Origin of the sequence: Rhodonellum psychrophilum GCM71 = DSM 17998 (genome assembly GCF_000381545.1) — a bacterium.
GTDB lineage: Bacteria > Bacteroidota > Bacteroidia > Cytophagales > Cyclobacteriaceae > Rhodonellum > Rhodonellum psychrophilum.
This window is the reverse complement of sequence record NZ_KB906677.1, coordinates 134309-191979: the sequence shown is the minus strand read 5'-3', so window position 1 is coordinate 191979 and position 57671 is coordinate 134309. Positions and strand designations below refer to the sequence as shown.

Here is a 57671-nt window from a genome sequence, read left to right as displayed (position 1 = left end):
GAAAAGAGGACGAAAAAACAGGTCGAACTGGAGCAAGGATTGGGAGAAAATGATGTCTTCAAAAAGCTTTGATCCAGACCTTACCAAAGGAAGGTTTTACACGCTTTCGAAATTATTTGAGGCCGAACTCAAAACCCTTCCAATTCCCGAAAACTGGAAGAGCCTCAATCCCCAGGTGCAAAAGGGTGGAGAAAGCACTGCTTGGAAGTATTTCAATTCCTTTTTGTCCGAAAGGGCCAAAAATTACAACAAGCACATCAGCAAACCCGAATTGAGCAGAAAAGGCTGCAGCCGTCTTTCACCCTATCTGGCATGGGGAAATTTGTCCATCAGGCAAGTCTTTCAGGCAGCAGAAAAGCGAAAGAAAGAGGGTTTTCAGATAAAGAATTTGACCAATTTCCAATCCAGGCTTCGCTGGCATTGCCATTTCATCCAAAAATTCGAAATGGAATGTCGGATGGAATTTGAAAACGTGAACAGGGGATTTGATGGACTTCGGGAAGAAAAGAAATTATTGGGAATCGAAGCTTGGAAGGAGGGGAGAACAGGCTTTCCCCTTGTGGATGCCTGCATGCGTTGCCTGATCGAGACAGGGTATCTGAATTTCAGGATGCGGGCCATGCTGGTTTCTTTCCTGACCCATCACTTATGGCAGGATTGGAGGGTGGGGAAAGACCATTTGGCAAGAATGTTTCTGGATTTTGAGCCCGGTATCCATTATCCCCAGTTGCAGATGCAGGCTGGCGTCACAGGGATCAATACGGTGCGGATATACAATCCAGTCAAACAATCCCAAGACCATGATCCCGATGGTGTATTTATTAGGAAATGGGTTCCGGAATTGGGTAAAATTCCCCTTGCCTTTCTGCATGAACCTTGGAAGATTACAGCCATAGAACAGCAGATGATGGGGTTTATTTTAGGGGAGGACTATCCCTATCCCATCGTGGATCTGGAATCAGCGGGGAAATATGCCCGGGAGCATATCTGGAAAGCGCAAAAAACCGAAGAAGTGATCAATGATGCCTTCAGGATTCTGAACACCCACACAGTGCCCAACCGTTGGCCATAAGGCTCTTCGGCAATTGCGCTGTGTTTCGTCCAGCCTTTATTGGTTTGGGTTTTTTTGAAGGAAGAAATCTTTTCTTTTTTTGTTTGGGGAAAAACCCATTTCAAACGAATAGTCTGATCATTAATCCCGTTTTATGCATTATCAATGTTGTTCCAGTCTGAAATTGCCTGATAATCAGTTGGTTGTTTACTATTTTTTTTACTTCAGCAAATTGGGCTATTCATTATTATCCAAATAGTCTGATTTTCCTGTAGTTGCAGTCCCGCCAGGAAGCCCAATGCATATTTCTGGTTGAATCCGCCCAGCTCCGATTTTGGAAACAACAGCAATTTTTGTTGGAAGAAAATGTGTAGTCCTTTTGGGGATGATGCGGAAGCAATTTAATCCGTTTTATGCTTAGCGAACTCAATTCAATAGTAAAATTAACTGATGTTCAATTATTTGTTGATTTTTTTGACATCACCCTATTGGTGTCATGAATCAGTCTCATAATAGTCTGATTTTCTTGCAGTTTCGATCTCATATGGAAACCTGATGCATATTTCGGGTTTAAGAAGAGAAATTGGAGAGGAGATTAATTTTGAAAAAGTATTGTTTACCCAAAAGGGCAAAAAAAAAGCAGCTCATTGAGCTGCTTTTGTTGGCCGACCAGGGCTCGAACCTGGACTCTTCTGGACCAAAACCAGACGTGTTGCCAGTTACACCATCGGCCAATTCAAACATAAATAAATTGCTTTTCTTTATGGTGACACAAATGTAGGGCGACTTTTTTTTTGATGCAAGTCCGACCCAAAAGAATTTTATGGTTTGTTAGCTAATTGACTAAATTTCAAGCAATAAAATTTTCATGGATTTTAAAGGGCTTCCTTCTTTTTCTCCTAATGGCCCTGGATCATGTACAGAATGGCAATAAAATGAAGGATGGTGCCCGCCAAAACGAATAGATGCCAAATGGTGTGTGCGAATCGCATGGTGGTTCTGGTATAAAAGATGGTGCCCAACGTATAGCTAATTCCACCTGCGGCGATCAATGAAAGAGAGGGGATGCTGAGGTTTTCGAGTAAAGGTTTGGCAATGAAAAGTGCCATCCAGCCCATGCCTAAATACAAGATCAAAGAGGCTTTTTGGAAGCGGTGGGTGTAGAAAATCTTGAAGATGACACCCAAAAGTGCCAGTGTCCAGACAATCCCGAAAAATAACCAACCAGTTTGCCCCTGAATCCCGCTCAATAGAAATGGGGTATAGGTGCCTGCAATCAGAAAATATATCCCGATATGGTCAAAGGTCCTGAGCCATGTTTTGATGGGTCCTTCAGGAGTGGCATGGTAAAGTGTGGAAAAGGTATAGAGAAGCAATATGGAGCCCCCAAAAAGACTGCAGCTGATGATGTCGATCGCCGATCCATCCAAAACCGAAAAAGTCACCAGAAGTGAAATGGCAATGATGCTGAACAAGATCCCAAATCCATGGGTGATGCTGTTGGCAAATTCTTCCTGTTGGCTTTGCTTTCTGATCATTTTATAGGGGTTTGGGTAAATATACCAAAATCAGCAAGAATAAATATATAGCCAAATGAGGCTTTGAAATCGATTGTTTGGCAATATATAGGGCCTAAATATTTGATTGTTTTGTATTTGCAGAAAAAATATGGAATTTTGCTTGAGATAATCAACTTCAAAATCCTTTTTTTAACAAAACTTATTTTATCATGTCAGCAAAAAATTTAGAGAAAACAGTGGTTTCTACTTTGGAGAAACTTGAGAAATTGAAAATCGATGGAAAACTTCATGCGGAATTGTCTTGGTGCTGGAATAGCTACAAACATGACAACAATCCTAAGGGGGTAATCGAGAAAAGTGGAGAGGCGCTCGAACTTTTGAAGGCTAAAAGAAATGAAAACAATAAGGCTGTTTCGAAAAAACTGATAGAAGACCTCGAGAAAATTGCAGCGCTTTAAATGGAGTAGTAAACAAAAAAAGGCTTTCCCGATTAAGGAAAGCCTTTTTTTTGTTTCATTGTAGGCCGTATTACTCAGCTACTACAACGAATTTTACGTTTTGTTTCACTTCTCTGTGAAGATCAACCTCAGCTTCAAATTCACCGGCACCTTGAACAGGAGTGTTGATAGAAATTTTCTTTCTGTCAATCATGATCCCTTGTGCTGCCAATGCATCTGAAATTTGAAGCGTAGTCACTTTTCCGAAAAGTTTTCCAGACTCACCGATTTTCGCTTTGATTTCCAAAGTGATCTCAGCAAGTTGTGCAGAAATAGTTTCTGCTTCAGTTTTGATTTTTTCTGCTTTGTGAGCAGCCTGCTTGATGTTTTCAGCAAGAATCCTTCTATTGGAATCTGTAGCCAATACAGCGAAGCCTTGTGGAATCAGGTAATTTCTACCGTATCCTGCCTTTACAGGCACAAGGTCATTCTTATAGCCAAGTCCTTTTATGTCTGTCTTTAAAATAACTTCCATTGTTGTAAAATTTATTAATGTTTGGGATAGAACAGCTGGTATTATTTCAAACCATCAGCCACGTAAGGCAATAATGCCAAGTGTCTTGCCTTTTTAATGGCATTTGCCACTTTTCTCTGGAACTTTGCAGAGTTTCCGCTTAATCTTCTAGGAAGAATTTTACCTTGCTCATTTACAAACTTCAATAAGAAGTTAGGATCTTTGTAGTCAATATACTTAATGCCGTGTTTTTTGAAACGACAGTATTTTTTTCTGTTTTCTACTCTGTTGATCGGTTCGTTCTTAAGTGTCATTTTGCTTGCTCCTCCTTGGCTTCAGTTTTTTTGTTAAATTCACCTTTTCTTCTTCTATCTGCATAGAGTAAAGAATGTTTGTCCAAGACAGTAGTCAAGAAGCGAAGTACTTTTTCGTCTCTTCTGAGTTCAAGTTCAAACTTTTTGATTAACGTAGGCTGACTTTTGAACTCAACCAATACGTAAAATCCAGTGCTTTTTTTCTGAATTGGGTAAGCCATCTTCTTAAGACCCCAACTTTCAACATTGATGACATCTGCCCCCTCTACTTTTAACAAGTTTATAAACTTGTCTACGGTATCCTTTGTCTGAATCTCAGACAAAACGGGAGTTAGTATGAATACCGTTTCATAATTTTTTTGGAACATTTTTTAATCGTTTAATGATGTATTATTTAAACAGACCGCAAATTTAGACTAATATTTTGTTTTGTCCAAATCCACATCCATAAATGATGGGAATCATTTGGCTTATTTCACCTCAAAATTCTTGGTCCCGATTTCGTAACCATCTGCATATATCCGCACGACATATTTTCCGGGGGTATAATTAGAGCCCCTTTCGTAGAAATAAGTCAATTCTTGCTTGCTGTTGTCAAAAAGAATGTCTTTGTGAACGGTATAGAATTCTTCCCTTCCATCAATGGCAAAGGTTCCGGAACCTCTGGCCACATCAAAAATCGGTTGGTTGTTGGGCGCAATGATCTGGACGTAGATGTCACGTGTTCCAAACTCGGCCACTTTATTGTCTGCCAGGTTAAAACTTACTTTCAGCTTTTCGATCTGTCTGTTCTTGAATCCATCTTCCCTCTCTTTTCCACGGGAATTCACCGCAGCAACCAAAATGTTTTCAGCCTTCAACCTTGCCGCGATGTTTACTTTATCTTGAAGCTCCTGTTGTTTGATGTTGAGCTTGACCACTTGCTCTTCAATCACCGCTTGGGTGGATTTGAGTGTCTCATTTTCCGAAAACAACTGCTCGTTTACCTCCCTTAGCCGTAGGATTTCCTCGTCTTTTTCCTTAAAAACCTGGGTGAAGCTGTTGATTTTTTTGTTCAGGGCCGCTATTTCTCCTGCAGATCTTTTGGCATTGGAATTACGTTCCATGACAAGTTGTTCCCTTATTTCCTCGAGAGAGGCGATATCCCCACCCAATTTTTCGATCTCCTGAATCCTGAGATCCAACTGAAAAGTCACTGAATCCAGTCTTTTGTTCAGCTCATTGTTGTCCACTGATAGGATCAGTATTTCTTCTGTTTTTCGGTTCTTGTCCAGATTGTCAGTATATAATTTTACACCACTGAGGATGATTAGTATGATCAATACGATGATCAGGATATTTTTCCCCTTATCACCTCTTTTTGGTTTTTCATATTCGTAATTGCTGTCCATGGCCATATTATTGTATTTTTATCAAAAATAATGAATTTTATGCTTATATCCTTAGAGGAACTTTATTGGTCTTCCCGGTATCTCAATAAAGAGACTGGATGGGACCTCGGCAGCATCTCCACGCCGCTTAAGCAATATTTGGACCAAATTCTTAATTTTCAATTGTCTATTCTGGTCCCTGGAGCCGGAAATGGACATGAAGCTTCCTATGCTTTTCAAATCGGGTTCGAAAACCTCCATATTCTCGATATTTCTCCGGTTCCTCTTGGTGAATTTTTGCTAGCCAATCCGGATTTCCCTAAAAGCCAATGCCACCAGGAAAATTTCTTTGCTCATGATGGCCAATATGACTTGATTTTGGAACAAACCTTCTTCTGTGCGCTTCCTCCCGAAATGAGATCCCAGTATGCGGCAAAAATGCACGCGCTCCTCAAACCCGGGGGTAAATTGGTTGGCGTTTTGTTCAATCGGGATTTTCAGCCCCAAGGCCCACCCTTTGGTGGCTCAGAATCGGAATACCTCGGGTATTTCAAGGACTTATTTCATGTTTTGAAAATGGAAGCCTGCAAGAATTCCATTCCTGCCCGTCAGGGGTCCGAACTTTTCTTTGTTTTGCAAAAACCTCAATAGTGAAGAACATAATGGTTTTTTGCAATTCCCTTTTTAAAAATCAAGATACCGCATTCATAAAAATCCATACTGATACTGATATTTGGATGGCTCTTGATCTCTTCCCAAGCTTTATTCATTTCTCTTGACCAATGAATATCGGCTATCGCCACGATACTTGTAGCCCCCAAGTAGGGCAAAATCAACTCGAAATAGGCCTTCGTCCCCTTGTAGGTATGTGTAGCATCGATCAGCACAAAATCAACTTGCCCGTTTTCACTTAATATTGAAGGCAAGGTGTCTTGGATTTGTCCCAAGACATAGTGGATGTTTTTTGGAGGATTGTTTTCCTGTGCTTTTTGAAACAAAGCTTCAGCTCCTTCAAAAGAATATAAATCCCCTTTTACTTCCCTGGACAGATAACGGGCATTGATGCCTACACAAGTCCCCAATTCCAATACTTTTTCAGCGGGAGTGATGCTACAAAAGTATTGGTAAAGCTGGGAGAATTTCCTCGTACTCGTACTGAACTTGGTGATATCGGAGGCAATTCTTGTGTTGGTTTTTAGTTTTTTGGATCCTGCACCAAAATCCTCTATTTCCAATACTTGGTCATCTTTCAAAAGTAAATGTCTGAACTCTTCAAGATCCAGGTCTTTGTCTACCGCATTCTTCGAATAATTCAAAAGACCGTTGTAAATCTCAAACGCCAATGGGGATTGAATCGAATGCCTTTCTTCATTGACAAGCCAATGCTTCAGAAATGCTTTGACGGCGTAAAAAGAAAGGCCCAAATCAATTGTTAAAAATAGGAGAGATCAAATGGAATTCTGGAATGGCAACTTCAATGATCTTTCCATCCAACACTTTCTCCATGTAATAAAAACCTTTCATTTTGCCTAATCCTGATTTTAGATTGCAGCCCGACACATAATGATGGGAATCTCCAGGTTCCAAGATGGGTTGCTGACCGATGACACCATCTCCTTCAACGATCTTGGGGATATCTCCAGCATCTGAAATCTCCCATTTTCTCCGCAACAACTGGATGGTGAAAGGGCTTTTGTTCTCAATACTCACTTTATAGGTAAAGACAAAATGGTGCTGATGGGGACTGGAAAATTCGGCTTGGTAGGTAACTTCCACGGTGACGACGATTCCCTCAGTAATGGCAGTGATCATAATATCTTTATTTTAAAGAATTAAAAGTACGCAAAATCTAATAAATTTAAGGATTGTTTACGAATTTCAAATGATATGGATGTTAAAATTGAACCAAGTTGGAAAAATATAATGGAGGCTGAATTTTCCAAGCCCTATTTTATTGAGTTGGTGGATTTCATAAAAAATGAGTACAAAAATCAAGAAATCTATCCGAAAGGGAATGATATTTTCAATGCTTTCTGGCACTGTCCCTTCGAAAAAGTGAAGGTCGTAATTCTGGGCCAAGATCCTTACCATGGCCTCGATCAAGCACATGGGCTGTCATTTTCGGTACAAGAGGGTATTCCTTTCCCTCCAAGTCTGTTGAATATTTTTAAGGAAATAAAACGGGATTTGGGGACTTCCATTCCCGCACATGGAAACCTCACCAAATGGGCGGATCAAGGTGTTCTGTTGCTCAACGCAACTTTGACGGTAAAGGCCAATCAGGCAGGGTCCCATCAGAATAAAGGCTGGGAGAAATTTACGGATGCGGTGATCGGACGCATTGCAGCACATCATCAACATACCGTTTTCATGCTCTGGGGTGCGTATGCACAAAAGAAGGGGGCATTGATTTCCTCCGAAAAACATCTGAAACTGGAGGCACCACATCCTAGTCCATTATCAGCATATAGGGGCTTTTTGGGGAGTGGTCATTTCTCCAAAGCCAATGCTTATTTAAGAGAAAAAGGACTAGAGGAAATTAAGTGGTGACTTTTTTCATTGCTCATTTTTACTCATTTTGTGCGAGACCAATTCAATTCCAGCCTGAATTTGCCAAAAAATCAAGTCTTTGTTTGCTGTATCTGACTTCAGCATCTTGGGGCCAGACCTTATTCTCCAAATAGACTGATTTTCTTTTATTTCCAACCCCTTTCATGAAACCCAATGCATAATTCGGTTTTAATGGAGAAGTGAAACTTGCAGATGTCCAAAAAAATATTTGGACATCATTAAATAAATCAAAGCCAAAGTCGATTTCAATATCTGACAGAAAACAACGTTTCAATCTGTAAACCAATTCAGTTTTTAATATGGAAAGCGAGGATCAAATTTTATTGAAAGACTATTCAAATGAGGAAAAGGCAGCTTATTTTGGCGCATTGGCCGTAGTTGCCTCTGTCGATGGACATGCTTCCCCGGAAGAACTTGAATTTTTGAGGATAATGGGTGAAGCAGCAGAACTCCCGGAAAAGGCTCAAAACGAGATCGTCCAAATAGCAAACAAACCGGACATGATCAGTTTGCAAAAATGTCTGGAAGTCTTGAAGAAAAGCGAACTTCGGTTCTCCTTTGTGACGGACATCATCAGTTTTGCAAAGTCAGATGGAAAATATACGGATGAGGAGACCGAAAAAATCAAGGGGATTGCTGACTTTTTGAATATCAACAGAGAGCAATTCAGCATCTTGGATACGTTTGTGGATAAAGCCAACGCTGCGCAGCAGCATGGTGAGGATCCAACTTCACAGTCTTTCTTCAGTAAATCCGGAATGGACGATTTGTTCCAAAAAGTGGGGATTTCACCTAAGATGGCGAAAGGAATGTTAGGTGTAGTTGCTCCTTTGGTTATTGCAGGGATGCTCAGTGGTGGGCGAAACCGCAAGGGCTCGTCTGGCGGGATGGGTGGTGGATTGATCGGTGGTCTACTGGCTGGGGCTTTGAGTCGAGGATTGATGGGAGGAGGAAGTGGCATGAGTACAAGTGGTGGGGGGCTTGGCTCCATACTTTCCACACTTGGTGGTCTCAGCGGAAAAAGCGGTTATACCGGTATGGGTTCTGGTGGGCTTGGGTCGATTTTAGGCAATATTCTTGGTGGCAATAAAAAATAAGGGGGAGTTCTTTTCGCTATACTCCAGCCTGAATTTGGGATATTTAGAATTTGATTGGTTTAAACCCGGAAGGTTTTGGGTTTTGAGACAAAGAATTACAAAAAAAACACCTATGGAAGTAACCAAGGGTGTTTTTTTTGACAAAGATTTCAATAGACGTTAATTTATAGCGTTAAAAAACCTGCTCCATCGGATTTTGTTGAACATAGATTCATGTTTGTCCAAGGACAACCAGAGGAACCACGCTTTGCCTACGATATGGTCTTCGGGGACAAATCCCCAATACCTTGAATCGAGTGAGTCATGTCTATTGTCACCCATCATGAAATAATAATCCTGTCTGAACGTGTAAGTATCCACTTTTTGGCCATCGATGAGGATTTCATTGTCCTGTATGGTGACGGATTCATGCCCCTCGTATTTTTCGATGGTAAATGCATATTTGGCAATATTGTCTTTCGTCAATTCGATTGTCCATCCTTTGGCAGGAATTTCCAAAGGACCATAGAAGTCCTTGTTCCATCCAAAATATGCGCCATCAGGAAAAACCCTCGGGTCTCCATAATCTTCCAAATCCAACCTTTTTGTGATGGAAGATACGGCGGGTGAGCTTTTCAACCTGGATACCATTTCCTCAGTGGCAAAGACCATGTAACCCGAATTATTGGCAAAGGGATAAAAGCTGTCCTGATTGATGCCATACTCCTTAAAAAAATCAATGGTCAATGTCCTATTGGAAAGTACGTCGTAAGAAAACTGCATTTCCTCTGGATTGGCTCCAATTTCACCGTTGATGTACAACTGTGATTTTCTGATTTCGATGATGTCTCCAGGAATGGCCACCGCTCTCTTGATATAATTGGTCTTCAGGTCTACGGGGAATTCAAATTCCGCAGGCCAGTTGAAAACCACCACATCGTCTCTTTTTACCGAGGTAAATCCAGGAAGTCTGTAGTAGGGCAATTTGATCAATTCAGAATAGGATTTCAAATCTGTTCCCCAAATTTTCTGATGGGTCAGTGGGACTTGGAGAATGGTCCTTGGGACACGTGTCCCATAATGCATTTTACTTACAAAAAGGAAATCCCCTACCAAAAGGGATTTTTCCATGGAAGCCGTGGGAATGGTAAAAGGCTCAAGCAAGAGCCATCTGATCAAACTGGCAGCGACTACTGCAAAAATCAAGGCATCTACCCATTCACGGGAAGCCGATTTTTTCTTTTTTTCTTTTGTCATTTTCTTCAAAAATTTCGGAAAGATAGGAAATCATCCATTGTAAGTAATCCTTTTTTGTCTTTAATCCATTCTGCCACCAAAACTGCCCCAAGGGCAAATCCTTTTCGGCTATGGGCGGTATGGGTGATTTCGATATCATCGATTTCAGATTGATAGCGGATGATGTGGGTTCCAGGAGCTGGATCAATCCTTTTGGAAGTGATCGGCAAGGCATCCTTCGGCATTGGTTTTTCCTCAGTCAATTCCCATTGGCTCAGTCTGTCGATGTTCTTGACGATATCCTCTGCAAGTGTGATCGCAGTGCCACTTGGGGCATCTTTTTTCTCAGTATGGTGGATTTCCTCAATGCTTACTTTGTAGTCCGACTGTTCATCCATTAACTGCGCCAAGTATTGATTGACCTTGAAAAACACATTGACACCAATACTGAAGTTGGAGGCATAAAAAAATGTCCCTTCCTTGTCAGCTGTCAACTTTTCAATTTCCGGTTTCTTTTCCATCCAACCTGTTGTGCCCGAAACAACAGGGATTCCCCGTTCCAAGCCCCAGCGAATATTGGAAATGGCGGCTTCCGGTTGACTGAATTCAATGATTACATCTACGTTTTGCGCTTGGATCTGTTCCAGTTCTGCCCGGTTGTCGATGTTAATTTTTCCTATAATTTGGTGACCACGGGACACTGCAATTTCTTCTATGATCTTGCCCATTTTCCCATACCCCAACAACAATATTTTCATATTCTAAAATTTTAATTTTAATGACATTCCAAATGTATTTCCCCCAGCCGAATGGGATTCAAAAGAAGGTTCCAGTTTCAATGTCAGGTCATCACTGATGTCAAATCCGGATAAATGGGCATCTACTTGGGCATCAATGATATTGAGTGCGTAAATAATGCCAAAGAAAACAAAGACCAGGTCCCTGTTTTTCCGCCAATAGTTGACATTTCTCACCAATGCATCCCTGTTTAGATTTGGGAATGCAGGGTTTGGTTCCTGCCGGTCCAAGGCAAACAAAGCCTTTCTGAACACTTTGTATCGCCTGTTGTTGAACTCCGCAAAATAAGCATTGGTGATGATCCCTCCATAAATGATGGGGACTTTCCATACCTTTTCATTATAAACCTGCCCCGCTCCCGGTAATACTGCCGAAAGGATAGTGGCTGTTTTTGGGTCTTTGATACTCCTATCCCGCAATATTATGGGGTCTTCTTCAGCGGCTTCCTGTGCAAAGGAACTGTGGCAAAAAAAAATTCCCATAAACAACAGGAAAGCAAGGAGGAGAGGGCTCATCTTTGATTTGGGATTGTCAAATGGGAATGGGGTGGAATTGAAGGATTTCACTTCTTAGATAATTTCAAGAATTTCCAAAATTCTATTTAGATCTTCGGTGGACCGAAATGGGATTTTGATTTCACCTTTGTTTTTGGCATCGGATTTCAATTGGACCTTAGATCCGAAATGACTGGCCAAACGGTGTTGGATTTTCCCGATTTCATATTTCCTTACAGGGTCTATAGCGGGTTCCTTCTCTTTCGGCTTTTCGTTCTGTCCTTCATTGAGGTTTTTGACAAGTGCTTCCACTTTTCTCACACTCAATTCCTCTTCAATCGTCCGTTTGTATAGTTCCAGCTGTTTGTCAATATCTTCGATATTGATCAAGGCTCTCGCGTGGCCCATTGTTATTTTCTGGTCCCGTATTCCCGCCTGGATATCCGGAGGGAGTTTCAGCAAGCGAAGGTAGTTGTTGACAGTCGTCCTGTTTTTCCCAACACGTTCTCCCAATTCTTCCTGTTTCAGGTTGCATTCAGCCAACAAGCGCTGGTAGGAATGGGCAATTTCGAGTGCATTCAGGTTTTCACGTTGAATATTTTCGATAAGGGCCATTTCCAGCATTTGCTGATCGTTGGCAAGTCTGACATAAGCTGGAATTTTTTCCAATCCCGCCATTTTACAGGCTTGAAAACGGCGCTCTCCCGAGATCAACTGATATTCACCTTCACTCAGTCTTCTGACGGTAATGGGTTGGATAATGCCTTGTATTTTTATGGAGTCTGCAAGTTCCTGAAGGGAATCTTTGTCAAAATACATCCTAGGCTGATAGGGATTGACTTGAATATTTGACAAGTCAATCTCAAAAACCCCTGCCATGGGATTGCTGGGCAAAAGCTCCTGCGGTTTGTTTTTTAACGGAGAATCCTCCAACAAAGCTCCCAAGCCTCTTCCAAGCGCGCTCTTTCTTTGCATCGGTTTTTTGTCAGCCATACGAATCGATTTATTTAACTTTTTCTATACTGTTCTTGGCTGCGATTTCGCCGGCAAGATTGAGATAGGCAATAGCCCCTTTTCCATCTGCATCAAAGGCGATGGCTGGAAGTCCAAAACTTGGCGCTTCGCTCAACCTGACGTTCCGGGGAATGATCGTGTTGAATACCAAATTCTTGAAATGCATCCGGACTTCTTCCACTACTTGGTTGGAAAGTCTCAGTCGGACATCGTACATGGTCAATAAAATCCCTTCAATTTCCAAGTCTGGATTGAGACGCGTCTGAATGATTTTGATGGTATTGAGTAATTTCCCCAATCCTTCCAAGGCAAAATATTCACATTGAACTGGTATAATCACCGAGTTGGCAGCCGTCAAGGCATTGATCGTGATCAATCCCAATGAGGGTGAGCAATCAATGATGATGAAATCATAAAGGTCTTTTATTTTTGAGATGACCGCTTTCATCTTCTCCTCCCTGTTGTCCAAATTGATCATCTCGACTTCTGCACCCACCAAATCAATATGGGAAGGAACAAGGTCTAGGTGATCCATGGAGGTTTTGCGGATGATGGTGGAAATATCAATTCCATCCACCATGCATTCATATATGCTGACTTCTATTTCCTTTGGGTCGTGTCCAAGACCGGAGGTGGTATTGGCCTGAGGGTCGGCATCGATCACCAGCGTTTTGTATTCCAATACAGCCAAACTGGCTGCTAGGTTCATTGCTGTTGTCGTTTTTCCTACGCCTCCTTTTTGGTTGGCTATTGCAATTATTTTTCCCATTATTTCCAATCAAAGGGTAATAGTTTCTCCAATATTAAGCAAAATCAACTCTTTTCCGGCCTGTAATGCCACTTTTTTTGCATTCTCAAGGTCGATTTCAATGTCAGGAAAGGTGTTGTAATGCATCCCAATTATTTTGTCCGTGCCTACAAAATCAGCTGCTTTTATCGCATCTTCCATTCCCATCGTGTAATTGTCTCCAATCGGCAAAAAAGCAAAATCCAAATCGAATTCTTCTTTGATCAATTTCATGTCATAACTCAGGGCAGTATCTCCTGCAAAGTAAAAACAGCCCTTTTCGGATTTTATTACAAATCCTCCCGGATTTCCACCCGAAGTTCCGTCGGGAAGTGTACTGCTGTGAATAGCATTCACATATTTTACTTTCCCAAAATCAAAAACCTTACTTCCTCCATGGTTCATGGAGTGGTGGTTTTTGACGCCTTTTTCGGCAAACCAATTCACGATCTCAAAATTGGAAACCAATACTGCATCTGTAGAATTGACAAGAAATTCCACGTCTTCCACATGGTCATTGTGTCCATGGGAAACCAGAACGTAATCCGGCCTGATTTCATTGATATCAATATGGGACGCTTTTGGGTTAGAACGGAAAAAAGGGTCGAAAACTATTCTTTTATCCCCGATCTCCAACAAAAAAGAAGAATGTCCATAATAAGTGATTTTGATCATGGTCCTTTGGTATTCCTGATTTTGCTTATTGGCAAATATATCATTTATAATTTTAGCGTAAACAAAATGTTTTCCACAGTCCGTTGTGGATAGACTGAAAACCTCACCGTTCCACCAGGGTTTTTGCCTCGGAAATCCGCCTATAGCCTATAAAAAAAGGGACCCTTTTGAGGTCCCTTTGGCTGTTTATTTTTTCTTTTTGCTTGCTTCTGCCGACTTCATCGCATCCTCCAATTTTTGTTGGAAAGTGGATTTCTTTTTGTTGACATTTTTGATTTTGCTTTTTTCTACTTTCTCCCTGATTTTGGCATCGTCCACGAACAATTTTATCAATGCCTGCTGACCGAAAGTGACCATATTGGAGACAAAATAGTAGAAACTTAGTGCTGCCGGGAAAGAGTTCAGCACAAACATAAAGCCGATCGGCATAATGTAGCCAAGGTTTTTCATCGGTCCAGTGGCCGCAGTCAGCTGATTGTTGAATCGGGTGTAGGCGATCTGCGAAACTGTCATCAACAAGGTAAATAAACTCACATGCGATCCATAGAATGGGATGGTGAAAGGCAATCTGATGATGGAGTCATAGGTCGAAAGATCATGTGCCCAAAGGAAGGACTCCTGTCTCAATTCAATGGAATTGGGGAAGAAAAAGAACATCGCAAACAGGAAAGGCATTTGCAGAACCATTGGCAAACAGCCACTGATCGGACTTACCCCCAATTGACCAAAGAGTTTCATTTGCTCTTGTTGTTGCTTGGTGGGATCATCCTTGTATTTCTCCTTCAACTCATCGATTTCAGGTTTGATCACCCTCATTTTCGCCATGCCCACGTAGGATTTGTAGGTCAATGGGAAAAGGAAAATCTTGATGATCAGAACGATCAAAATGATGATGATACCGTAATTGGTGAAATATTGCTCCAAAAATTGGAAAAGATTCACGATAATGTATTTGTTGACCCAGCTTACAAAGAAATAACCCATGTCCACGTTTTTCTCAAAACCGGGAGTGATCGTTTTCAGGAGTTTGTAATTGTTGGGACCGAAGAAATAAGTAACATTGGCCTGACCGTTTTCCAATGGAAGAACCAATGCGGCTTTCACATTTTTGACAGACAAGGTGTCTTTTGGCGTTACCTGGTTCAAGTCTGCTTCGTTGAATTGACTATCGGCAATGATACTTGAGGTGAAAAACCGCTGGCTAAAGCTGACCCATTTGACGGGGTCTGTTACCCTGTCCTCAGCCGAATCACTTGTCAGACTGAGATAATCATAATCGCCAGCGACGGTATAGAAATTTATATTGGTTTTTCTTCTCGATTCTTCGATATCCTCTTCTTGTTTGACCAGTCGGTCTTCCCAAAGTATATTCACTTTGGAATCGACTATCTGTCCGGAAAGGCCTGAAAAATCCAAGGCTTTGTCCACCAAATAAGTACCATCCTTGATGGAATAGGTTCTGGAAATCTTCCCAGACCCAGCTTGGGCCACGAATTCCAGCTTGGTTGTTTTTACACCTGCTGAATCTTGGCTGCTTGTTTTGGGGACAAAATAGAAATCATTCAGGCTCAAAAGACCCTTTCCAGTTTGAATCTGATAATTGATTTCGGAGCTGTTTTCGTCCAAAATAACCAAAGGCTTTTTGTCCCAGGTCAAGTAATCTTTCAAGATTACTTTTTTGATCTCTGCTCCCTTTGATGAAAAAGTAACAATCATCTTGTCATTTTCAAGGATTACCTCTTCCTCATTTCCCCTTGTCAATCCTGCGAAAACACCGAATTGATTTTGGGCCCGAATGTCCATGAGACTGTCAGGTTCTTGAATTTCCAAAACCACATCCGTACTGGTTTGTCCAATTGGACTGGATTGGGTGGTTTGATCGGTCGTATCCTGAAGTTGTGGCTCAGGCGAGCTGGCAAAGAAAAAAGAATACACCAGAAGTACTGCTGCGAAGAGAATCAGTCCTGTCGCTTGGTTTCTATCCATAATATTAAATTAATACTGACAATTTCAATCAGAAGGCGATTCCGTGAATACTGAAGAAATTAATATTCGGCAATTCACTTTGTTACTTTCCAATTGGATTGGCAAAAACGGTTTATTTTAACTTTTTATTTTCAATGGTTGACTTGATGAATCTCACAAACAAAGGGTGTGGATTCAATACGGTACTTTTGTATTCGGGATGAAATTGGGTACCTACAAACCAGGGATGGTCCTTCAATTCCATAATTTCAACTAAATCAGTGTCGGGGTTAATGCCCGAAGCCATCATTCCCTTTTCCTGAAAATCTTTCAGGAATTTATTATTGAACTCATAACGATGCCTATGTCTTTCCTGAATTTTGGTCTTTCCGTAAGCCTTTTCTGCTTTACTGCCTTTTTTGAGTTCACAAGGATAAGAACCTAAACGCATGGTTCCACCCAATTGATCAACATTTTTTTGTTCTTCCATCAAGGCAATCACAGGATATGGATTGTAAGGGTCCATTTCTGTGCTGCTGGCTTCCTTTAAACCCAATACATTTCTGGCAAATTCAATGACGGCAACTTGCATTCCCAGACAAATCCCAAAGAATGGAATTTTGTTTTCGCGGGCAAATCTAACAGTTTCTATCTTACCTTCAAGTCCCCGCTCTCCAAAACCTGGGGCAACCAGTATTCCATCCAGTTCTTCAAATCTTTTTTCAATGGTTTCCGGATGGATTTCTTCAGAGGAAATCAAGACCAAATTCACTTTGCATTCGCAAGCAGCACCTGCATGCACGAAGGATTCGATGATGGATTTGTAAGCATCCGGCAAGGAAACATATTTCCCCACCAAGCCAATAGTGACTTCCTGCGTTGGGTTTTTTAGTCTCCCCAAGAAATCTTTCCATTGTTCCAGATCCGTATTGGTCTTGGAGGTGAGTTTCAATTTGGTCATCACCCTCTCATCCAATTTCTCTTTTTTCATCAAAAGAGGAACATCGTAGATGGTTTCGGCATCCATCGCTTCTATCACGCAATTCAACTGCACGTTGCAGAAAAGCGAAAGTTTCTTTTTGACTTCAAGTGGCAAATGATGTTCTGTCCTGCACACCAAGATGTCGGGCTGAATGCCCGCTTCCAACAGTTGTTTTACTGAATGCTGGGTTGGTTTGGTTTTGAGTTCTTTTGCCGCAGACAAATAGGGGATTAGCGTCAGGTGGACGACCAAAAAATTACTGGGGCCCAATTCCCATTTCGCTTGTCTTACGGCCTCGATGAATGGAAGGGATTCGATATCTCCTACACATCCACCGATTTCGGTAAGGATGACATCGTATTTGCCCTCTTCACCCAATTTGAAAAAATTATGTTTGATTTCGTCTGTGATATGAGGGATTACTTGAACGGTTTTGCCCAAATATTCGCCTTTTCTTTCCTTGGTGATGACATTGTTGTAGATCTTCCCCGTGGTGACATTGTTCGCCTGGGAAGTTGGGGTATTTAGGAATCTTTCGTAGTGGCCCAAATCCAAATCGGTTTCAGCGCCATCTTCGGTGACATAACATTCCCCATGTTCATAAGGATTGAGTGTTCCCGGGTCGATGTTCAGATACGGATCAAATTTCTGGATGGTTACCCGAAAACCTTTGGCTTGTAGTAATTTGGCCAAAGAAGCGGCAATTATGCCTTTTCCAAGTGAGGAGGTTACGCCTCCGGTAATAAAGATGTATTTGGTGGATGATGCCATAAGAATGGAGAGATAAGATTTTGTTTAAATTCTTATGGGATACAAAATTAGGTAAAATTATTGGTTTGAGATCGGTGATTTGGATTAAAATTTTGTTTTCCATGGCAAAGGTCTAGTTTTCAAGTTCCAAAGATTCTTGAAGTTTAGCTCTTATTATTGAAGTATTGAGGGCTGAAATTTGATGGTTTTCTTTCCTTTGAATTTTATCGATCGAATTTCCTGTCAGTGAAAATGAAGAGTGATTTGGTTGATAGACCACGCATTTGGCGTAAAATAAAGATTCATTTAAAAAAAAATACCTCCTTCTAATAAGATTAGAAGGAGGCTGATTTTATTTCTGATGATTCTTTATACAATCTTATTTATCAATTACCTTGATCAAAGTTCCTTTTGTCAATCTGTCATTCAGATCCATTCCATTCAGAATAGCCAGCTCGTTTAACTTTTCTTTTGGCATTCTGAAGCTGAGCAAAGCCGCTTCCAAAGTCATTGGATTGACTACTGTTTTGATTCTCACCACATCTGGTTTTCTGTTTAATTTTTCCGAATCCTTCAGTTCTTTGAAGTTACGCATCGTGCCGGTAAAGGCCTGCTGGTAATTTGAGAATTTCCCAAGTTCGGATACGCCCATGATGTTGTAGATGTAATTTTCAAACTGGATCAAATAGGAAAGCACTCTTATGGTGTTGCCATCCTCTTGTTTTTGATCCGCAATCATTGTGATTGCGGAAAGTCCATTGACGGTTTCTTTTTTCGATTCCACCACTTCCAGTTTGTATTGTTCCAATATTTGTCTTGCTGCTTCATCCAGTGATTTTCCTGCCGCGAGGCTTAGCATCATGATGGCATCACCGCTTTTTGGTGCCATCTGTACTTGTTGGGGTGTGTTTTGGTGATTCCAGCCTGTTGGGATCGGGAATTGGAATTTCAAGACAGGATGATAAAAAACGTTTGCTTCCACAAAACCCTGCTTTGGGTCTTCTCCAAAGACCAAGCCTTCAATTCTTCTTAAGTAGCTTTCACGATTGATTTTTGGATCTTCCAAATCCAGTTTTTTCTTCCAATCCTCGGCCAGTTTGGCAACTGTTGCGTTACGCTCCACCGGAGAGGGGTGTGTCGACAAAAACTCAGGAATTTCGCTTCCACCACCTTCAGCTTGTTTCCGCTCAAGGGTCTCAAAAAAGCCAGCCATTTCGGTCGCATCATATCCGATACGCGAGGAATATTCTACGCCAAGCTTATCCGATTGTCGCTCAGCATCTCTTCCAAAACTCAGTAAGGCGAGTTGCATTCCTTGTGACATCGGCTCGATGAATTCACCCAATTGGGGCACCAGAATAATTCCTGCAATCATTCCAATTTGTCCCAATAGGGCATTTCTTTGTTGAATGACGGAATGACGTGCGGTAATATGACCAATTTCATGTCCCAATACCCCTGCAAATTCAGCCTCATTGTTGAAATGGGCCATGATGCCCCGGGTAAAATAAACAAATCCTCCTGGGACCGCAAAGGCATTGATTACCGGAGAATCCACGATTTTAAACTCATAGGCCAGATTGGGACGGTGTGAAACTGCCGCCATTTCCAAGCCTTTTTCGGTGATGAATTTTTGCAATTCGGGGTCATTGTAGACACCAAAGAAAGCAACGATTTCAGGATCGGATTGCTGCCCCATACTGATTTCCTGTGCTTCGGACATCAAGACGATTTGCCGCTTGCCCGTGACAGGATTACGCGCACATCCAGAGATGAGGACCAAGCCCAAAAGCATGGCAAATGAAATTTTGAGGGTATGCGTTTTCATATGATTTTCATAAATAAGGTTTTCAGTTTCTTGCAAAAGGTTTGCGTGTCGTAGGTTTTTGAAAAAGGGACTTCCCAATTTGGAGGAAATCTTGCTAATTTCACTCAATTTACCAATGATTGCTACGGGATGGTTTATTATTATTTTTGATTCCTTATCGGGTGCGTTACAATTTTTGGTCCAGAACATAAAAGTTGTTCTAAAAAAGAAAGTTGACCTAGGCCTGTCGGACAATTCCCAAAACCAATTTCTTTTAATCCGCCGCTGGGTATAGTTCCTACTACACCCAAATATTGGTGAATTCATTCTTGAATGCTTCTTGCGATAAGCCATTTCCAATGGTTAAGGCAAAAACGAATAACGACTTCAAGAGATTGTTTTTGTGATTCGAATTACATATCCGAAGGATAGGAAGGCGTGGTGGAATACTGCGCCCAGTATCAGTTAAAGATTTTAAATTTTTCACCAACAACAATTTTTCCTTTGCGGCTTAGTCAATTTATTTTTTCAAAGTGAAAGACAAGCCCCTTTAAAAGACTTTCCAACATGAAAAAAAACCATCTTATCGATAACTATCTTCCCAAAAATGCGATCCTCTCGATTATCTCCCGTATTTTTGGCAAAAAATCAGAAAAGTGGAAATTAGCGCAGTTGTCAAAGTATTGAAGGAAAAGGGTCGTGTCACCATCAAGGAAGGTCACGGAGAAGGTATTGAACTGATTGTCCCATCGCAGTGGAAGGAAGACCTGGATCAGACAGATGGTACTTTTCTTATTTTTGATCTTTTCCAGATCAGGACTTTGGTAGAACAGTTTTCGGAGGTTTCCTTGGATGTGATAGAATTTGCCAGCAAACCCACCATCTACCACACCCCTGTCAATAGGGTTTTGAAAAATGGACCCATAAAGGATGGGAAAGTAAAGTTTTCAATGATCAAGCAATCCTACTGGAACAAATTGCTATTTGCTTTTGGCCAACCTATGGTCGTTCAGAAATCGAAGGCAAAGGAATTTGATTTTGAAACCGAGGAATATTTTCCGCTCCTGAGCGGTGGGACCAAGGAGATTTTTTTGAGCCCTGATGGGGATATCAAAATATTGAAAGGATGAATTTAAAAGACAAGCTGGACCAGGTTGATATTTTTCATCGCGTCGGAAGATGTGCGGATGAATTGGGTCTGGAGACTTATGTAGTGGGCGGGTATGTTCGGGATTTGATCCTCAAAAGGGAAAGCAAGGACATCGATTTTGTCTGTGTTGGCAGCGGAATCGCACTGGCTACCAAGGTTGCTGAAAGTTTTGAGCAACATGTTCCCCTGTCGGTTTTCAAGAACTTTGGCACTGCCATGATCAAATTGGATGATTGGGAGGTTGAATTTGTCGGAGCCCGAAAGGAATCCTACAGAGCCGATTCAAGAAAGCCTCTGGTTGAGGATGGGACACTTCAGGAGGATCAGGAACGTAGGGATTTCACGATCAACGCCATGGCCATTTCGGTCAACGCACATAATTTCGGGGAAATGATCGATCCTTTTGAGGGGATGAAAGACATCAAAAGGAAAGTGATTAAAACCCCTACGGATCCCAACGTCACTTTTTCGGATGATCCCTTGCGGATGATGCGGGCGATAAGATTTGCTTCCCAATTGAATTTTGACATTGATCCTGATACCTTCGACAGCATCATTAAAAATGCGGAGAGGCTTTCCATTATTTCGGCAGAGCGAATCATCGATGAGTTGAATAAAATGATCCTGGTGGACAAGCCGTCCTATGGATTTAAATTGCTTTTTGCCAGTAATTTGCTGCACCAGTTTTTCCCGGAAATGGTGGCGCTCCAAGGTGTGGATTCAGTAGGGGATAAATCCCATAAGGACAATTTCTACCATACCCTCCAAGTGCTGGACAATATCTCCACCACCACGGACAACCTCTGGCTCAGGTGGGCGGCCATCATACACGATATCGCCAAGCCTGCTACCAAACGTTTCAACGAAAAAGTGGGATGGACTTTTCATGGACACGAAGACAAAGGCGCCAGATTGACCCCGGGAATTTTCAGAAGAATGAAATTGCCAATGGATGAACGGATGAAGTACGTCCAAAAGTTGGTCAGGTTACACCTCAGACCCATCGCTTTGGTCAGTGATAAGGTGACCGATTCCGCCATCCGCAGATTGCTTTTCGATGCGGGAGATGACATCGATGACCTGATGAAACTGTGCCGCGCTGATGTGACTTCCAAAAACAACAATAAGGTCGTCAAATACCTGGCGAATTTTGATAAAGTAGAGCAGAAGATCATCGAAGTGGAGTCCTCGGATCACGTCCGGAATTTCCAACCGCCAGTCTCCGGAGAAGAAATCATGCAGATGTTTGGCTTGGAACCTTCCAAAATCGTGGGTGAACTTAAAGAAGAAATAAAAGAAGCCATTTTGGAGGGGCAAATCCAAAATAATAAAGAGGAAGCAATGGACTTATTGCATAAATTAGCCGTTCTGAAAAAACTGAAATAAGATTAACAAATGCTAAACCGAAACCCGATGAATACAATGAAAACCTTGATCCTGTTGTTTTTCATAACAGGATCAACTGTAATGGCACAACAAGTCCCGGCTGATGAGCCGGAGTCATCGCGCAAGCGCAATGAAACAGACCAGAAAATCTATCAAATGGCGCTCCGTTACAATGATGTTGTAGTCGCGAGAGTGAAGTTGTTTGAGTTGATGGATAGAAATCCAACGAATGCCCGCTACCCTGAATTGCTGGCTTCTCTTTATTTTGAAACCAACCAATATGGTTCCGCAGCAGTGGCGGCATTGGATGCCTTGGAGAAAAATGACAAAAGCATTCCGGCATTGGAAGTGGCTGCCTATTCCTTGGAACAATTGGGGGCATTGGACCGCGCCCTGCCACAGTTTGAAAGATTGTATCTTTTGAATGATGATATTTTCAGCCTTTACAAAACTGCCTATTTGCAGTATTCCCTAAAAAGATATGAGGAGGCTTTGAATTCCATCAACATGTTGGTCAAAAACACAAAATCCAATGAGCAGAAATTGGGCTTTCCCAAAGAGGATGATTCCACCCAAGAGGTGTCTGTCAAGGCTGCAGCTTTGAATTTAAAGGGTTTGGTGTATTTGGATCAAGGCAGCAAGGCGGAGGCCAAGACGGCTTTTGAACAGGCATTGGAGCTTAGCCCGGATTTTGAATTGGCAGTATTAAACCTGAAGGGATTATAATTCTGGGCTGACTTCCAAGGATGTCCAAAGATTTTCAATTCCCACAAATACATGCGGATCAGATGGTTTTGTGATGAAACTAGGTGTTCTCAATGTCTTTGTGGGATTTTTCAATTTCAGAAATTTGATTCACAAGACGATCGATTTCCTCCATTTTATAATGTTGCATGGATGTTTTGATGCCGCTTATGCTCTTGACCATAAAACGTTCGAACCAATTCAATTTTTCAAAATCATATTCTCCGCCAAGAGTCCCGCGGTAAAAGCTATGGCTTTTTAGATTCTCGGGAAAAGCATTTTCCAATTGCGATTGATAATTGGGTTCATTCATTCCGCAGGTAAATATGGCCAAAGGTTTGGTCAACAGCTCCCTTGAGTTTTCGGAGATGTATTTTTGCACCGAGGCCAAAAGTTTGCCGGCATAGATTGGACCTCCGATGACAATGATATTGTATATTTCAAGGCTTGGTTTTGGGTTGTCATTCAAATCCACCAGATCACAATTTTCCATTCCGATCCTTTTTTGAATGGTCTTGACGATCTTGGTGGTACCACCTGTTTTGGAGCCAAAAATGAGGAGTGTCTTCATCTTCTGTTTATTTGATCACTTGAATTTGGGGATTTTGCATCATTTTAAGGATGATTCCGATCAGGTTTTAATTTGAATTGTTTTTTTGCTTGGATGTTTTGGTGTTTTTTTGTTCATGTTAATAAAAATTAATATCCAGTAAATGATTCCTTAATCAACATGAAGTTTGGAATAGGCATTTTTGTGAATGAATTTTTGCTTATTGAGAGGTCTTTTTGGTGTTGTTTTGGTGCTTTGGTGTTTTTTGGTGGAGGGGGCCGAAGATCAATTAAAAAATGCTTCTGTTCAGCGGTTGTTAATGCAAGCGAAAACCAAGATGTTTTTAGCTCCTGATTCCAGTTATTATTTTGCGACAGAAGCGCTAAAGGTAAGTGGGGAAAGTGATGACAAACTTACAGAAGGTTTAATTCTTCAATTTCTTGGAGAAATTTTATTTCAACAGGGGATTTATGCCGAATCTGGTGAAAGGTTCTTGGCGGCAGCGGATATTTTCAAAGCCTTTGGTTCAGCAAACTATTTGGTGGAAAATTATAACTTTCAGGGAAGGATTTTGTACAAGACAAAAAACGCGAAAATTTCCCTAGAAATGCATCAATTGGCCTATGAATTGGCAATTGATTGCGGCGACTTAATTGGACAAGCAAAGTCCTTGGGGTGGATTGGAAGCATGCATGAAAAATCAGGCGATTATCCAAAAGCACTTTATTATCAATGGAAGTCCTTGGGTGTTTTTCGGAGGCAGGAAATGGGATACTTGTCTTCACAAATTATGGAAAACCTGGGGAGTATTTATGAGGACAGTGAAAATTTCGACTCCGCACTTTTTTACTTTGACGCAGCTTATCAACTCAACCTCCAAACAGGGGATAGCCTTAAACTGATAAGCAATATCAATAATCTCGGAGATATTTACAGAAAGCAAGGTCGCTTGGAAGAAGCTTTAACCAATTCACTCATGGCCCTTCAAATAAGTAGACTTTATAATGATATTTATCAAGAAAGCAGTGCCTTGAGGGATATTTCCAAAATCTACAAAGATAAAGAAGACTTTAAAACATCACTTTCCTATTTGGATACCAGCAGAATGGTGTATCAGGAAATTTTTTCCCTGGAATCTGCACGGCAGCTTGCGCTTATGGAACAGCTCTCTCATGTGAAATTGAAAGACCAACAAATTTCGGAATTGAAATACAGCCAGGTCCTTGATAAAAAGTTGAAATTTCTCCTTGTTTTACTGACTTTGTTGGTTTTGGGATTAAGTTTGGTTTTTTACAGCAGGCAAAAAATTAAATCCAAATCCGCGGAGGAATTGCTTTTTCACCAGAAAAAAAATCTCTACCATCAGCAGAAATTAATGGAAAAGGAGGTGTACCACGTTCAACTGAAGGAGCAAAAGATGGCCGATGAATTGGAGCTGAATTCAAAATCCCTTCTAGCACAAACGCTGCATTTAATTGACAAAAACAAAATTCTGGAAGAAATCCGAAAGAAACTTCAACAAACAGTGGAAGATGATTCCAAAGAACAAAAAAAGAAAATCCGCAACCTGATCAAAATGATTGATTTCAATTTTGTCCAAGACACAGATTGGGATAGTTTTAGAAAGAACTTCGAAAAAGTACATGAAAATTTTTTCCATCAACTCAATGGGTTTTCTCAGCACCTGACACCTTCCGACCTAAGGCTGGCCTCCCTGATGAGATTGAATATGAGTTCGAAGGATATTGCTTCCATCTTGGGGATATCTCCGGAAAGCTTAAGGATATCTCGTTATAGATTGCGTAAAAAACTCAATCTTCCCAAAGGAGAAAGTTTACAACAATTCATCCTCGGTATTTAGGAAATGATTTGTTAATCTATTTTTAATATTATATAAAATACTGTAAATCAATTATTTAAATCAATTTTTAGGGGTCTGTGTAACTGTTTTGTTAACGTTTTAAATTCTCATTGTTGCTTTTTCATAACGTAATTGGCTGGTGATCGATGGTTTGGTCTACTAATTTTGACCCAACAAAAACCATCGATAGAAATGTTAAAAAAATTATCTTACAGCTTGATGTCTGCTCTTATTTTAAGCAGTTGCCAATCCAAAAATCCCCAGGATCTCGAGGCCAACCTGATCCAAGAAACGGTAATCAAACCCCAAATCATCACCGATTCCGTCAATCATGATACCGACGACCCAGCCATCTGGATCAATACAGATGATCCCTCAAGAAGTTTGATTATCGGAACAGACAAAGATGCGGATGGTGCCCTATATGTTTTTGATTTGGAAGGAAAAATCATCGACTCCCTCGTCATTCGAAATCTCCAAAGGCCCAACAATGTAGATGTCGGATACGGTCTTTCCATAGGTGATAAAACTGTGGACTTTGCGGTGACTGGTGAGCGGCTTACCTCCAAGCTTAGGTTTTATAGCCTTCCAGATATGAAAGAAATTAATGCTGGTGGCATTGAGATTTATCAGGATGAAACAGGCCCAGAATTCAGGGATCTAATGGGTGTAGCGGTATACCATGATCAAGTCAATAAAAAGCATTATGTCATTGCGGGGAGAAAGAATGGGCCCACAGATGGCAGTTACCTCTGGCAATACGAAATCATTGGTGCAAATACAGGGATTCAACTTGAATTGGTTCGGAAATTTGGAAAATACAGTGGAAAAAAAGAGATAGAGGCAATTGCTGTGGATCACCAATTGGGATTTGTCTATTACTCCGATGAAGGAGTTGGGGTTAGGAAATACCACGCCAATCCATCTAAAGGAAATGAAGAGCTAGCACTTTTTGGGACATCAGGCTTTACCCAAGACCATGAAGGTATTTCAATCTATCAGTTGGACGACAATACTGGATATATCCTGGTTTCAGATCAGGAAGTGAATCAGTTCCATGTTTTTCCGAGAGAAGGATCCGAAAATAATCCACATCAACACGATTTAATTACGGTTGTCAAAACCTCCGCAGTATCCAGCGATGGATCGGAAGTCACCAGTTTGCCGCTAAATACCACTTTCTCAAAAGGATTGTTTGTGGCTATGTCAGATGATAAAACCTTCCATTTCTATCGATGGGAGGACTTGGCTGGAGATATTCTGAAAATAAGAAAATAGTTTTGAACATTGTAAAAATCATAAATTATGAAAAAGCAATACCAAGTATTCACATTGCTGTGTCTATTTCTCTTTTCTCAAGAGGTTTTAGGACAAGCTGTTTTAAGAGGTAAGGTAATTGATGCTCAAAACCTTTCACTACCCGGCGCTAGTATTTTGATTCAGGGAACAACAAAAGGAACGGTTACTAATCAAGACGGTGATTTCACCTTGGTAGGCCTGTCTCCAGGGAATTATCGGGTGGGTGCAACCTATTTGGGCTACACCGGACAATCTCAGGAAATTGTCTTGCAAAATGGCCAGACATTGGAAATCAAATTCCAAATGAGCCAGGGAACAATTGATGGCACAGAATTCATCGTGTTTGGTGATAGGCTCAAGGGACAAGCCAGAGCCTTAAACCAGCAAAAAACGAATGCCAATATCAGCAATATCGTTGCCGCTGATCAAATAGGACGATTCCCGGATGCCAACATCGGAGATGCCATTAAAAGGATTCCTGGGATCACCATGCAAAATGATCAAGGAGAGGCCAGAGACATCATCATCCGTGGGATGTCACCGGAATTGAATTCCGTTACGCTCAATGGGGAAAGGATTCCTTCCGCTGAAGGAGACAATAGAAGAGTACAAATGGACCTTATTCCTGCCGACATGATTCAGACAATCGAGGTGAATAAAGCAGTTTTGCCTAATATGGATGCGGATGCTATCGGGGGATCTGTAAATCTGGTCACCAGGAAGGCACCAAATGGATTGAGGGTTTCTGGTACCGCCGCTTCAGGAGTGAACTTACTTTCAGATAAGCCGATCTGGACGGGTGGGGTAATCATTGGAGACAGGTTTGCCAATGACAAATTGGGCATCATTTTCTCCGGATCGTACAACAACCATACATTTGGGTCAGACAACTATGAAGCAAGATGGGTGCAAACAAACAATCCCAATTATCCTGTGGTGATGGATCGTTTTGATCTTCGAAAATATGATGTGCAAAGGATTAGAAGGAGCTCCTCCTTGGCATTGGATTACGACATTAATAAAAACCACTCCATTACGCTGAATGCGATGTACAATTGGAGAGATGATAGAGAAAATAGGTACAGACTTCGCGTGGATCGGTTGGAAAGACCCATTGAGTCAGGTAATTTCAATGCCCTGGCAAGTAATTTATATCAACTGCAAGGCAGAGCGTCTATTCAAACCAAGGGTGGAATAGACAATGACAGGGTGAGAAATACAAGATTGGAAGATCAAAGAGTTGCCAATTTGACCCTGTCCGGTGATCATTTGTTCAACAGTCTTAAAATGACCTGGAATACGACCTATGCCAAAGCCTCAGAAAATCGACCAAACGAACGCTACATCACCCATAGGGGCAATGCATTGATGCAGGTAGATACTAGAAATCCATTCAAAGCACTGACTACTTTTGTGAATCAAGAAAGTGAATTGGGTTTGGGCTTGAATGAAATATCTGAATCCAATAACAATACTTTTGAGGAAGACTTAAATGCAAGATTGGATTTCAGTCTTCCTTTTGCTGGGAACAAAGGGATGTTTAAATTTGGAGGCAGGCTTCGAAACAAAAATAAACAGCGTAGAGATTCATATGATGTATATGATCCCCTTGGAAGCCTAGGTGCCGATGGAAACAGATTGGGAGATTTGCCTTTTGGCATTCAGAACGAAAGGTTGTTTTTAAATGGTTCACAATACGCCCCAGGTAGGTTTGTTACCAGTTCTTTTTTGGGAAATCTTGATCTTAAAAATCCCGCTTTATTTGAGTTTGAAGATGCACTTGGAGAATATATTACAGGCAATTATAACGCGCAGGAAACGATCACCGCTACTTATGTAATGTCGGATTACCAATTCAACAATAAACTGTCAGGTGTTTTCGGTTTGAGATATGAAACCACAGGGATCAATTATCGGGGAAATGCTTTTGATGAAGAAGAGGAAATCTCCAATCCTACCGAAAATGTAAAGGACAGTTACGGGAATCTCATGCCTGGAGCACATTTCAAGTACGACTTCTCCGACAATAGGATTTTAAGGTTTGCCTGGACCAATACCATTGCAAGACCAAATTATTTTGACCTAGTGCCCTATGCCGTTTACAGTCCTGACACCGAATCACTTCAGCGTGGTAATCCTGATCTTGTGCCTACCACTTCTATGAATTTTGATTTGATGTTTGAGAATTACTTCCAATCCGTGGGGCTCTTCTCCATGGGTGGTTTTTACAAAGACGTCAATAATTTTATTTATCAAAGGACTTTGGTAAATGTAAATGATCCTCAATTTGGCCAGGTAGCTCTTTTATCAAAGCCTGAAAATGGCGGTACAGCTGATGTCTTTGGTATCGAAACTGCATTTCAGAGGCAATTGGATTTTTTGCCGGGTATCTGGAAAGGTTTGGGTATTTATGTGAATTATACCTTCACCGACTCCAAAACAACTGGGATTGAAGGTAGAGAAAATACCTCCCTCAAACTTCCAGGAACCGCTAGGAACATGTTCAATGGATCTCTTTCATTTGAAACCGAAAAATTGGTTTTGAGACTTTCAGTCAATCATGCTAGTGGGTATATAGATGAATTGGGAGACTCCGCTTTTGGTGATATCTATTATGACCGCCAGACTTTTCTGGATGTCAATGCCTCTTATGCCTTCAGCAAAAATCTCAGGATATTTGCTGAAGGAAATAATCTGACCAATCAACCTCTTCGGTATTATCAGGGAATCAGGGAAAGGACTGTCCAAGAAGAATTCTACAATGCACGAGTCAACTTTGGAGTAAAATTCGACTTGTTTAAATAATTCAAAAAACACTTAAGTAAAATAGCCTCAATAATAATTGAGGCTATTTTTATCAAAATTTTAAAACATGCCAAAAAATCAAATCCTCCAATCACTTTTGCTTGCCATTTTTGCTTTTACTTTGGTTTCCTGCAAGGATAAACAATCCGACCGAAATATAGAAATTGAAGTTGCTGAAACTGCACCAAGGCATGTCAGGGTGCTTTGGACCGAACAGCCTTCCAACCATGCAATTATTTCCTGGACCACGCTTCATTCCAAGGGGGAAATGCATAGGATTGTCTTTGATACGGTTTCTAGGAAGGACGATAACATTTCCTATTCCTTTGAGGTCAAATCCAAGAGAAATGGAGAAATTACCATGTTGGATATGGATTATGAGGAAGGGGTTCCAACCGGTTATTTTCATCATGGCGAAATCAAAAACCTAAAACCTTCCATGAAATACTATTTTAAAGTAGAATCAGATGGACAGTTTTCTAAAGAATATTATTTTGTGACAGCACCTGCGGATGATAGACAAATCAGCATCTTATGGGGAGGAGATTCAAGATTGGGTGGAGAAAAACCGATCTATGCCGGAAGGACCCCCCATTTAGGCCGTCAAGATATGAACAAGAGAATCAAAGCCTTGATGGATGAGAACGAGGAGATTTTGGCGTTTACCCACGGAGCAGATTATGGGAGTACAGCCGAATGGAGACACCTTTTTTGGTGGTTGGAGGATCATGAAATCGTGGTAGGGAAAGACAATCGTTTACTTCCTTTGATCATTTCAAGAGGAAATCATGATTATGCCATTGGATTTCAGGAGAATTTTTGGTTGAGTACCATTACCGATGAGCAGAATTTTGGGTATTACTATACCACTCAACTCTCTCCACAGGTGACTTTGATAACGCTCAACACCGAAATAAGTGTTGCTGGAAATCAAAGGGTATGGTTGGAAAAGCAATTGGCTGAAAATCGACCAAACAAAAGATGGCTGGTCACTCATTTTCATAGACCTGCATATCCAGTTGTCAAAGATTATGAAGCACATACCTTTAAAAGAGTCCGTGAAGCATGGGTTCCCCTTTTTGAAAAATACAATATTGACTTGGCTTGTGAATCTGATGGGCATATTTTAAAACGAACCTTGCCGATTAGAAACGGAAAACCCGATGAAACTGGAATTGTATATATTGGAGAAGGTGGATTAGGTGTCCCCCAGCGGACAGCAGACACGACAAGATGGTTTATCCAACCTCCTGGATTTGCGAAAAGTGCCGATAATGTCCACTTGATCCAATTTAGAACCGATAGCCTTGTGGTCAGAGCAATTGGTCCTGAAGGGAATGTGCTGGATTATTACGGCAGGATACCAAGAATCAATTGAAAAAATGACCAAGATATCTAAGCAAGATCTACGCTTGGCTACGTTGATTTTAAGATTTACCATTCTCTTGCAGTGCATTGGAGTGTATTTTCAGTTAAGAAGTGGAAGTGCTCTTGAAGGAATTCTTTTTATGGAATATGGCCTTGATCAGGCCGCTGCCAAGAAAATTGAAAATGCCATAGCCTTGGTTTTTCTTTTGATTGGAGCGGTGACTTTTTTCCGTTCTGGGAAGGTTTTGATCATGATCATCGTATTTCTGTTTTTGTTCATGGCTGTTTTGATCCAGCGACAAGCCGGAAGTCCATTTACCGACTGCACAGTTTTCGCGCACGCCGCAAGGGTACTTGCTCCACTGGGATTGTTTCTTTTGGTTAAAAAAGATTTCCATACCCGAAAAATCATCTATTTTATTTTGGTTTTGGGCTTAGGTATCACGTTTATAACCCATGGGATGGAAGCTGTTTCCTTGCATCCCTATTTTCTGGATTATCTCATCACTTCATTTCAAAATCTGGCAGGTGTCGAATTGGACCAGCATCATGCAGAAAGAATATTACAGATAATTGGATCGCTTGATATTTTACTTGGAGTGTTCATTTTTTTTGTCAGAAATAAATGGCTTTTGCTTTGGATGGCATTTTGGGGTTTGGTGACAGCATCTTCAAGAATCACAGAGTTGGGTTGGGGAATGTATCCTGAAGTGTTGTCCAGAGCAGCGCATTTTGGTATTCCTCTTACGCTGATCTTCTTGGATCGATGTATCAAAAAGGAAACGGAAGAAAGAGTAAGATAAAAACAGCCCGTTTTGGATTTAACCCGAAATAGGCAATAGGTTTCTTAATAGGTGTTGCAACTTTAAGAAAACCAGACTATTTGGAGTATAACGCATTTTATAATGTTATGAAGATAAAAATTGTAGATAACAAACTGATTATTAATTAATTCCAGGATGGAATAGAATTAGAAATACATAACATGGGTTTAAAGGGCAGACACAAGGGGGAGAATTGAACAGAAAAAATGGATAAAACATTTGGGTAGACCAGATGTTTTACCCATTTGATGGTTCTATTTTCTTCCTTTTATAGAAAAATAAATCTGAATAATGGGGGTTCTATTTAAAAATCAACTTGTCAATAAATAGAACTTGATAGTGGGAACTCAGTGGTTACCCATCATGATAGTGAAGATGCTATTTGTTTTTTTATTGGAGGAGTTTTACGGTTTTAGGAAAAAACGCATCTTCTGTTTACCCGTACTTCCCAAACCCACATAGAATTTGATCGCTCGGACATTGAATTCGGGGGTCTGCCATTGGATATTCACGCATTTTTCTTCTCTGGCGACTTTTTGGATGCGCTTCATGATCTCTTGCCCAATTCCCTTTCCCCTGCAGTTTTCATTGAGATAAAGACAATCCATGTACAAAAAGGGTGCGGCATCCCAAGTGGAAAAATCAATGGTATAGGTGGTGAAACCTTCCAGTTTTCCCTTGATGTCCACTACCCAACAATTCAATTTTTTATTTTCCCCAAAAATGGCTTTTCTCAGTCCTTCCAATTTCCCTTCTGGAGAATACTGGGCTTTTTCATGGGCCGCATGGGCTGCGCAAAGTTGCACCAATTCGGGTAAGTCTTTTTCTTCACAAGGTCTGATCAAATAATCCATAGTGTTTTCGGCTTGAGGTTTGTCAATAGTTGTTTCAGCCTGAAATTAGGCCAAAAAAAATGATTTCTCTAAAAATTGTTGGTGAAAAACTTCTAAGAAATTGCTTCAGATGAATAAATGAAAAAATAAAACATGATTAAAGCTAGGAATGACGCAATCAATATGCTGATTCCCATGATTTTTCTTAGATATGAAAGGGGATAGCTTTTTTTGGCTCTTGTCAGTTCCATTCTATTTGTAAATGGAATATATCCCTGAACCAAAGCAAGAGAGGTCAGGAAATAAGCGCCAATAAGAAACAAAAGGCTGAAGAAAGATTCCATTTCATTGGATTAAGTAGGGATAGTCAAAAATATGACAAATAGTCCAAGATAGGAAGTTAGATTAAAAGCATAAATGATTCATAATAAAGGCTTAACGAAATGGTAATACTAACCCCTATCGAGCCCTTTTTTTTGTCAAATATTGACTTCGGGACAATTAAATAGGGGTGTATGCTTTGTCAAAAAATCAAAAGCGAACGGTAAACTGTCCTCCAAGGAATCGAGGGGGACCAGAAATAAATGTCGGAAAACCAAAAGCCAATCCGGTGTTTCCGGCATCAATCAGATATTGTTCTCCCAAGAGATTGTTGCCGTAAAGGGCGATTTCATATTTCCCATTTTCCAAGTTCAGCCCCAACCGGCAATTCAATAAACCAAAAGCTTTTTGCTCGATTCCGGGTTGATTTTCCTCTTCAAAAAACACTTGAGACTTGTAAGTATAGGAGGGTCTAAAAAAGAAATGGTGATTTTTCCAAATTGGGATTTCCACGGCACCCCCAAATGAAAAGCTGTGTTTGGGTGTCAATCTGAACCTATTTCCAGCCAATATTTGTGGTCTTCCTTCTGAATCTTTTTCGTCGAAAGCCGCATCGATCCACCCATAATTGGAAAAAAGACCAATTTTTTCTGTTAAAGCGAATTTTACGGAAGTTTCAAGTCCCAGCGCGCTGGCATTTCCCCCATCCCGGACGAGTGCACGCAGCGTTCCATCTTGGATTTCTATCACCTGCGTTTGGAAATTGCTATAGTGATACCGGAAACCAGCGATATCAAACTGTAATCTTTGGTTATCGCTCATCAATTTATAGCCCATTTCATAGGAAACGACAATTTCCTGCTCCAGTTCTTCCGAGCCCTCTGCAGTCACCTGGATGACATTGGGTCTTCTCCCTCTGGACACCGACAGGTAGCCATTTGAGAATGCATTGATCTTGTATCCAGCAATGAATCTTCCCACCCAGGATAGAAATTCACCCTCTCCGACGATTCTTCCATCGGTAGGGGCGATGAGCAGGTTTGGCGCTGAACCAAATGCCCCATCGAGGAGTAAGCCTACTGTGGAAGGACTTCCCAGATACCTGCCCGCATAGCCATTTTTCACGCTTTCAAAAGTCCCCCGAAGACCAGCTGTCAGAGATAATTTATCGGTGATTTGATAGGTGCCATCACCGAAGATTTCAAAGGCGTTTACTTGTCCATAGTTTTGAAAATTTTCCTCATGAAATGATTTGAAAGGAGGAAGTCCGAGAGCGGCTAAATTGGTGGAGAGCATTTCATTTGCGCCTAAAAACGGCTTTCCATCTGGTCCATAAAGAGGGATTGTCGGAAATTGACCTCCCGATGCGACCCTGACCAAAGGGCTCAGCAAGGCGATCATGGCATTTTCATTGGTCTGAAAATTCAGCATCTGATTGCCTTTTTCATGGAAAAAACTACCGCCCAAAAAACCAGTAAGCTTTTGCGAAGCATCGGTACTGAATCGGATTTCCTGACTGAACTGTCGGCCATAGGCATTTTCTCCAAAGGATAGAGCGGGTATATCTGACCCATCTGCATCAAGACTTTCCTGGTTAGAAAACTCCCTAAATGCACTTGTGCTATTTAAAGACCAGCCGTTTCCAAGCGAATGCTCGATCAATACCGTGCTTCCCCAAACTGTCCGAAGGGAGAAAAGATCCCTTCCCTTTTCAAGATGGGCCGGACCAAATGGGCTTATGTTTTCGTTTGGAGAAATCAAGCTACCACTCACAAATCCAGTTCCTGGATAATCATCCTTTTGCCAATTGGTGATGATGTCAATAGTGGTTTTACCCGAGGGCAAATACCGGAATGCTCCCCTCAAGGCGGTGGTATTTTTGCCGTTGAGTGTTCCGCCGGCAAGATTTTCTACATAGCCGTCCCTTTTGTTGTATTGGCCGGAGGCTCGGAAAAAAGCCTTTTCGGAAACAGGAAAATTGAGGTATCCCGAAATCAGATTTTGATTGAAATTGCCATATCCGGCGGTAATCTTACCACCAAAATCATTCGTTGGTTTGTTTTGGATGAAATGGACGGCCCCAATCTGTGCCCCTCGCCCAAAGAGGGTTCCCTGTGGACCTTTGAGGACCTCGACTCTTTCCATGTCAAATAATTCGACAACCGATCCTCGGGATTTGGAAATGGAAACCCCATCCTGAAAAACGGAGACCCTCGGCTCGACTCTTGAATCCCCATTATCCGAAGTGATTCCCCGGATGACAAAACCGGGATTGTTTGGACTTTGTACTTGGACTTGAAGCCCGGGGACAAATTCAGCAAAGGCATCAAGGTCTCTAATGTTTAAATCATCAAAAAATTTACCCTCAGTGGATGAAACAGCAATAGGGACATTTAAGATGGATTGTTCTCTTCGTTGGGCTGTGACAGTCGTTCCCTCCAAAGAGTAAATGGATTCTTCCAAAATCACTTCAATAGTGATTGATCTCCCTGGAACGGCTGTAAATGAGATGGCTTGAGTTTGGAACCCAATATACCTAATGGAGATTTCGTGGGAACCTGGCGCAATGTTTTGGATTGAAAAATGTCCTTTGGCATCGCTGATGGTTCCTTTCTTAGATTGGGCAATTGCTATTGTTGCTCCAGCAACACTGTCCCCATTTTTGTCTTTTATGGAACCACTGATGCCGCCATGATTTTGAGCCGCGGAAGAAAACCCAATGCCAAACAAAAAAATGAGGAATGCAGCAAAGTGAAATTTCATAAACGGAGGTAAAATTTTTATTACAATCAGACACGCAATCAAGTTGAGTCAAAGACGTAGAATTATCGTCGAAAATTAATGAAAAGGAAATGATATTGGAGGATTAAAACCCGAAATCTGCATCAGATTTTCCAATGAAAATGAAACGGCAAGAAAATAAGACTATTTGGATAATAGGGTAGAGGGCTGATATGGCAAAGTTAAAAGTAGCAAACAAAGACTGATTATTACGTGCTAAAACCCGTTTTATGCATTACGAATGCCATTCAATACTGTATTTATCTGTTGATTAGTTAGTTGTCGGCTTTTATAGGCTTCACCATATCGGTGTCAGGAATTAGTCTCCCAATTGTCTAATTTTCTTTCGGTTTCAATATCCTAAAAAAGGCCAATGCATATTTCTGGTTTAAGGCTGGAATTAAATTGGTATTGTATAAAAATGGTTTGAAGTGACAATAAAAAAACTCCCGCCATAAATTTCTTTACGACGGGAGAAAAATAATAACTTGCTTCTGATTATTTGTCGAAAAGCTCGATGTTCTCTTCGATCATCCTTCCAAACCTCACTTTTGATTCCATAGAACTTCCGATATCCAGTCTGTCCACCAAATTCATCCTGCCACTAGGTTGCGCGGTGATTTTTCCAATGGCCAACTTCAATAAGTATTCATTGGTGTCGCCAAGAGGTAGGAGTACAGGCTGGCTCAATTCGTTTCCTTCTACATCGGCAGGAAATCCGTTTCCATAATCAGATTGGTCAAGGCTGTTGAAACTTCTGGTGACAATCGGTAAGATCCCGTAGTTGTTTTTTGGGTTTTCCTCATCCTCCAGCGCTATTGATCCTACGTTTTTCCCAACAGTCCTTCCACCGATCACAACCACATCCATGTAAGGTTTCAATCCATTGATGATCAATTCACTGGCTGAAGCAGTTCGGCTTGAGGTGATGATGTAAATTTTGTTTCCGGATAAAATTGGCCCCAAATTTTGGGATTTGTTTTTGAAAGGAGTGTTGTTGTTTTGAAATTGGGAAAAGCTCATCAGAAAGCTGTTGTATTTCGTCTTGGAAAAAACATCTGTTGATTTCACATTTGGCGCAATAAGACTTGCCAAGTTCACAGCGCTGGATACAAATCCACCTCCGTTGTATCTGAAATCCAAGATTAAATGGTTGATTCCTTCTGCTTTGAATTTCGCGAAAATTTCGTCGGCCTGGTCATCATATCGAGTGGGTTGTCCATCGATGCCTGGTGCAAAGAAATGGTACACCGCATAGCCTATTTTTTGATTGTTGATGGTATAAACCGTATCCAGAAAATTAGGGTTTTCAGCAAGAGAAACCGTCTCTAAAGAAACCGGAGCCTGGGCTGAATACTGTCCGGTAACGGCGTTGTATCTCAGGAAAGTGATGCTGTGGGAATCTCCAATCTGTCCAAGTAGCGTTCGGTAATTGTTGAGGTTCATGGATTGGCCATTGATCTGGTTGATCACATCACCGCGTCTGATATCTTTTGAAGCAGCCGGACTGCCTTTTTTGATGTAGGTGACAAAAGCCAAAACATTTTCATTTTCATTGCTTTCCCTTACCAAGGAAAACTCATACCCAGCCTCCTTGTTGATTCCTTGTAGGCTATTGATCAACTCCTGATAATCAGGGTAGATTGCCGAAAACCTATCCGTGGGTCTAAAGAGTAGGGATTCGTAATAATCTTCTGGATCGGAGCTCGATGCAATTGGGGTTTTCATATCGTCCAACCAGAAATAGACTTCGTCCATTACATCTTTTATCCATTTATTGACGGCCACATTCGGGGAATCTTCTGCAACGATCGGCGGCTCCACTTCTTCCTTGTCCTTACAGGAATTTAAGCTGAAAATAATGCTGAGCAAAACCAGCGCTTTTAGGGAATTTCTAAAGTAAACTTTCATATTCTTATTCCATTTTTCTATTCAACCAATTTTTCATAACCAGGGTTTAATATTAACGAAATCTTACAAAAAAATAAATGAATTTTTATTAATTAAATCTTTATCCCGTTTTATGCGCAACCAATTCCATTCCCACTTAATTATTGCCTAATCATCAATCTGGTGTGCCCTATTTTTGATTTCTTCATATCGGTACCATGCCAAATCCTTCAAATAGTCTGATTTTCCTGAAGTTTCGATCCTCTTGGGAAACGGGATGCATATTTTAGGTTTATGGATATTTGGTGAAACCTCACAATTAGATCAAACCCGTATTGTGCAATATCAATTCAATTTCAGGATATAAATGAATAATAATCAGTCATTTGAAGATTGGTTTTGACATCACCGAATAGGTAGAATGGCTTATTTTCCAAGCAACCTGATTTTCTTAAAGTTTCAATCCTATTGGGAAATCAACTGTATATTCCATCTAACTCAATCAAGTTAGATGCTTTACGTTACTTTTCCGCTGTCTTAGAATTCGGGTTAAAAAAAGGGAATGGGTAGAACCGTAAAAAAAACACCTCAAAAAGAGGTGTTGATGGTGATATCTGATGTCTTGCTGTCAAGAAGTTGCCCTTTTTCGCATTTCAATACCCGGTAAGGGTACTTCCGCAATAGGTCATGGTTGTGTGTGGCCATGAGGATCGCAGTACCTTGACTGTTGATTTCCTGAAAAAGCTTGAAAACCCCATCTGCTACCTCCGGATCCAGATTTCCCGTAGGCTCATCGGCCAGCAGAATTGAAGGTTGGTTGATCAAAGCCCGTGCGATCACAACCCTTTGTTGTTCACCGCCCGAAAGCTGGTGTGGCATTTTGGTGGCAGAGTCGCCTAGATTGACTTGCATCAGGACTTCTGCCATTCGGCTTTTCATTTTCATTTTGTCTTTCCAGCCAGTAGCTTTCATGACAAAGAAGATATTTTCGGCGATGGATCGATCCGGAAAGAGTTGAAAGTCCTGAAAAACGATGCCTAGTTTTCTCCTCAGGTAGGGGACTTCGTTTTTTTTGATTTTCTGTAGGTTGAAGCCTACGATTTCTGCCTCGCCCATTTTAAGGTCAAGGTCTGCATACAAGGTTTTGAGCAAGGAGCTTTTTCCGCTTCCGGTTCTTCCGATAAGGAAGACAAACTCATCTTTGGCTATGGAGAAATTAACGTTTTGAAGTATGGCGTTGAATCCCTGAAAGATGCAGGCATCTTTAACACGGATTACGGGTTCGCTGGAAAAATCCATTTTAAAGTTCTAGTTTTTGAAGTTTACCAAATGGAAGGCCAAGTATCAATGCTTCCAAAGCCTCTTCTTTTCCTTCCAGACCAAATTTCTCCATGTTTTTCATCGGCCTATCCGCTCGGAAATAAGCAACCAATACAAAGTTTTCGTCCCTGATCTGGATGTAGTTTGGTATTTTAGCTTTGCCCTTTACTTTGATGATGTACATTGGAAAGGTGTTTAGAGATGAACGCAAGGAAAGTCAGAGAAGTATTTTTGATCTCACAAATTTGGGAAACCCCAAAGGATTTCCCAAAATGATCAAAGTTGCATGAATGTTTATTTGCCTGCAGCTTTGGCATGGTCGGCAAGAAACTGAGCCAATCCCGAATCGGTCAAGGGGTGATTCAATAAACCCGTGATGACTTTTAGTGGACAGGTCACCACATCCGCACCGATTTCGGCACATTTGATCAGGTGCATGGAATGTCTCACCGAAGCGGCCAGCACTTGTGTCTCAAATTCATATGTGCGATAGATATGTACAATTTGCTCAATCAATTGCAAGCCGTCGAAGGAAATGTCATCCAATCTTCCAACAAAGGGAGAGAGGTAGGTTGCTCCGGCTTTTGCCGCTAAAATTGCTTGTCCCGCGGAAAACACCAAGGTGCAGTTCGTTCTGATTCCGGCATTGCTAAAATACTTGATGGCTTTGATACCATCTTTTGTCATCGGTATTTTAACGACGATTTTATCATCGATCTTCGCAAGTTCTTTTCCTTCTCTGATCATGCCTTCGTAGTCAGTGGAAATGACTTCCGCACTCACTTTGTCATCTACAATATCACAGATTGTTTTGTAATGGGCCCTTACATTTTCTTCTCCGGTGATGCCTTCTTTGGCCATCAATGAAGGATTGGTGGTTACACCATCCAATATGCCCAGGTCATACGCTTCCCTGATTTCGTCAAGATTTGCAGTGTCAATAAAGAATTTCATCTAAGTTGGTTTATGGTTTAAAGATTGGACAAAGTTAAACGATTAATCAGAAATTGGAAGTTTTAAAAAACGAAAGATTACGAAATGTAAAAAGAACATAGGTGATAAAACAAAAAAAAGGCCTTGATATGGCCTTGATAAATTAATCTAGCAAAAATAAAAAAAAAGAAGCGGCATCGCACCGCTACGACTGCCTACCCTTGCTTCCTTCCGGACCTGGGGGATTAAGCAGGAGCTGGTCGTGCCGCTAGGTCACAAATGTACTGGAAAATCTATCCATTGCAAAAAAATCGATGTTTTTTCGAAGGTGTTTTTTTAAGTCCCTGTTGATCAGAGGCATATTTTTTGGCAAAATTTTTGCATAACTTTCAAGCACAAATAAAAATATTATTATGAAAAAATCTTCGATTGTTTTATTCACCCTTTTATTGCTTGGCTCTTGCACTTTGTTTGGTCCAAACCCAGAATATTCACAAGGAATGACAGAGAAGAAGTTTTTAAGACAAAATAAAGAAGCTGTCCTGAGTGGTCTCGATGGAGGGATCGTAACCTATAGAGTGGTAAGGGACAATAAATTTTATGTTTTGGCTACTTTCGAGAAAGGAGTTTTGGTGAAATTGGAGGAAAGAGAATTGGCTCCTGCCTGGATGCCTAACCAGCCTCAGATGCCAATTCAAAACAACAACAACAACAACAATAGCCCATTAGATAAATAATTCGGGTTGTTGAATAAAAAAGTTTGACTTCTTGGCACCTAAAAGTGCCAAGATTTTTTTTGCCTACTGTGAAGCAGCCAGCTTTGGTTTTTCCGGAATTGAACGAAGACTTGAAAACCTAAAGCAATGGCCTACCCAATTCCATTGAGATGCAGGTTGAATTCCAAAGGGCTGCAGTTTTCGAATGCATCTTCTTCAAGGTCTTCAAAAATTTCCTCATCAAATACAATTTCCGTTTTCTCGACCTTTCCATTCGGATGGATGATCAATTCAATTCCTGTATAATCTGTAGGATCTACTTTTACCAAGACTTTATAATCATCAAAAATCTTCTTGAAATATTGTGGCAATGCTGATTTCATATTTGTCAATGTTTAGGTCACAAAATTAATGGAATTTTTTCACAATAATTTTTTGTTACTAGGAATGCATCTTTATATTTGTCCCAATAGAAATATGGAAAAAATACAGAATCAATATTGGTGGTGGCAAAATCATTTTCTTTCCGGGAAAAGACCGTTTGCTGTTGCCTAATTTATAGGTTGTGTAAAGTATACATAAAGGCTTACCGGTTTTCCCTGGTAGGCCTTTTTTTATATAAAAAATCTAATCCAAACCATGAACACCAAAGACAAATTTAAAATCATCACCCGATACAAAAAATTGTTGGCCGATACGATTACTCCTGTTAGTATTTATTTACAAATCAGGGATCGATTTGCCAATCCCATACTGTTGGAAAGCTCGGATTACCATGGTCAGGAAAACAGTTACTCCTATATTTGTTTTAATCCATTGGCCTCTTTTTCCTTTAACAATGGTGAGGTGAAAGAAGAATTGCCATCTGGAGAAATCCAATCCTACCCGGTTGATGACAACCTAAAGCTGATAGATGCACTTCGCGATTTTTCCAAAAGGTTCAAAGACGAGGACAGTAAATTCAAATTCATCAGCAATGGCCTTTTTGGGTACATGCAATATGATACCTTGGCGTATTTTGAGGATATTCACTTGTCTAAAACCAAATCGTCTGCAGTTCCCATCATGCAATATTCCGTTTATAAGAACGTGATCGTGGTGGATCATTTCAAGAATGAAATGTACCTTTTCGAGCACTTTTTGGAAGGTGATAATTCAGAGGAAACATTGTCCCAGCTTGAAACCTTGCTGAACAATAAAAATATCCCTGCCTATTCCTTCAGGCAGGAAGGAAACGAATCTTCCAATTATAGTGATGAGGAGTTTTTGGAAATCCTGAAAAAGGGCCAGGAACATTGCTTTAGGGGAGATGTATTCCAAATTGTGCTTTCCAGAAATTATACCACGCGTTTTAAGGGGGATGAATTCAATGTGTACAGGGCGCTGAGATCGGTGAACCCATCGCCTTATTTGTTCTATTTCGATTATGGCTCTTTCAAGGTTTTTGGGAGTTCACCCGAAGCCCAAATTGTCATCAAGGACCAAAAAGCGACAATTTTCCCGATTGCAGGGACTTTCAAAAGAACGGGTAACGATTTGGCAGATGCCAAACTGGCCACGGCATTGTATGATGATCCCAAAGAAAATTCAGAACATGTAATGCTCGTGGATTTGGCCCGAAACGATTTGAGCCGCTCCTCAGAAAAAGTGGAGGTGGAGGTATTCAAAGAAATCCAATACTATTCCCACGTCATCCATTTGGTATCCAAAGTGACGGGAATCTTGCCGGAAAATACCAATCCGCTCCAATTGGTGGCGGATACGTTTCCAGCAGGGACGCTTTCTGGAGCGCCCAAATACAGGGCAATGGAATTGATCGATGGACTTGAAAATACTTCAAGGGGATTCTACGGAGGAGCAATCGGGTACTTGGGTTTCAATGGGGATTTCAACCATGCCATCTTGATCCGATCCTTTGTTTCGGAAGGAAACCAACTTCGTTTTCAAGCTGGTGCTGGCGTTGTTGCCAAATCTTCGATTGCCTCTGAGCTCCAAGAAGTCACCAACAAACTTGAAGCCCTACGGGTGGCACTCAAGACGGCAGAAAATATTTAAGCAAGACACGGAATCTTGAATCCTTTGCTATCAAAAACACGAATCTTTCAAAAAAATGAAAATACTGGTACTCGACAATTACGATTCCTTTACCTATAATCTTGTTTACATCATTCGAAAACTTGGCTATGGTCCACAAATGGATATTTTCAGGAATGACATGATCTCCCTGGAAAAAATAAAGGAGTATGATAAAATCCTGCTGTCCCCAGGGCCTGGTTTGCCGGCAGAGGCAGGCGTGATGCCCGATTTGCTGAAAACATATTCTGAAACAAAGGATATTTTGGGAATATGCCTGGGACACCAAGCCATAGGAGAGGCTTTTGGAGGAGATTTGATCAACTTAAAAGAAGTGGTCCATGGCCTGGCCTCAGAAGTGAAAGTGGAGGAAGACTTGCTTTTTCAAGGCCTTCCCGATAAATTTAAAATCGGCCGATATCATTCTTGGGTGATCAACGAGCAGACCTTGTCTCCTAATCTTGAAGTCATTGCAAGGACGCCGGATGGACAGATCATGGGTGTCAGGCACAAGGACCAAAAGGTCCGTGGATTACAATTTCATCCTGAAAGTGTGCTCACCGAACATGGAGAGCAGATGATGAAAAACTGGCTTGAAAGCTAATACCAATGTTTCAAGCCAAAGCTTAACATTAAAAAAATCTTAGACTATCGAACCACAACCCCCACTGATAGACCATTTACACACCAACTATTCATCCAACCATGAAAGATATTCTCAATCAACTTTTTGAACACCGGACCCTGAACAAGGATCAGGCAAAGGAAGTGCTTAAAAAAATAACCACAGGTCAATATAACCAAAGCCAGATCGCTGCCTTTCTTACTGTCTATCTGATGCGGAGCATTACGGTGGAGGAGTTGAGCGGATTTAGGGAGGCCATGCTTGAACTTTGTATCCCCGTGGAAATATCTGAATACGATGCCATTGACCTTTGCGGTACAGGTGGAGACGGTAAGGATACTTTCAATATTTCCACGCTAGCCTCTTTTATCGTGGCCGCGGCAGGCCAGCCAGTTGCCAAGCATGGCAATACAGGAGTTTCTTCGATTTGTGGCTCTTCAAATCTATTGGCGTATTTTGGTTATGAATTCACGAATGACATCGACAAAATCAGAAGGAGTATGGACGAAGCGGGTATTTCTTTTCTCCATGCGCCCTTGTTTCATCCAGCCATGAAAAATGTGGGTCCCATCAGAAAGGATTTGGGCGTAAAAACCTTCTTCAACATGCTCGGTCCCATGGTAAATCCCAGCTTTCCAAAGAAACAATTGGTGGGTGTTTTTAGTCTTGAGTTGGCAAGGCTATACGCGTACCTTTACCAAGAGCAAAAAATAGACTTTACCATTCTCCATTCCCTCGGGGGCTATGATGAGATCTCCCTCACCGGGGATTTCAAAATGATCTCCAATCAGGGAGAAAAGTTGGTCAGTCCCGGGGATCTTGGATTGCCGAAGATCAATGCTTCCGAAATTACGGGTGGAGAAACTGTGAAAGAATCTGCAGCGATATTTGAGAATATTTTGAGGGGAAAAGGGACTTTTGCCCAAAACTCAGTGGTGATCGCAAATGCTGCAGCTGCCTTACAAACAGCCAAATCTTCATTGACCTTTGTGGAAGCTATCGCTGAGGCAGAGGAAGCCTTGATGAGTGGTAAGGCCCTTCAGGTCTTTGATGCCTTGGTAAAACCCAAAACAACAGTTTCATTCGCTTAAAGTGTAGATTGATATGAATATTCTAGAAAAAATAATTGCATTCAAACATATTGAGGTTGCAGAGAAAAGTAGCTTGGTTCCGGTAAAATTATTGGAGCAAAGCATTTATTTTCAAAGCAAAGTGGTCTCGATGAAAAAGTACGTGGCCGATCCTGAGAAAACTGGCATCATTGCCGAATTCAAACGGAAATCACCTTCCAAAGGCGCCATCAATGTGACCGCTTCCATTGAAAAAACAAGTATTGGTTACATGCAAGCGGGTGCGTCAGCACTTTCTATTTTGACAGATAAAGAGTTTTTTGGAGGAAGTATCGAAGACCTTAAAATGGCCAGAAAGTTCAATTTCTGTCCTATCCTAAGGAAAGATTTTATCGTGGACGAATACCAAATATTGGAGTCAAAATCCATCGGAGCGGATTGTATCCTTCTGATAGCGGCAGCTTTGGATCCCAAACGTTTGAAGGAATTGGCGGCATTTGCCAAATCTCTTGGGATGGAGGTTTTGATGGAAGTCCATGATGCCCAAGAGTTGGATGAATCGCTGAATGAACACTTGGATCTGGTCGGGATCAACAACAGAAGTTTGAAGACTTTTGAGGTTGACTTGAAAACTTCTTTTGACTTGGTCAATAGCATCCCCAATGAATTTGTGAAAATATCAGAAAGCGGCATTTCCAAACCGGAGACTTTGGTGGAATTGAAAAACGCAGGATTTGACGGTTTTCTGATCGGGGAAACCTTCATGAAATCCAGTCGTCCCCATCAGGCAGCCTATAATTTCATGAATGAATACAGAAAACTCTTGAGGGAGTCCAAAGGCTTGGTGCTGGAAAAATGAAACTGAAAGTCTGTGGGATGCGTGACCCGGACAACGCAAGGGAAATGGTCGAGGGAATCCATCCCGATTGGATGGGTTTGATCTTCTACCCAAAGTCACCAAGGTTTGTGGATGACCATTCTGCTGCTGCCATCAAAGCCCTACCAGTGGATAAAGTGGGTGTTTTTGTAAATGCCTCTTTGACTGAAATCTTGCATAAAATTGTGCTTTTCGGTTTGAAAGCCGTCCAGCTTCATAGTGGGGAAAGTGTAGCATTTGTTGAGGAATTGAGGCAGAAAACCAATGTTCTCATCTTCAAAGTCTTTTCGGTCAATGAAGAAATCGACTGGAAATCCATGGAGCCCTATTTGGAAAACATTGATTATTTCCTCTTTGACACCTTTACCGAAGCCTATGGAGGATCTGGGAAGACGTTCAACTGGGAAATCTTATTGGATTACCCTTTTGAAAAACCATTTCTTCTGAGTGGGGGCCTCGGTTTGGAAAACATCGCTGCCATCAAGGCATTGGATTCGAAAATTCCCCAAATGGCAGGTGTGGATATCAATTCTAAGTTTGAAATGGAACCCGGAATGAAAAATTTGGATTTGATCAGTAGGTTCAGAAGGGATATTTAAAAGAAAGATTCCTTCTTAGGAATACAAAAAAAAGATTGGCAGGATAAAATTTTAGGCAATTCAATTTTATCCCTCAAAAACAAGAACAATAGCCGAGACCCTTTCCTTTTGGAAATGACAGGAGTGATGGGTTTCATGTCTCATAAAATGATGATAAGAGTTGACGAAAAAGGATTTTACGGAAAATTTGGAGGAGCTTATATCCCCGAGATGCTTCATCCCAATATTGAAGAATTGAGGGAAAATTACGAAAGCATAGTGGCAACGGAAGAATTTCAAAAGGAATTCAAGTTGTTGCTAAAAGATTATGTCGGAAGGCCAACCCCGCTCTATTTTGCAACAAGGCTTTCGGAAAAATTCGGCGCCAAAATTTACCTGAAAAGGGAAGACCTTTGCCACACGGGAGCCCATAAGATCAACAACACGATCGGTCAGATCATTTTGGCCAAGAAACTGGGCAAAAAGCGGATCATTGCCGAAACCGGAGCAGGCCAACATGGTGTCGCCACAGCCACGGTCTGTGCGTTGATGGGAATGGATTGTACCATTTACATGGGATCCATCGACATTCAGCGTCAGCGCCCCAATGTAGAAAGAATGAGGATTCTCGGAGCAAAAGTGGTTCCTGCTACTTCAGGAAGCCAAACGCTCAAAGATGCAACCAACGAAGCCATGCGGCAGTGGATCAACAATCCTGTTGACACGCATTATATCATAGGATCGGTCGTAGGACCGCATCCTTATCCGGAAATGGTGGCAAGGTTCCAATCCGTGATCAGTGAAGAAATGAAATGGCAGTTGCTGGAAAAAGAAGGCAATGAAAATCCTGATATCGTCGTGGCTTGTGTCGGTGGCGGTAGCAATGCGGCTGGGGCATTTTACCATTATTACAATGTTCCCCAAGTGAGATTGGTGGCGGTAGAAGCAGCAGGATTGGGCATCAGTTCCGGAAAATCAGCAGCAACAACTGTTTTGGGCACTTCAGGGATTTTGCACGGCAGCAAAACCTTGCTGATGCAGACTGCGGATGGTCAGGTAATCGAACCGCACTCCATTTCTGCGGGACTGGATTATCCGGGCATCGGTCCCGTGCATGCACATTTGTTCGACATCGGAAGGGCCGAATTCGTGGCCGTGGAAGATGAAGATGCCATGAATGCAGGAATAGCCTTGAGTCGAACGGAAGGGATTATTCCAGCCATAGAGACGGCCCACGCCTTGCACGCGCTGAGTATGATTGAATTCAAAAAAGACGATGTGATCGTGATCAATCTATCCGGTAGAGGGGACAAGGATCTGGACACCTACATCAAGTGGGGAGGATATTGATCACAATATTTCTTGTTTGTTCAGTAAAATTCCAATCAAACCAAAAACCAACCAGCATTCATGAACCGAATAGATCAATTATTTCAACAAAAAAAAGAACGGGTACTGTCCATTTATTTTACGGCGGGCTTTCCCAAGCTAGAGGACACCTTGCCTATCATGGAAGCAATCGAAGCAGCGGGAGCGGATATCATTGAGATTGGGATTCCTTATTCAGATCCGATTGCTGATGGTCCCACGATTCAGGACAGCAATATGATCGCTCTGGAGAATGGCATGAGTCTAAAGGTTCTTTTTGAGCAACTCAAAGAAATGCGAAAGACGGTTTCCATACCTGTCGTTTTTATGGGGTATTTGAACCCTATCATTCAATATGGAATGGAGAATTTTTGTGCGAAGTGCAAGGAAGTTGGTGTCGATGGACTGATTTTACCCGACCTTCCGATGCAGCAATTCCTGGATGAGTTCAAGGGTCTTTTCGACAAATATGAGTTGAGAAATACGTTTTTGATTTCTCCTCAGACCAGCGAAAAAAGAATCCGGGAAATCGATCAACATTCCAATGGCTTTATCTACATGGTTTCCTCCCACAGCATCACAGGCGCCAAAACAGGGATTTCGGATGAGCAGGTAACGTACTTTGAAAGGGTGGCTGCCATGGATTTGAAAAATCCCAGATTGATCGGTTTTGGCATCTCGGATGCCGAGTCTTTCTCCAAAGTTTCCCAATACAGCAATGGAGCCATCATTGGCAGTTCATTCATCAAAAAAATCAAGGACAGTAAAAATCTGAAGGAGGACATCAAGACCTACATTCAGGAAGTAATTCGATAAGGACATGATCATTCAACTTAAGTTAGACATTACCGAGCCACAAAAAGAATCCATCATATTGGAAATCAATCAGATGGGTTATAAAATTACCGAAGTTAAAACCCAATTGGGTGAATATTTGGTAGGCATCGGATCCAAGGAAATTGACATCAGGCGCATTGGTCACAAGGAAGGGATTCAGGATATCCATATTGTTTCCGACGAGTACAAAATGGTTTCCAAAAAATGGAAAGCAAAGCCTACTTCCATTGATTTGGGAGATGGGATTTTGATCAAAGATGGAGACATGGCCATTATTGCAGGGCCCTGCTCGATTGAATCAGAAGAACAGATCAAAAGCGTGATCCAACACTTGAAGGACAATGGGATTACCATGATGCGTGGAGGGGTTTTCAAACCCAGAAGCAGTCCTTACGCCTTTAGGGGACTTGGTTTGGAAGGCTTGATATTGTGGTACAACCTCGCAAGAGAAGCGGGTATCAAAATCGTAACCGAAGTGATGCAGGTTTCCCAGATCGAGGAAATGTACCCTTATGTAGACATCTACCAAGTAGGTGCGCGAAACACCCAAAACTTCAATCTATTGGATGAATTGGGTAAAGTGGACAAAGCCGTTATGATCAAAAGAGGGATTTCTGGCACCATAGAGGAATTGCTGCAATCTGCCGAATATGTGTTTTCAGGGGGCAATGAAAAACTGATCCTTTGCGAACGAGGAATCAGAACGTATGAAAGGGCCAGCAGGAATACCTTGGATTTGAATGCAGTACCAATATTGAAAGCCAAATCACATTTGCCAGTGATTGTGGATCCTTCACATGGGATGGGCATACGGGCTTATGTCCCTCAAATGGCACTTGCTGGGGTGATGGCCGGTGCTGACGGCATCATTTATGAAACGCACCAAGTACCTGAATTGGCATATTCTGACGGTCAACAAACCTTGGATTTTGCTCAAAGTGCACTATTGGCAGATCAGATCCGCAAAACTTTTGCCTTAAGGAAAACATTTTCCCTGTTGTAAAAACCGAATTGACCTGCTGGATGATTTTCTAGCAATTCATATCCAATTCCAATGTGAAACACTGGATTTCCGCAAGAAAAATAAATTGGCAAGTCGCCAAGTAAATAGTATCTTAGCAACATGAATCAAAGCAAAAGCAGCATTTCCTATTTCCATTATCATTTAATTTCCTAAGGGATAGGTCGCTGTTGTATGTATATGCTTACAAAAAAGCCTAACCCATTTTTGGATTAGGCTTTTTTGTTTTAGAGTGTGAAAATGAATTCCTGAGATTTGCTTGGGTGTTCCGATGGATTCTGGGGAATGACGAACCCGACCTCCTTCACCTCGTTTGACTATTGAAAGAATTAAACCCAAATAGTAATGATAGCAAAACCAAATGACTGGGTCTTCAGTGACCCAAGACTAAAAGAAATGAAACAGGAATACGAGGCCTACACGGAAGAGGATTTTAAAGTCTGGAAAATTTTGTTTGAAAGACAGATTGTCAATCTTCCCGACGCAGCAACAAAAGCCTATTTGGAAGGAATCAAGGAAATCAATTTTTCTTCGGATCGTATCGCTGATTTTGAGGAGGTGAACCAAAAATTGGCCAATACTACGGGTTGGGCCATACAGGTTGTTCCTGGATTGATCGATGATGACCTGTTTTTTGGCTTGATGTTCAACAAGCGTTTCCCTTCTTCCACTTGGTTGAGGAAAATGGAACAGTTGGATTATCTGGAAGAGCCGGACATGTTTCATGATGCTTTTGCCCACATGCCCATGCTTACCAATCAGCATTATGTTGATTTTCTCCAGCAATTGAGTGGAATAGCATTGAAGCACATTGACAATAAAATGGCAATCGAATTGATCTCCAGGATTTACTGGTTTACCATTGAGTTTGGCTTGATCAGAGAAGAGGGGGAATTGAAAATCTACGGTGCCGGAATTTTGAGTTCCGCTGGAGAAACCAAATTCAGTCTTTCGGAGGAGCCCGCCCATTATCAGTACGATGTCCGAAAAATATTGAACACACCTTATTGGAAAAATAAATTCCAAGACAAATATTTCATCATAGAAAGCTATGAGCAATTGTTTGCCTCATTGCCCGAAATAGAATCCGTGTTGGAGGAAATGCTGGAAGAGTTGACAAACAAGGAACAGAAAATCAATTGAGTCAAGCAACCTATGGGTTTTTCAAAAATAAATCGTTTGGATTGAAAATTCCAAACTATTTATTTTACCAATACAACTTAAACTTTAACAGACAGGAGATTTTCTCCTTTGATATTTATCAATACTTGCCCGATTAAATGAAAGTAGCAGTCATAAAATACAATTCAGGGAATGTGCAATCCGTCCTATATGCTTTGGAACGTTTGGGGGCAGAAGCTGTACTTACCGATGAGGTGGATGAGATCACCAAGGCAGACAAGGTCATTTTCCCCGGTCAGGGAGAAGCCAGCACCGCGATGAATTATCTCAAGGAAAGGAACCTTGACAAACTTATCCCTAATTTGAAACAACCTTTTTTCGGGGTTTGTCTGGGACTTCAATTGCTATGTTCGCATTCGGAGGAAAACAAAACCCCATGTCTGGGAGTATTTCCGGTGAAGGTCAAAAAATTCCTTCCCGAAAGCTATGCAGAATCCAAAGTGCCTCACGTCGGCTGGAACAATCTTTTTGACTTGAAGTCACCCTTATTGAAGGGCTTGGATGACGAATCCTTTGTGTATTATGTCCATAGTTTTTATGCAGAACTGAGCGAATTTACCATTGCCCAAACCCACTATATCAAAGATTTCTCGGCATTGCTTCATCGGGATAATTTCTATGCCATGCAGGCACACCCCGAGAAAAGTGGCTTGGTGGGAGAAAAGATTCTGAGCAACTTTCTAAAACTATAACAGAGCATTCGAAAATCAGTAGGACCCAATTAAAGGCTAGGGGAATCCTCGGCGTTTTGACTTGTCTGTCTTTCGAAATAACATACTTTCTACTCAATGGAAATCATACCCGCAATAGACATCATCGACGGCAAATGTGTCCGCCTTACGCAAGGAGATTATTTACAGAAAAAGGAATATTCGGATAGTCCTCTGCTTATGGCCAGAAGGTTTGAGGATGTCGGGATCAAAAGACTACACCTCGTGGACCTCGATGGGGCCAAAGCCAAAAAAATCATCAACCGGGAAGTTCTCAAAACAATTGCGGAGAATACCAGCCTTCAGATTGATTTTGGCGGTGGCGTGCAGTCCGATGTGGATATCGCATTGGCTTTTCAGCTTGGTGCCAAACAAGTCACGGGTGGAAGTGTCGCGGTGAAGAATCCCGAATTGTTCAATTCATGGATCAGCGTTCATGGCGGCGATAAAATCATTCTCGGGGCAGATGCCAAGGACCGAAAAATAGCCATTTCCGGTTGGGAAGAGACGACACAGGAGGATCTGATCGATTTCATCAAAGCCTACCATGCCAAGGGGATTCAATATGTGATCTGCACAGATGTTGCCAAGGATGGCTTGCTTCAAGGGCCCTCTATGGAACTCTACAGAGACATTCTTCAGGAAATTCCCGGGATCAAACTCATCGCCAGTGGAGGAGTTGCCAGTGTTTCGGATTTGGAGGAATTGGAAAAAATGGGCGTTTTCGGAACCATTGTGGGAAAAGCCTACTATGAAGGCCGCATAAGTTTGGAAGAATTGGCATCCTTTCAGAAAAACAATTAAAAAGCACAGAATAAGTCCAGTTCCCTATTAGGGCCTTGTACTTAAGACTTTGTGCCCTTTGTTCAGATTTTGCATTTACAAAAATATGTTGACAAAAAGAATCATCCCCTGCTTGGACATCAAGGAAGGCAGAACCGTAAAAGGAGTCAATTTCATCCAATTGAGGGATGCGGGGGACCCGGTCGAGTTGGCCAAAATCTACTCCGACGAAGGAGCAGATGAGTTGGTTTTCCTGGACATCACCGCTACAGTGGACAAGCGGAAAACATTGGTGGAGCTGGTGACGAAAGTGGCCAAGGCCATCAATATTCCGTTTACAGTTGGCGGAGGAATTTCCACCGTGGAGGATGTCAAGGTTTTGCTCAATGCCGGCGCGGACAAAATATCGATCAACTCAGCCGCTGTCAAAAACCCGGGAATCATCAATGAAATGGCGCGGGAGTTCGGCAGTCAGTGTATTGTGGTTGCCATCGATACTCGAAATGTAGATGGGATCGACTTTGTCCATACCCATGGAGGAAGAACGCCAACCCTTCTGGTCACCCAGAAATGGGCGCAGGAAGTTTGTGATCGGGGAGCAGGAGAGATCCTTTTGACATCCATGGATCATGACGGAACCAAGTCAGGTTTTGCCAATGAAATCACTGCCGAGATTTCGGCGATGCTGTCCATTCCCGTCATCGCTTCCGGAGGTGCGGGCAATATGGCCCACTTCAAGGATGTATTTACCTTTGGAAAAGCAGATGCCGCCTTGGCTGCCAGTATTTTCCATTTCAAGGAAATCCCGATACCGGAGTTGAAAAAATACCTCGACAAAGAAGGTCTTCCCATCAGAAGCCAATAGGTTGGCGCTTTCCCCGGTTTTCGGGATGGCTTTTTACTTTGGTGAAGGTTTGAAAATGGAAATTAATTTCTGGATTTCTTAACCCAAACCAACAAATTGAAAATAGTCATCGCAAAAATACCCTGAAAAACAACCGGAATTGACCTTCGTATTCTGATTCATTTCTATCTTGCGGAGCAAAACCACAATTCAATATTTGCCGAAGGCACGATTCCTATAATTCATGCCAAAAGCAAATAGTATCAATAGACGCATTTCTTCTTACAATCCGAATGAATAATTTAACGATAGATTTCAAAAAAGTAGACGGCCTCGTGCCTTGTATCATCCAAGATGAGTCCTCCCAAAAGGTCTTGATGCTTGGGTACATGAACCAAGAAGCCATCGACAAAACGATAGAAACCGGAAAAGTGACTTTTTTCAGCAGGACCAAACAGCGGATTTGGACCAAGGGAGAGACTTCCGGGAATTTCCTGATGGTGAAATCCATCAAAATCGACTGTGATCAGGATACTCTTTTGATCAAAGCGGAGCCACTGGGACCGGTTTGTCACAAAGGTGACGACACCTGTTTTGAGGAGACCAACCGTTCCAAGACCTTTTTCATCGATGATTTGAGAGCCATCATCAAGGACAGGAAAAACAATCCCACAGACAAATCCTATACCGCTTCGCTTTTTGCCAAAGGCATCAACAAAATCGCCCAGAAAGTGGGGGAGGAAGCGGTGGAAATAGTAATTGAAGCCAAGGACGACAACAAAGATTTGTTTCTCGGTGAAGCGGCAGACTTGATGTTTCACTACCTGATTCTGCTGGAAGCCAAGAATATTGAACTGGATGAGGTGATGGAAGTATTGATTGAGCGGCACAAAAAGAAATAGAAATCAGGGATTGGATTTCCGCTAGCTGGATAGAATTTACCAAATCATTTCCAATCCCAAAGGACAATGCTCCATTCTTCACTCAGGGGATCGGTGTAGCGATGGATTTCAGTGAAACCTACCCGCTGATGGGCTTTGAGTGAACGGTGGTTGCGGGTACTGACTTCGGTAATGGCAAAATCATAATCCTGTTTGAAGGTATCCCGATAGTATTGGTAACCCTTGTCAAAGATCCCATTGCCCCGGTAGTGTTGGCCTACACAAACTTGTCCTACAACCAGATATTGGTATTCGGAGATTTTTTTACCTTTGAAATCAATTTTTTCAAAAAGATCAAACATCGGGATAAGGACTGGGACATCTTCCTTACAATCTACGGTCATCGCCAACACATATGCGGCCACAGCATCACCACCCATACCGATGACATGCGGGGCAAAATCATTCATTTTCTTGAGGTCTTCGAAACTGTGCAAGACATAGAGGAATCCCTGATCCAGGGAATTTAGACTGTGGATATGGTTTTCCTGCTGGAGTTTCAGGATGCCCAACAAATCTGAATCGGACAGGGCGGTTTTGAAGTTGATGGGATCCATGAAAGTGTAATCGATCAATGAGGTTTCTACTGTCCAATTTAGCAGATAAATTTGGAATTTTATTCTGTCATTTGAGGGGTGGAATTGAATTTTATTTTTTTTAAAAAAGCCGATTTACCACAGGGTTGAAATTTTAGAATTATGATTTCCCGATTTTTTGCAAACAGTATTGATTTTGTAAGAATTGGGTTGAAAGACCAAATTCCGAAGTATTGGGCAAAAGGTAAGGACCGTTTAACCCGAAACATGCATTAGACTTCCTGTTAGGGTTGTAACTGTTAGAAAATCAGACTAATGGGGTAGTAAGTATCATCCAAGATGGTGAAGTAGAAAACAGAAAACAACCGACTGATTATTAAGCAATTTCAGACCGGAATAGAATTGATTTTGCATAAAACGGGTTTAAGGGTCTTTTCATTACGAGTACTATAGCAATACCTGTTTGGAATTGATGGACATAAATGTTCTTTAAAAAAAACCTGTTTTTAATTATGCCCAATTGTGGAAGTGATATTTTTTTCAAAGAAATGGGCCGGCAGGCTGAAGAAATCCAAGATTCTGAGTTTTCAAAGGTCCATTGGCAAAGTAGCGGACATCCATTGTCCTGTTTCAGGCAAATAAATTGAATGTTCGATTCTAGCCAAACTTCAGCATAAAAACAGTTTTTACGTTGGGCTCTGAAACCACTTCAAGGTTTCCTTTGTGCAGGTTCATGATTTGTCTGGAAATAGCAAGTCCAATGCCGCTACCGGATTTTTTGGTGGTGTAAAATGGAACAAAAATTCTTTCCAAAGCCTCAGGTACGATTCCTTCTCCATGGTCGATGACCTGGATATATGGACTGGAATGGCTGTCAATCCCAGCGATTAGCATGATATTTCTGTTTTCGGCCTTCTCCATTGCTTCCTTGGCATTCTTGATGAGGTTGATCAAGATCATCTGTATAAGTTCCCAATCTGCCATTATTTCCAATTCGGCGGGATTTACCGTACAACTTAATTTGATATTGGCATTTGCCAGATCTTCTTTCAGCAATACATAAAGCTTTTCAAAGAGCGCCTTTGCCCGGAATTTCGCTAAGATAGGCACTGGAATATTCGTGTAATCCCGGTAAGCATTTACAAAATCAACGAGTCCCGCACTTCTTTTGGAAATGGTTTCCAGACCCTCACTGAGGTCTAAATAACTCTCTTTGTTCAGTTTCAAAGCATCTTCTTCCTCGACCACATCTTCTTCCAATATGGTTCCCAAAGAATTGGCCAGACTGGCAATGGGGGTCATGGAGTTCATGATCTCGTGACGCAATACCTTCGTCAGGTTTTGCCAGGCCTGCAATTCGTTTTTCTGCAATTCAGATTTGATGTTCTGAAAGGAGAGGAGCGTCCAACTTGTACCCTCTTTTTTGAAGGCTGCAGATTGGACATTGAGATGGAGATCAGAATTGATTTTCATGGAAAATGAACCCTCGGGCTTGAGTTGCAAGACACTGTTCAACAAGTCCACAGACAATTTCCCCAAATCCCCAATGTCCTTGAATTGATGGATCTGCAACAGCTGCTTGGCTGCCCCGTTGATGACGCCGATTTTCCCTTCACTGTCAAATGAAAGGATTCCAGTATTGATGTGTTGGATCATGATTTGGAGGAAAAGCATATTTTCCTCCTTTTCTGCCCGCGTTTTTTTGAAAGCCTCGATCACCTCATTGAAGGACACATTCATCTCCTTGAAGGAACTTCCGAGTTTGCTGTCCTTTGTAAAGGAGGAAGAAAAATCAGAGTAGCGAATGGATTCCAAAAACCTGGTGATTTTTCTGTTGGTGGTATTTCCGTAGGAGATCAAATTGATCACCTGGAAAATGACAATAACAGAAAAAAGTGTCGCCTGAACAATGGATTGCTCTTTGATAAAAAAATACATTCCGATATATACCATGGCGCAGATCAGAATGATCCGTGAAATGATACCAAAAGCAAACGACTTAAAGCCCATATCTTTCCAGTCTTCGGTACAATGATGACCGTGTAAGTCCCAATTCTTCTGCGGCACGTGTGATATGTCCATTGTGTTTGTGAAGTGCCTTTCGAATCAGGATCTTTTCCACGTCCTCTATATTCAGATGGTCCAGGCTGACCAAATCCTCCTGTTTCTCCATCATTATTGCTTTTTGGATAAATAGATCCTCCGGCTGGAGTACACTGTGGTTGGTCATGATGACCGCACGCTCTATGCTGTGCTGCAGCTCCCTGATATTCCCAGGCCAATGGTATTTTTGCATTCTTGTGATCAAGGCTTCACTTGCCTTTCGAATGTCCTTGTTGTATTTTTTTGAATAGAGCTCAATAAAATGATTGGCCAATAATGGAATGTCTTCCAAGCGTTCTTTGAGCGAAGGCAAACGGATTTCAATCGTGTTGATCCTATAGAGAAGATCCTGTCTAAAAGTGTTTTCAAAGATCATACTATTGATAGGCATATTGGTGGCCGAAATCAGCCTGATATTTATCTGCACGGGTTTGTTGGATCCTACCCGTGTCACTTCTCTGTTTTGGAGCGCTGCCAAAAGTTTTGCCTGCAGGGGCAAGGGCAAATTCCCTATTTCATCCAGGAACAAGGTTCCTTTGTTGGCCTGTTCAAATCGACCTGTACGGTCTTCTTTGGCATCGGTAAAGGCCCCTTTTTTATGTCCAAAAAGTTCGGATTCAAACAAAGTGCTTGTGATAGATCCCAAATCTACGCCGACGAATGCTTCTCGGTGCCTTTTGGAATGTCTGTGGATTGCCCTGGCAATGAGTTCCTTTCCTGTTCCGTTTTCTCCCAAAATCAATACATTGGCATCCGTTCCTGCAACGCGTTCAATGGTTTCGAAAACCTTTTGCATGACGGCACTTTGCCCGATGATGTCTTTGAACTTGCGGTCAATGTCTTGATACAGTTGTTGGTTCTGGTTTCTCAACTCATGGACCTCCATTTTGGATTGCCGCAACTGCAAGGCAGCATTCAAGGTGGCCAAAAGCTTTTCGTTTTCCCAAGGCTTGAGCACAAAGTCAGTGGCCCCTTCCTTGATTGCTTTTACCGCTGTATTGACGTCGCCATATGCCGTGATCAGCACAACGACGGCGGACGAATCCAAGGTCAATATTCTGTCCAGCCAATAGAAACCTTCCTGACCGCTGCTGACATCCTTGGTAAAATTCATATCCAACAGGATTACATCATATTGCTCATTCACCATCAGGATGGGCAATAAATCCGGATTCGTCTCCGTATCGACTTGGCCAAAATGCCTTTTCAAAAAGATTTTGGCAGCTTTCAACAAGTCCTCATTGTCATCGACAACAAGTATTTTACCTGATTTTTGTTCTTTCATAGGTGCATTGAAAAGGGGGAAATGGAAGACCTTAGACCGAAAATGTTCCTTGAATTAACCCGAAATAGGCAATGGGTTTCCAAATAGGTTTGAAGTTGAAAGAAAATCAGACTATTTGGAGAATAACGCATTTCACCGATGTGGTGAAGGAAATACTTGTAGATAACGGTCTGGTTTTTAATCAATTTTTGGATGGAATAGAATTGGTTATGCATATAGGGGTTTAATGTTTTCGGATTCCTTGCATCGGTCATTATGGATACTGCTTTTTGATTTGCTTGATGGAAAGATTTCTTTTACCATTCTCCCTTCATTTTGCCAATTCCTATACCGAAATGATCCAATTGGAGAAAATAATACCAAATGACGCCAAGAGGCTTAATTTAACCCTTTTTTGGTGCTAAATATTGGACGCCCCGATTTTTGAATTGTCCATGTAAACAAAATTTTGGTCGCTGGCGGACAAATTTGTTCGAAAAAAACGGGGCTAAATATGGAAATAGTTCTTATTCAGGTCAAATTCATGGTTTTTGGCATGGCATATTAATTGGCAATGGGATATCATCTGAATTAATCAGCTTGAATAAAATGGATCGAAAAATAGAGAAGAAGATTTGGACACCTAAATTCATCGCCTTGGTCGCAGCGGGTTTCCTTCTGCTGGGTTTTGTCGTGTACCAATTGGTTTTTGCAGAT

General features: G+C 41.5%; 55 protein-coding genes, 1 tRNA gene and 1 other RNA gene (2 of these 57 running past the window's edge). 28 read left to right on the top strand and 29 right to left on the bottom strand.

What is annotated here, in order from left to right; translation table 11 throughout:
- Positions 1-1072: the 3' portion of a cryptochrome/deoxyribodipyrimidine photo-lyase family protein gene (locus F824_RS0110150; protein ID WP_019597777.1), read on the top strand. The gene continues 398 nt to the left of window position 1, outside the view; 1072 of the gene's 1470 nt are visible here — the last part of the coding sequence; its start codon lies off the left edge, out of view; it ends in the stop codon at positions 1070-1072.
- 640 nt (positions 1073-1712) lie between these two features.
- Here F824_RS0110150 and F824_RS0110140 read toward each other — a convergent pair.
- Positions 1713-1785, bottom strand: a tRNA-Gln gene (locus F824_RS0110140).
- 165 nt (positions 1786-1950) lie between these two features.
- Positions 1951-2589: a PAQR family membrane homeostasis protein TrhA gene (gene trhA, locus F824_RS0110135; protein WP_019597774.1), complete on the bottom strand. Its 639-nt coding sequence runs from the start codon at positions 2587-2589 to the stop codon at positions 1951-1953.
- 191 nt (positions 2590-2780) lie between these two features.
- On the opposite strand from trhA, the gene F824_RS0110130 reads away from it, so the two are divergent.
- Positions 2781-3029, top strand: a complete 249-nt coding sequence (locus F824_RS0110130) for a hypothetical protein (protein ID WP_019597773.1) — start codon at positions 2781-2783, stop codon at positions 3027-3029.
- A gap of 70 nt (positions 3030-3099) precedes the next feature.
- Here the strand turns inward: F824_RS0110130 and rplI are convergent, their stop codons facing one another.
- From rplI to F824_RS0110110, 4 genes are all read right to left on the bottom strand, one after another.
- The gene (gene rplI, locus F824_RS0110125; RefSeq protein ID WP_019597772.1) at positions 3100-3543 is read right to left on the bottom strand and encodes a 50S ribosomal protein L9; all 444 of its coding nucleotides are present in this window, start codon (positions 3541-3543) and stop codon (positions 3100-3102) included.
- 41 nt (positions 3544-3584) lie between these two features.
- A complete protein-coding gene (gene rpsR, locus F824_RS0110120; RefSeq protein ID WP_019597771.1) occupies positions 3585-3836 on the bottom strand; it encodes a 30S ribosomal protein S18 in 252 nt (83 codons plus the stop codon).
- Positions 3833-4204, bottom strand: coding sequence for a 30S ribosomal protein S6 (rpsF, locus tag F824_RS0110115; protein ID WP_019597770.1), 372 nt, complete (start codon positions 4202-4204; stop codon positions 3833-3835). The genes rpsR and rpsF overlap by 4 nt, the downstream gene beginning before the upstream one ends.
- Positions 4205-4306: 102 nt before the next feature.
- Entirely contained in the window at positions 4307-5227 is a 921-nt protein-coding gene (locus F824_RS0110110) for a hypothetical protein (protein ID WP_026333624.1), read from the bottom strand.
- 30 nt (positions 5228-5257) lie between these two features.
- Here F824_RS0110110 and F824_RS0110105 point away from each other — a divergent pair, with 30 nt between their 5' ends.
- Complete coding sequence (locus F824_RS0110105) at positions 5258-5857, top strand: methyltransferase (protein ID WP_019597768.1); 600 nt, start codon at positions 5258-5260, stop codon at positions 5855-5857.
- On the opposite strand, the gene F824_RS0110100 is transcribed toward F824_RS0110105, so the two are convergent.
- On the bottom strand, positions 5851-6630 hold the full coding sequence (locus F824_RS0110100; RefSeq protein WP_019597767.1) for an O-methyltransferase: 780 nt from the start codon (positions 6628-6630) through the stop codon (positions 5851-5853). The genes F824_RS0110105 and F824_RS0110100 overlap by 7 nt on opposite strands.
- 1 nt (position 6631) lies before the next feature.
- On the bottom strand, positions 6632-7018 hold the full coding sequence (gene apaG / locus F824_RS0110095; protein ID WP_019597766.1) for a Co2+/Mg2+ efflux protein ApaG: 387 nt from the start codon (positions 7016-7018) through the stop codon (positions 6632-6634).
- A 75-nt stretch (positions 7019-7093) separates the two neighbouring features.
- Between apaG and ung the strand changes: the two genes are divergently transcribed.
- Positions 7094-7756 (top strand): uracil-DNA glycosylase, encoded by a 663-nt coding sequence (gene ung / locus F824_RS0110090; protein ID WP_019597765.1) that lies wholly within the window; start codon positions 7094-7096, stop codon positions 7754-7756.
- 320 nt (positions 7757-8076) lie between these two features.
- Positions 8077-8874: a tellurite resistance TerB family protein gene (locus F824_RS0110080; protein WP_019597763.1), complete on the top strand. Its 798-nt coding sequence runs from the start codon at positions 8077-8079 to the stop codon at positions 8872-8874.
- A 159-nt stretch (positions 8875-9033) separates the two neighbouring features.
- Here the strand turns inward: F824_RS0110080 and lepB are convergent, their stop codons facing one another.
- The 9 genes from lepB to F824_RS0110030 form a co-directional block, all read right to left on the bottom strand.
- Entirely contained in the window at positions 9034-10110 is a 1077-nt protein-coding gene (gene lepB / locus F824_RS0110070; RefSeq protein WP_019597761.1) for a signal peptidase I, read from the bottom strand.
- A 5-nt stretch (positions 10111-10115) separates the two neighbouring features.
- Positions 10116-10847 (bottom strand): 4-hydroxy-tetrahydrodipicolinate reductase, encoded by a 732-nt coding sequence (gene dapB, locus F824_RS0110065; RefSeq protein ID WP_019597760.1) that lies wholly within the window; start codon positions 10845-10847, stop codon positions 10116-10118.
- A 3-nt stretch (positions 10848-10850) separates the two neighbouring features.
- Entirely contained in the window at positions 10851-11402 is a 552-nt protein-coding gene (locus tag F824_RS0110060) for a DUF5683 domain-containing protein (RefSeq protein ID WP_051107554.1), read from the bottom strand.
- A gap of 54 nt (positions 11403-11456) precedes the next feature.
- Positions 11457-12374 carry a ParB/RepB/Spo0J family partition protein gene (locus F824_RS0110055; protein ID WP_019597758.1) on the bottom strand — a complete coding sequence of 306 codons (918 nt, stop codon included), beginning with the start codon at positions 12372-12374 and terminating at the stop codon, positions 11457-11459.
- A 10-nt stretch (positions 12375-12384) separates the two neighbouring features.
- Positions 12385-13164, bottom strand: coding sequence for a ParA family protein (locus F824_RS0110050; RefSeq protein ID WP_019597757.1), 780 nt, complete (start codon positions 13162-13164; stop codon positions 12385-12387).
- A gap of 9 nt (positions 13165-13173) precedes the next feature.
- Entirely contained in the window at positions 13174-13857 is a 684-nt protein-coding gene (locus F824_RS0110045; RefSeq protein WP_019597756.1) for a metal-dependent hydrolase, read from the bottom strand.
- A gap of 186 nt (positions 13858-14043) precedes the next feature.
- Entirely contained in the window at positions 14044-15843 is a 1800-nt protein-coding gene (yidC, locus tag F824_RS0110040) for a membrane protein insertase YidC (RefSeq protein WP_019597755.1), read from the bottom strand.
- Positions 15844-15955: 112 nt separating this feature from the next.
- Positions 15956-17575, bottom strand: a complete 1620-nt coding sequence (locus F824_RS0110035; RefSeq protein WP_019597754.1) for a CTP synthase — start codon at positions 17573-17575, stop codon at positions 15956-15958.
- A 358-nt stretch (positions 17576-17933) separates the two neighbouring features.
- Positions 17934-19382, bottom strand: a complete 1449-nt coding sequence (locus F824_RS0110030) for a M48 family metalloprotease (protein ID WP_026333623.1) — start codon at positions 19380-19382, stop codon at positions 17934-17936.
- 635 nt (positions 19383-20017) lie between these two features.
- Here F824_RS0110030 and F824_RS0110025 point away from each other — a divergent pair.
- The 3 genes from F824_RS0110025 to F824_RS0110015 are packed head-to-tail and all read left to right on the top strand — an operon-like array spanning position 20018 to position 22623.
- Complete coding sequence (locus F824_RS0110025) at positions 20018-20491, top strand: hypothetical protein (protein ID WP_019597752.1); 474 nt, start codon at positions 20018-20020, stop codon at positions 20489-20491.
- Positions 20488-21897, top strand: a complete 1410-nt coding sequence (locus F824_RS0110020) for a CCA tRNA nucleotidyltransferase (protein WP_019597751.1) — start codon at positions 20488-20490, stop codon at positions 21895-21897. Before F824_RS0110025 ends, F824_RS0110020 begins: the two co-directional genes overlap by 4 nt.
- A gap of 27 nt (positions 21898-21924) precedes the next feature.
- Positions 21925-22623 carry a tetratricopeptide repeat protein gene (locus F824_RS0110015; protein WP_026333622.1) on the top strand — a complete coding sequence of 233 codons (699 nt, stop codon included), beginning with the start codon at positions 21925-21927 and terminating at the stop codon, positions 22621-22623.
- A 79-nt stretch (positions 22624-22702) separates the two neighbouring features.
- Here F824_RS0110015 and F824_RS0110010 read toward each other — a convergent pair whose 3' ends face one another.
- Positions 22703-23212, bottom strand: coding sequence for a flavodoxin domain-containing protein (locus F824_RS0110010; RefSeq protein WP_019597749.1), 510 nt, complete (start codon positions 23210-23212; stop codon positions 22703-22705).
- A gap of 187 nt (positions 23213-23399) precedes the next feature.
- Here F824_RS0110010 and F824_RS0110005 point away from each other — a divergent pair, with 187 nt between their 5' ends.
- The 5 genes from F824_RS0110005 to F824_RS25740 all read left to right on the top strand — a co-directional run bounded on the left by F824_RS0110005 (position 23400) and on the right by F824_RS25740 (position 31327).
- Positions 23400-25052, top strand: a complete 1653-nt coding sequence (locus F824_RS0110005) for a tetratricopeptide repeat protein (protein WP_019597748.1) — start codon at positions 23400-23402, stop codon at positions 25050-25052.
- Between the two features lie 192 nt (positions 25053-25244).
- Entirely contained in the window at positions 25245-26330 is a 1086-nt protein-coding gene (locus F824_RS0110000) for a phytase (RefSeq protein ID WP_019597747.1), read from the top strand.
- A 27-nt stretch (positions 26331-26357) separates the two neighbouring features.
- Positions 26358-29156, top strand: coding sequence for a TonB-dependent receptor (locus tag F824_RS0109995; RefSeq protein WP_019597746.1), 2799 nt, complete (start codon positions 26358-26360; stop codon positions 29154-29156).
- Between the two features lie 67 nt (positions 29157-29223).
- Entirely contained in the window at positions 29224-30534 is a 1311-nt protein-coding gene (locus F824_RS0109990; protein ID WP_019597745.1) for a purple acid phosphatase family protein, read from the top strand.
- Positions 30535-30538: 4 nt separating this feature from the next.
- Entirely contained in the window at positions 30539-31327 is a 789-nt protein-coding gene (locus F824_RS25740) for a hypothetical protein (protein ID WP_139189774.1), read from the top strand.
- Between the two features lie 425 nt (positions 31328-31752).
- Here F824_RS25740 and F824_RS0109980 read toward each other — a convergent pair whose 3' ends face one another.
- From F824_RS0109980 to ffs, 7 genes are all read right to left on the bottom strand, one after another.
- Positions 31753-32202 carry a GNAT family N-acetyltransferase gene (locus F824_RS0109980; RefSeq protein WP_019597743.1) on the bottom strand — a complete coding sequence of 150 codons (450 nt, stop codon included), beginning with the start codon at positions 32200-32202 and terminating at the stop codon, positions 31753-31755.
- Between the two features lie 510 nt (positions 32203-32712).
- A complete protein-coding gene (locus F824_RS0109970; RefSeq protein WP_019597741.1) occupies positions 32713-35265 on the bottom strand; it encodes a TonB-dependent receptor in 2553 nt (850 codons plus the stop codon).
- Between the two features lie 516 nt (positions 35266-35781).
- Positions 35782-37194, bottom strand: coding sequence for a S41 family peptidase (locus F824_RS0109965; RefSeq protein ID WP_019597740.1), 1413 nt, complete (start codon positions 37192-37194; stop codon positions 35782-35784).
- Between the two features lie 567 nt (positions 37195-37761).
- A complete protein-coding gene (locus tag F824_RS0109960; RefSeq protein ID WP_019597739.1) occupies positions 37762-38472 on the bottom strand; it encodes a cell division ATP-binding protein FtsE in 711 nt (236 codons plus the stop codon).
- 1 nt (position 38473) lies between these two features.
- Positions 38474-38677, bottom strand: a complete 204-nt coding sequence (locus F824_RS0109955; RefSeq protein ID WP_019597738.1) for a hypothetical protein — start codon at positions 38675-38677, stop codon at positions 38474-38476.
- Between the two features lie 110 nt (positions 38678-38787).
- Positions 38788-39447 (bottom strand): fructose-6-phosphate aldolase, encoded by a 660-nt coding sequence (gene fsa, locus F824_RS0109945; protein WP_019597736.1) that lies wholly within the window; start codon positions 39445-39447, stop codon positions 38788-38790.
- Positions 39448-39611: 164 nt separating this feature from the next.
- Positions 39612-39698, bottom strand: an RNA gene (gene ffs, locus F824_RS27175) — signal recognition particle sRNA small type.
- A 141-nt stretch (positions 39699-39839) separates the two neighbouring features.
- Here ffs and F824_RS0109935 point away from each other — a divergent pair.
- Positions 39840-40163: a hypothetical protein gene (locus tag F824_RS0109935; RefSeq protein ID WP_019597734.1), complete on the top strand. Its 324-nt coding sequence runs from the start codon at positions 39840-39842 to the stop codon at positions 40161-40163.
- Positions 40164-40294: 131 nt separating this feature from the next.
- Here F824_RS0109935 and F824_RS0109930 read toward each other — a convergent pair whose 3' ends face one another.
- Positions 40295-40525, bottom strand: coding sequence for a hypothetical protein (locus tag F824_RS0109930; protein ID WP_019597733.1), 231 nt, complete (start codon positions 40523-40525; stop codon positions 40295-40297).
- Between the two features lie 256 nt (positions 40526-40781).
- Between F824_RS0109930 and F824_RS0109920 the strand changes: the two genes are divergently transcribed.
- From F824_RS0109920 to hisIE, 13 genes are all read left to right on the top strand, one after another.
- On the top strand, positions 40782-42197 hold the full coding sequence (locus F824_RS0109920) for an anthranilate synthase component I family protein (protein WP_019597731.1): 1416 nt from the start codon (positions 40782-40784) through the stop codon (positions 42195-42197).
- 55 nt (positions 42198-42252) lie between these two features.
- Complete coding sequence (locus F824_RS0109915; RefSeq protein WP_019597730.1) at positions 42253-42819, top strand: anthranilate synthase component II; 567 nt, start codon at positions 42253-42255, stop codon at positions 42817-42819.
- A gap of 101 nt (positions 42820-42920) precedes the next feature.
- Positions 42921-43931, top strand: a complete 1011-nt coding sequence (gene trpD, locus F824_RS0109910; RefSeq protein WP_019597729.1) for an anthranilate phosphoribosyltransferase — start codon at positions 42921-42923, stop codon at positions 43929-43931.
- Positions 43932-43944: 13 nt separating this feature from the next.
- Complete coding sequence (gene trpC / locus F824_RS0109905; protein WP_019597728.1) at positions 43945-44769, top strand: indole-3-glycerol phosphate synthase TrpC; 825 nt, start codon at positions 43945-43947, stop codon at positions 44767-44769.
- On the top strand, positions 44766-45386 hold the full coding sequence (locus F824_RS0109900) for a phosphoribosylanthranilate isomerase (protein ID WP_019597727.1): 621 nt from the start codon (positions 44766-44768) through the stop codon (positions 45384-45386). Before trpC ends, F824_RS0109900 begins: the two co-directional genes overlap by 4 nt.
- A 150-nt stretch (positions 45387-45536) precedes the next feature.
- Positions 45537-46715 (top strand): tryptophan synthase subunit beta, encoded by a 1179-nt coding sequence (gene trpB / locus F824_RS0109890; protein ID WP_026333620.1) that lies wholly within the window; start codon positions 45537-45539, stop codon positions 46713-46715.
- Positions 46716-46775: 60 nt separating this feature from the next.
- Positions 46776-47549 carry a tryptophan synthase subunit alpha gene (trpA, locus tag F824_RS0109885; protein WP_019597724.1) on the top strand — a complete coding sequence of 258 codons (774 nt, stop codon included), beginning with the start codon at positions 46776-46778 and terminating at the stop codon, positions 47547-47549.
- A 4-nt stretch (positions 47550-47553) separates the two neighbouring features.
- Positions 47554-48573, top strand: a complete 1020-nt coding sequence (aroF, locus tag F824_RS0109880; RefSeq protein ID WP_019597723.1) for a 3-deoxy-7-phosphoheptulonate synthase — start codon at positions 47554-47556, stop codon at positions 48571-48573.
- Positions 48574-48936: 363 nt separating this feature from the next.
- Entirely contained in the window at positions 48937-49734 is a 798-nt protein-coding gene (locus tag F824_RS0109875) for a phenylalanine 4-monooxygenase (RefSeq protein ID WP_019597722.1), read from the top strand.
- A gap of 137 nt (positions 49735-49871) precedes the next feature.
- Positions 49872-50465 (top strand): imidazole glycerol phosphate synthase subunit HisH, encoded by a 594-nt coding sequence (hisH, locus tag F824_RS0109870; RefSeq protein ID WP_019597721.1) that lies wholly within the window; start codon positions 49872-49874, stop codon positions 50463-50465.
- 96 nt (positions 50466-50561) lie between these two features.
- Complete coding sequence (gene hisA, locus F824_RS0109865) at positions 50562-51287, top strand: 1-(5-phosphoribosyl)-5-[(5-phosphoribosylamino)methylideneamino]imidazole-4-carboxamide isomerase (protein ID WP_019597720.1); 726 nt, start codon at positions 50562-50564, stop codon at positions 51285-51287.
- An 85-nt stretch (positions 51288-51372) separates the two neighbouring features.
- A complete protein-coding gene (gene hisF, locus F824_RS0109860) occupies positions 51373-52131 on the top strand; it encodes an imidazole glycerol phosphate synthase subunit HisF (RefSeq protein ID WP_019597719.1) in 759 nt (252 codons plus the stop codon).
- A 272-nt stretch (positions 52132-52403) separates the two neighbouring features.
- A complete protein-coding gene (hisIE, locus tag F824_RS0109855; protein ID WP_019597718.1) occupies positions 52404-53012 on the top strand; it encodes a bifunctional phosphoribosyl-AMP cyclohydrolase/phosphoribosyl-ATP diphosphatase HisIE in 609 nt (202 codons plus the stop codon).
- 44 nt (positions 53013-53056) lie between these two features.
- Here hisIE and F824_RS0109850 read toward each other — a convergent pair whose 3' ends face one another.
- The 3 genes from F824_RS0109850 to F824_RS0109830 form a co-directional block, all read right to left on the bottom strand.
- Complete coding sequence (locus F824_RS0109850; protein WP_019597717.1) at positions 53057-53608, bottom strand: N-acetyltransferase; 552 nt, start codon at positions 53606-53608, stop codon at positions 53057-53059.
- Positions 53609-54244: 636 nt separating this feature from the next.
- Positions 54245-55669, bottom strand: coding sequence for a sensor histidine kinase (locus tag F824_RS0109835; RefSeq protein ID WP_236613164.1), 1425 nt, complete (start codon positions 55667-55669; stop codon positions 54245-54247).
- The gene (locus tag F824_RS0109830) at positions 55587-56975 is read right to left on the bottom strand and encodes a sigma-54-dependent transcriptional regulator (protein ID WP_019597713.1); all 1389 of its coding nucleotides are present in this window, start codon (positions 56973-56975) and stop codon (positions 55587-55589) included. Before F824_RS0109830 ends, F824_RS0109835 begins: the two co-directional genes overlap by 83 nt.
- A 588-nt stretch (positions 56976-57563) precedes the next feature.
- On the opposite strand from F824_RS0109830, the gene F824_RS0109815 reads away from it, so the two are divergent.
- On the top strand, positions 57564-57671 hold the 5' portion of the coding sequence (locus F824_RS0109815; RefSeq protein ID WP_026333619.1) for an efflux RND transporter periplasmic adaptor subunit. Its footprint extends 1143 nt past the window's final position; the window shows 108 of its 1251 coding nt (coding positions 1-108); its start codon is at positions 57564-57566; the stop codon falls past the right edge of the window.

What these genes read in the sequence shown, in the direction of transcription:
- trhA (WP_019597774.1), bottom strand. Translation starts at nt 2,589, where the DNA reads ATGATCAGAAAGCAAAGCCAACAGGAAGAATTTGCCAACAGCATCACC.
- F824_RS0110130 (WP_019597773.1), top strand. Translation starts at nt 2,781, where the DNA reads ATGTCAGCAAAAAATTTAGAGAAAACAGTGGTTTCTACTTTGGAGAAA.
- rplI (WP_019597772.1), bottom strand. Translation starts at nt 3,543, where the DNA reads ATGGAAGTTATTTTAAAGACAGACATAAAAGGACTTGGCTATAAGAAT.
- rpsR (WP_019597771.1), bottom strand. Translation starts at nt 3,836, where the DNA reads ATGACACTTAAGAACGAACCGATCAACAGAGTAGAAAACAGAAAAAAA.
- rpsF (WP_019597770.1), bottom strand. Translation starts at nt 4,204, where the DNA reads ATGTTCCAAAAAAATTATGAAACGGTATTCATACTAACTCCCGTTTTG.
- F824_RS0110110 (WP_026333624.1), bottom strand. Translation starts at nt 5,227, where the DNA reads ATGGACAGCAATTACGAATATGAAAAACCAAAAAGAGGTGATAAGGGG.
- F824_RS0110105 (WP_019597768.1), top strand. Translation starts at nt 5,258, where the DNA reads ATGAATTTTATGCTTATATCCTTAGAGGAACTTTATTGGTCTTCCCGG.
- apaG (WP_019597766.1), bottom strand. Translation starts at nt 7,018, where the DNA reads ATGATCACTGCCATTACTGAGGGAATCGTCGTCACCGTGGAAGTTACC.
- ung (WP_019597765.1), top strand. Translation starts at nt 7,094, where the DNA reads ATGGATGTTAAAATTGAACCAAGTTGGAAAAATATAATGGAGGCTGAA.
- F824_RS0110080 (WP_019597763.1), top strand. Translation starts at nt 8,077, where the DNA reads ATGGAAAGCGAGGATCAAATTTTATTGAAAGACTATTCAAATGAGGAA.
- lepB (WP_019597761.1), bottom strand. Translation starts at nt 10,110, where the DNA reads ATGACAAAAGAAAAAAAGAAAAAATCGGCTTCCCGTGAATGGGTAGAT.
- dapB (WP_019597760.1), bottom strand. Translation starts at nt 10,847, where the DNA reads ATGAAAATATTGTTGTTGGGGTATGGGAAAATGGGCAAGATCATAGAA.
- F824_RS0110060 (WP_051107554.1), bottom strand. Translation starts at nt 11,402, where the DNA reads ATGAGCCCTCTCCTCCTTGCTTTCCTGTTGTTTATGGGAATTTTTTTT.
- F824_RS0110055 (WP_019597758.1), bottom strand. Translation starts at nt 12,374, where the DNA reads ATGGCTGACAAAAAACCGATGCAAAGAAAGAGCGCGCTTGGAAGAGGC.
- F824_RS0110050 (WP_019597757.1), bottom strand. Translation starts at nt 13,164, where the DNA reads ATGGGAAAAATAATTGCAATAGCCAACCAAAAAGGAGGCGTAGGAAAA.
- F824_RS0110045 (WP_019597756.1), bottom strand. Translation starts at nt 13,857, where the DNA reads ATGATCAAAATCACTTATTATGGACATTCTTCTTTTTTGTTGGAGATC.
- yidC (WP_019597755.1), bottom strand. Translation starts at nt 15,843, where the DNA reads ATGGATAGAAACCAAGCGACAGGACTGATTCTCTTCGCAGCAGTACTT.
- F824_RS0110035 (WP_019597754.1), bottom strand. Translation starts at nt 17,575, where the DNA reads ATGGCATCATCCACCAAATACATCTTTATTACCGGAGGCGTAACCTCC.
- F824_RS0110030 (WP_026333623.1), bottom strand. Translation starts at nt 19,382, where the DNA reads ATGAAAACGCATACCCTCAAAATTTCATTTGCCATGCTTTTGGGCTTG.
- F824_RS0110020 (WP_019597751.1), top strand. Translation starts at nt 20,488, where the DNA reads ATGAATTTAAAAGACAAGCTGGACCAGGTTGATATTTTTCATCGCGTC.
- F824_RS0110015 (WP_026333622.1), top strand. Translation starts at nt 21,925, where the DNA reads ATGAATACAATGAAAACCTTGATCCTGTTGTTTTTCATAACAGGATCA.
- F824_RS0110010 (WP_019597749.1), bottom strand. Translation starts at nt 23,212, where the DNA reads ATGAAGACACTCCTCATTTTTGGCTCCAAAACAGGTGGTACCACCAAG.
- F824_RS0110005 (WP_019597748.1), top strand. Translation starts at nt 23,400, where the DNA reads ATGAATTTTTGCTTATTGAGAGGTCTTTTTGGTGTTGTTTTGGTGCTT.
- F824_RS0110000 (WP_019597747.1), top strand. Translation starts at nt 25,245, where the DNA reads ATGTTAAAAAAATTATCTTACAGCTTGATGTCTGCTCTTATTTTAAGC.
- F824_RS0109995 (WP_019597746.1), top strand. Translation starts at nt 26,358, where the DNA reads ATGAAAAAGCAATACCAAGTATTCACATTGCTGTGTCTATTTCTCTTT.
- F824_RS0109990 (WP_019597745.1), top strand. Translation starts at nt 29,224, where the DNA reads ATGCCAAAAAATCAAATCCTCCAATCACTTTTGCTTGCCATTTTTGCT.
- F824_RS25740 (WP_139189774.1), top strand. Translation starts at nt 30,539, where the DNA reads ATGACCAAGATATCTAAGCAAGATCTACGCTTGGCTACGTTGATTTTA.
- F824_RS0109980 (WP_019597743.1), bottom strand. Translation starts at nt 32,202, where the DNA reads ATGGATTATTTGATCAGACCTTGTGAAGAAAAAGACTTACCCGAATTG.
- F824_RS0109970 (WP_019597741.1), bottom strand. Translation starts at nt 35,265, where the DNA reads ATGAAATTTCACTTTGCTGCATTCCTCATTTTTTTGTTTGGCATTGGG.
- F824_RS0109965 (WP_019597740.1), bottom strand. Translation starts at nt 37,194, where the DNA reads ATGAAAGTTTACTTTAGAAATTCCCTAAAAGCGCTGGTTTTGCTCAGC.
- F824_RS0109960 (WP_019597739.1), bottom strand. Translation starts at nt 38,472, where the DNA reads ATGGATTTTTCCAGCGAACCCGTAATCCGTGTTAAAGATGCCTGCATC.
- F824_RS0109955 (WP_019597738.1), bottom strand. Translation starts at nt 38,677, where the DNA reads ATGTACATCATCAAAGTAAAGGGCAAAGCTAAAATACCAAACTACATC.
- fsa (WP_019597736.1), bottom strand. Translation starts at nt 39,447, where the DNA reads ATGAAATTCTTTATTGACACTGCAAATCTTGACGAAATCAGGGAAGCG.
- F824_RS0109935 (WP_019597734.1), top strand. Translation starts at nt 39,840, where the DNA reads ATGAAAAAATCTTCGATTGTTTTATTCACCCTTTTATTGCTTGGCTCT.
- F824_RS0109930 (WP_019597733.1), bottom strand. Translation starts at nt 40,525, where the DNA reads ATGAAATCAGCATTGCCACAATATTTCAAGAAGATTTTTGATGATTAT.
- F824_RS0109920 (WP_019597731.1), top strand. Translation starts at nt 40,782, where the DNA reads ATGAACACCAAAGACAAATTTAAAATCATCACCCGATACAAAAAATTG.
- F824_RS0109915 (WP_019597730.1), top strand. Translation starts at nt 42,253, where the DNA reads ATGAAAATACTGGTACTCGACAATTACGATTCCTTTACCTATAATCTT.
- trpD (WP_019597729.1), top strand. Translation starts at nt 42,921, where the DNA reads ATGAAAGATATTCTCAATCAACTTTTTGAACACCGGACCCTGAACAAG.
- trpC (WP_019597728.1), top strand. Translation starts at nt 43,945, where the DNA reads ATGAATATTCTAGAAAAAATAATTGCATTCAAACATATTGAGGTTGCA.
- F824_RS0109900 (WP_019597727.1), top strand. Translation starts at nt 44,766, where the DNA reads ATGAAACTGAAAGTCTGTGGGATGCGTGACCCGGACAACGCAAGGGAA.
- trpB (WP_026333620.1), top strand. Translation starts at nt 45,537, where the DNA reads ATGATAAGAGTTGACGAAAAAGGATTTTACGGAAAATTTGGAGGAGCT.
- trpA (WP_019597724.1), top strand. Translation starts at nt 46,776, where the DNA reads ATGAACCGAATAGATCAATTATTTCAACAAAAAAAAGAACGGGTACTG.
- aroF (WP_019597723.1), top strand. Translation starts at nt 47,554, where the DNA reads ATGATCATTCAACTTAAGTTAGACATTACCGAGCCACAAAAAGAATCC.
- F824_RS0109875 (WP_019597722.1), top strand. Translation starts at nt 48,937, where the DNA reads ATGATAGCAAAACCAAATGACTGGGTCTTCAGTGACCCAAGACTAAAA.
- hisH (WP_019597721.1), top strand. Translation starts at nt 49,872, where the DNA reads ATGAAAGTAGCAGTCATAAAATACAATTCAGGGAATGTGCAATCCGTC.
- hisA (WP_019597720.1), top strand. Translation starts at nt 50,562, where the DNA reads ATGGAAATCATACCCGCAATAGACATCATCGACGGCAAATGTGTCCGC.
- hisF (WP_019597719.1), top strand. Translation starts at nt 51,373, where the DNA reads ATGTTGACAAAAAGAATCATCCCCTGCTTGGACATCAAGGAAGGCAGA.
- hisIE (WP_019597718.1), top strand. Translation starts at nt 52,404, where the DNA reads ATGAATAATTTAACGATAGATTTCAAAAAAGTAGACGGCCTCGTGCCT.
- F824_RS0109850 (WP_019597717.1), bottom strand. Translation starts at nt 53,608, where the DNA reads ATGGATCCCATCAACTTCAAAACCGCCCTGTCCGATTCAGATTTGTTG.
- F824_RS0109835 (WP_236613164.1), bottom strand. Translation starts at nt 55,669, where the DNA reads ATGGACATATCACACGTGCCGCAGAAGAATTGGGACTTACACGGTCAT.
- F824_RS0109830 (WP_019597713.1), bottom strand. Translation starts at nt 56,975, where the DNA reads ATGAAAGAACAAAAATCAGGTAAAATACTTGTTGTCGATGACAATGAG.